53 protein-coding genes and 3 pseudogenes (1 of these 56 only partly in view) are annotated in these 56514 nt (G+C 58.9%); 16 read left to right on the top strand and 40 right to left on the bottom strand.

The features are described from left to right. The 3 genes and pseudogenes from FSV73_RS19070 to FSV73_RS19060 form a co-directional block, all read right to left on the bottom strand. Positions 1-380: the 5' portion of a hypothetical protein gene (locus tag FSV73_RS19070; protein ID WP_145009861.1), read on the bottom strand. It extends 466 nt beyond the left edge of the window; 380 of the gene's 846 nt are visible here — the first part of the coding sequence; it begins with the start codon at positions 378-380; its stop codon lies beyond the left edge, outside the window. A gap of 148 nt (positions 381-528) precedes the next feature. Beyond that, positions 529-2271: pseudogene (locus FSV73_RS19065) on the bottom strand (OB-fold nucleic acid binding domain-containing protein); the annotation flags it as partial. Between the two features lie 64 nt (positions 2272-2335). Further along, positions 2336-2482 (bottom strand): annotated as a pseudogene (locus tag FSV73_RS19060) (DUF3275 family protein); the annotation flags it as partial. A gap of 585 nt (positions 2483-3067) precedes the next feature. Between FSV73_RS19060 and FSV73_RS26210 the strand changes: the two are divergent. Beyond that, on the top strand, positions 3068-3280 hold the full coding sequence (locus FSV73_RS26210) for a hypothetical protein (protein ID WP_437179298.1): 213 nt from the start codon (positions 3068-3070) through the stop codon (positions 3278-3280). A gap of 247 nt (positions 3281-3527) precedes the next feature. Here the strand turns inward: FSV73_RS26210 and FSV73_RS19050 are convergent, their stop codons facing one another. From FSV73_RS19050 to FSV73_RS25700, 8 genes are all read right to left on the bottom strand, one after another. Then, positions 3528-5942, bottom strand: a complete 2415-nt coding sequence (locus FSV73_RS19050; protein ID WP_145009858.1) for a membrane-bound PQQ-dependent dehydrogenase, glucose/quinate/shikimate family — start codon at positions 5940-5942, stop codon at positions 3528-3530. A gap of 113 nt (positions 5943-6055) precedes the next feature. Then, entirely contained in the window at positions 6056-6820 is a 765-nt protein-coding gene (locus tag FSV73_RS19045; protein WP_145009855.1) for an SDR family NAD(P)-dependent oxidoreductase, read from the bottom strand. A 91-nt stretch (positions 6821-6911) separates the two neighbouring features. Then, positions 6912-8030, bottom strand: coding sequence for an amidohydrolase family protein (locus tag FSV73_RS19040; protein WP_145009852.1), 1119 nt, complete (start codon positions 8028-8030; stop codon positions 6912-6914). Position 8031: 1 nt separating this feature from the next. Continuing rightward, a complete protein-coding gene (locus tag FSV73_RS19035) occupies positions 8032-9102 on the bottom strand; it encodes a PQQ-dependent sugar dehydrogenase (protein WP_145009850.1) in 1071 nt (356 codons plus the stop codon). 26 nt (positions 9103-9128) lie between these two features. Then, positions 9129-10151 carry an alpha/beta hydrolase gene (locus FSV73_RS19030; RefSeq protein WP_145009847.1) on the bottom strand — a complete coding sequence of 341 codons (1023 nt, stop codon included), beginning with the start codon at positions 10149-10151 and terminating at the stop codon, positions 9129-9131. A 10-nt stretch (positions 10152-10161) separates the two neighbouring features. After that, positions 10162-10665, bottom strand: coding sequence for a DUF2255 family protein (locus FSV73_RS19025; protein ID WP_260856119.1), 504 nt, complete (start codon positions 10663-10665; stop codon positions 10162-10164). 53 nt (positions 10666-10718) lie between these two features. Further along, positions 10719-11738 carry an aldo/keto reductase gene (locus FSV73_RS19020; protein ID WP_222119460.1) on the bottom strand — a complete coding sequence of 340 codons (1020 nt, stop codon included), beginning with the start codon at positions 11736-11738 and terminating at the stop codon, positions 10719-10721. Positions 11739-11839: 101 nt separating this feature from the next. Then, positions 11840-12007 carry a hypothetical protein gene (locus FSV73_RS25700; RefSeq protein ID WP_222119459.1) on the bottom strand — a complete coding sequence of 56 codons (168 nt, stop codon included), beginning with the start codon at positions 12005-12007 and terminating at the stop codon, positions 11840-11842. A 252-nt stretch (positions 12008-12259) separates the two neighbouring features. Here FSV73_RS25700 and FSV73_RS19015 point away from each other — a divergent pair, with 252 nt between their 5' ends. The 5 genes from FSV73_RS19015 to FSV73_RS18995 all read left to right on the top strand — a co-directional run bounded on the left by FSV73_RS19015 (position 12260) and on the right by FSV73_RS18995 (position 16093). Next, complete coding sequence (locus tag FSV73_RS19015) at positions 12260-13153, top strand: LysR family transcriptional regulator (protein ID WP_145009841.1); 894 nt, start codon at positions 12260-12262, stop codon at positions 13151-13153. 16 nt (positions 13154-13169) lie between these two features. Continuing rightward, positions 13170-14063: a LysR family transcriptional regulator gene (locus FSV73_RS19010; protein WP_145009838.1), complete on the top strand. Its 894-nt coding sequence runs from the start codon at positions 13170-13172 to the stop codon at positions 14061-14063. Between the two features lie 290 nt (positions 14064-14353). Continuing rightward, positions 14354-14779 carry a (R)-mandelonitrile lyase gene (locus tag FSV73_RS19005; RefSeq protein ID WP_145009835.1) on the top strand — a complete coding sequence of 142 codons (426 nt, stop codon included), beginning with the start codon at positions 14354-14356 and terminating at the stop codon, positions 14777-14779. Positions 14780-14820: 41 nt separating this feature from the next. Continuing rightward, positions 14821-15336: a (R)-mandelonitrile lyase gene (locus tag FSV73_RS19000; RefSeq protein WP_145009832.1), complete on the top strand. Its 516-nt coding sequence runs from the start codon at positions 14821-14823 to the stop codon at positions 15334-15336. After that, positions 15326-16093, top strand: a complete 768-nt coding sequence (locus tag FSV73_RS18995; RefSeq protein ID WP_222119458.1) for a carboxymuconolactone decarboxylase family protein — start codon at positions 15326-15328, stop codon at positions 16091-16093. Before FSV73_RS19000 ends, FSV73_RS18995 begins: the two co-directional genes overlap by 11 nt. 118 nt (positions 16094-16211) lie before the next feature. Here FSV73_RS18995 and FSV73_RS18990 read toward each other — a convergent pair whose 3' ends face one another. From FSV73_RS18990 to FSV73_RS18955, 10 genes are all read right to left on the bottom strand, one after another. Beyond that, a complete protein-coding gene (locus tag FSV73_RS18990; protein WP_145009829.1) occupies positions 16212-16703 on the bottom strand; it encodes a hypothetical protein in 492 nt (163 codons plus the stop codon). Positions 16704-16767: 64 nt separating this feature from the next. After that, on the bottom strand, positions 16768-17199 hold the full coding sequence (locus tag FSV73_RS18985) for a hypothetical protein (protein ID WP_145009826.1): 432 nt from the start codon (positions 17197-17199) through the stop codon (positions 16768-16770). Between the two features lie 123 nt (positions 17200-17322). Next, complete coding sequence (locus tag FSV73_RS18980; protein WP_145009823.1) at positions 17323-17547, bottom strand: hypothetical protein; 225 nt, start codon at positions 17545-17547, stop codon at positions 17323-17325. A gap of 51 nt (positions 17548-17598) precedes the next feature. Further along, a complete protein-coding gene (locus FSV73_RS25605; protein ID WP_186309280.1) occupies positions 17599-17766 on the bottom strand; it encodes a hypothetical protein in 168 nt (55 codons plus the stop codon). 143 nt (positions 17767-17909) lie between these two features. After that, positions 17910-18380: an STY4534 family ICE replication protein gene (locus FSV73_RS18975; protein ID WP_145009820.1), complete on the bottom strand. Its 471-nt coding sequence runs from the start codon at positions 18378-18380 to the stop codon at positions 17910-17912. A gap of 102 nt (positions 18381-18482) precedes the next feature. Then, on the bottom strand, positions 18483-18701 hold the full coding sequence (locus FSV73_RS18970) for a hypothetical protein (protein WP_145009817.1): 219 nt from the start codon (positions 18699-18701) through the stop codon (positions 18483-18485). A 427-nt stretch (positions 18702-19128) separates the two neighbouring features. Then, positions 19129-19434, bottom strand: a complete 306-nt coding sequence (locus tag FSV73_RS18965) for a hypothetical protein (protein WP_145009814.1) — start codon at positions 19432-19434, stop codon at positions 19129-19131. Positions 19435-19562: 128 nt separating this feature from the next. Beyond that, on the bottom strand, positions 19563-19688 hold the full coding sequence (locus tag FSV73_RS25845; RefSeq protein ID WP_260856118.1) for a hypothetical protein: 126 nt from the start codon (positions 19686-19688) through the stop codon (positions 19563-19565). Between the two features lie 256 nt (positions 19689-19944). Next, positions 19945-20364, bottom strand: a complete 420-nt coding sequence (locus FSV73_RS25600; protein WP_186309279.1) for a hypothetical protein — start codon at positions 20362-20364, stop codon at positions 19945-19947. Positions 20365-21490: 1126 nt separating this feature from the next. Continuing rightward, on the bottom strand, positions 21491-22426 hold the full coding sequence (locus tag FSV73_RS18955; RefSeq protein WP_145009811.1) for an aromatic alcohol reductase: 936 nt from the start codon (positions 22424-22426) through the stop codon (positions 21491-21493). A gap of 92 nt (positions 22427-22518) precedes the next feature. On the opposite strand from FSV73_RS18955, the gene FSV73_RS18950 reads away from it, so the two are divergent. After that, positions 22519-22938, top strand: a complete 420-nt coding sequence (locus FSV73_RS18950; RefSeq protein ID WP_145009808.1) for a winged helix-turn-helix transcriptional regulator — start codon at positions 22519-22521, stop codon at positions 22936-22938. Positions 22939-23283: 345 nt separating this feature from the next. Here FSV73_RS18950 and FSV73_RS18945 read toward each other — a convergent pair whose 3' ends face one another. Continuing rightward, positions 23284-23460 carry a hypothetical protein gene (locus FSV73_RS18945; RefSeq protein ID WP_186309278.1) on the bottom strand — a complete coding sequence of 59 codons (177 nt, stop codon included), beginning with the start codon at positions 23458-23460 and terminating at the stop codon, positions 23284-23286. Between the two features lie 233 nt (positions 23461-23693). Between FSV73_RS18945 and FSV73_RS18940 the strand changes: the two genes are divergently transcribed. After that, complete coding sequence (locus FSV73_RS18940) at positions 23694-23927, top strand: hypothetical protein (RefSeq protein ID WP_144949569.1); 234 nt, start codon at positions 23694-23696, stop codon at positions 23925-23927. A 1401-nt stretch (positions 23928-25328) separates the two neighbouring features. Next, complete coding sequence (locus FSV73_RS18935; RefSeq protein ID WP_145009802.1) at positions 25329-25610, top strand: hypothetical protein; 282 nt, start codon at positions 25329-25331, stop codon at positions 25608-25610. A 51-nt stretch (positions 25611-25661) separates the two neighbouring features. On the opposite strand, the pseudogene FSV73_RS26205 reads toward FSV73_RS18935, so the two are convergent. Continuing rightward, a pseudogene (locus FSV73_RS26205) lies at positions 25662-25742 on the bottom strand (helicase-related protein); the annotation flags it as partial. Between the two features lie 277 nt (positions 25743-26019). Next, positions 26020-26403, bottom strand: coding sequence for a histone-like nucleoid-structuring protein, MvaT/MvaU family (locus tag FSV73_RS18925; protein WP_145009796.1), 384 nt, complete (start codon positions 26401-26403; stop codon positions 26020-26022). A 570-nt stretch (positions 26404-26973) separates the two neighbouring features. Here FSV73_RS18925 and FSV73_RS18920 point away from each other — a divergent pair. The 3 genes from FSV73_RS18920 (at position 26974) to FSV73_RS18910 (ending at position 28394) form a co-directional block, all read left to right on the top strand. After that, positions 26974-27432, top strand: coding sequence for a hypothetical protein (locus tag FSV73_RS18920; RefSeq protein WP_145009793.1), 459 nt, complete (start codon positions 26974-26976; stop codon positions 27430-27432). 321 nt (positions 27433-27753) lie between these two features. Further along, the gene (locus FSV73_RS18915) at positions 27754-27948 is read left to right on the top strand and encodes a hypothetical protein (RefSeq protein WP_145009790.1); all 195 of its coding nucleotides are present in this window, start codon (positions 27754-27756) and stop codon (positions 27946-27948) included. Positions 27949-28211: 263 nt separating this feature from the next. Then, positions 28212-28394, top strand: coding sequence for a hypothetical protein (locus FSV73_RS18910; RefSeq protein ID WP_145009788.1), 183 nt, complete (start codon positions 28212-28214; stop codon positions 28392-28394). Between the two features lie 810 nt (positions 28395-29204). On the opposite strand, the gene FSV73_RS18905 is transcribed toward FSV73_RS18910, so the two are convergent. Beyond that, the gene (locus FSV73_RS18905) at positions 29205-29723 is read right to left on the bottom strand and encodes a hypothetical protein (RefSeq protein WP_145009785.1); all 519 of its coding nucleotides are present in this window, start codon (positions 29721-29723) and stop codon (positions 29205-29207) included. On the opposite strand from FSV73_RS18905, the gene FSV73_RS18900 reads away from it, so the two are divergent. Continuing rightward, positions 29702-31849 carry a putative bifunctional diguanylate cyclase/phosphodiesterase gene (locus FSV73_RS18900; protein ID WP_145009782.1) on the top strand — a complete coding sequence of 716 codons (2148 nt, stop codon included), beginning with the start codon at positions 29702-29704 and terminating at the stop codon, positions 31847-31849. The genes FSV73_RS18905 and FSV73_RS18900 overlap by 22 nt on opposite strands. Before the next feature lie 133 nt (positions 31850-31982). On the opposite strand, the gene FSV73_RS18895 is transcribed toward FSV73_RS18900, so the two are convergent. The 4 genes from FSV73_RS18895 to FSV73_RS18880 all read right to left on the bottom strand — a co-directional run bounded on the left by FSV73_RS18895 (position 31983) and on the right by FSV73_RS18880 (position 42243). Continuing rightward, the gene (locus FSV73_RS18895; RefSeq protein WP_145009779.1) at positions 31983-32705 is read right to left on the bottom strand and encodes a Crp/Fnr family transcriptional regulator; all 723 of its coding nucleotides are present in this window, start codon (positions 32703-32705) and stop codon (positions 31983-31985) included. Between the two features lie 74 nt (positions 32706-32779). Next, on the bottom strand, positions 32780-32992 hold the full coding sequence (locus tag FSV73_RS18890) for a hypothetical protein (protein WP_145009776.1): 213 nt from the start codon (positions 32990-32992) through the stop codon (positions 32780-32782). A 265-nt stretch (positions 32993-33257) separates the two neighbouring features. Beyond that, positions 33258-41822, bottom strand: a complete 8565-nt coding sequence (locus FSV73_RS18885) for a glycoside hydrolase family 94 protein (protein ID WP_145010252.1) — start codon at positions 41820-41822, stop codon at positions 33258-33260. Between the two features lie 226 nt (positions 41823-42048). Continuing rightward, positions 42049-42243 (bottom strand): helix-turn-helix domain-containing protein, encoded by a 195-nt coding sequence (locus FSV73_RS18880; RefSeq protein ID WP_260856117.1) that lies wholly within the window; start codon positions 42241-42243, stop codon positions 42049-42051. 292 nt (positions 42244-42535) lie between these two features. Between FSV73_RS18880 and FSV73_RS18875 the strand changes: the two genes are divergently transcribed. Together FSV73_RS18875 and FSV73_RS18860 are read left to right on the top strand one after the other, a co-directional pair. Continuing rightward, complete coding sequence (locus FSV73_RS18875) at positions 42536-42835, top strand: hypothetical protein (RefSeq protein ID WP_027602308.1); 300 nt, start codon at positions 42536-42538, stop codon at positions 42833-42835. Positions 42836-44172: 1337 nt separating this feature from the next. Further along, complete coding sequence (locus FSV73_RS18860) at positions 44173-44391, top strand: hypothetical protein (RefSeq protein WP_145009773.1); 219 nt, start codon at positions 44173-44175, stop codon at positions 44389-44391. Between the two features lie 958 nt (positions 44392-45349). Here the strand turns inward: FSV73_RS18860 and FSV73_RS18850 are convergent. The 10 genes from FSV73_RS18850 to FSV73_RS18810 form a co-directional block, all read right to left on the bottom strand. After that, positions 45350-45709, bottom strand: a complete 360-nt coding sequence (locus tag FSV73_RS18850; RefSeq protein ID WP_145009768.1) for a hypothetical protein — start codon at positions 45707-45709, stop codon at positions 45350-45352. 1310 nt (positions 45710-47019) lie between these two features. After that, complete coding sequence (locus FSV73_RS18845; RefSeq protein WP_145009766.1) at positions 47020-47406, bottom strand: hypothetical protein; 387 nt, start codon at positions 47404-47406, stop codon at positions 47020-47022. Positions 47407-47508: 102 nt separating this feature from the next. After that, complete coding sequence (locus FSV73_RS18840) at positions 47509-49533, bottom strand: DNA topoisomerase III (protein WP_145009763.1); 2025 nt, start codon at positions 49531-49533, stop codon at positions 47509-47511. 499 nt (positions 49534-50032) lie between these two features. After that, entirely contained in the window at positions 50033-50341 is a 309-nt protein-coding gene (locus tag FSV73_RS18835) for a DUF3509 domain-containing protein (RefSeq protein WP_145009760.1), read from the bottom strand. A gap of 384 nt (positions 50342-50725) precedes the next feature. Further along, positions 50726-51601, bottom strand: coding sequence for a glycosyltransferase (locus FSV73_RS18830; protein WP_145009757.1), 876 nt, complete (start codon positions 51599-51601; stop codon positions 50726-50728). A gap of 7 nt (positions 51602-51608) precedes the next feature. After that, the gene (locus FSV73_RS18825) at positions 51609-52481 is read right to left on the bottom strand and encodes a glycosyltransferase family 2 protein (protein ID WP_145009754.1); all 873 of its coding nucleotides are present in this window, start codon (positions 52479-52481) and stop codon (positions 51609-51611) included. Between the two features lie 133 nt (positions 52482-52614). Then, positions 52615-52911 carry a type IV pilus biogenesis protein PilM gene (pilM, locus tag FSV73_RS18820; RefSeq protein WP_260856123.1) on the bottom strand — a complete coding sequence of 99 codons (297 nt, stop codon included), beginning with the start codon at positions 52909-52911 and terminating at the stop codon, positions 52615-52617. Continuing rightward, complete coding sequence (locus tag FSV73_RS25840) at positions 52815-53105, bottom strand: hypothetical protein (protein ID WP_260856116.1); 291 nt, start codon at positions 53103-53105, stop codon at positions 52815-52817. The genes pilM (FSV73_RS18820) and FSV73_RS25840 overlap by 97 nt, the downstream gene beginning before the upstream one ends. Positions 53106-53203: 98 nt before the next feature. Beyond that, positions 53204-55330: a TonB-dependent siderophore receptor gene (locus FSV73_RS18815; protein ID WP_145009751.1), complete on the bottom strand. Its 2127-nt coding sequence runs from the start codon at positions 55328-55330 to the stop codon at positions 53204-53206. A 180-nt stretch (positions 55331-55510) separates the two neighbouring features. Further along, entirely contained in the window at positions 55511-55762 is a 252-nt protein-coding gene (locus FSV73_RS18810; RefSeq protein WP_145009748.1) for a hypothetical protein, read from the bottom strand. Positions 55763-55885: 123 nt separating this feature from the next. Between FSV73_RS18810 and FSV73_RS25835 the strand changes: the two genes are divergently transcribed. Further along, entirely contained in the window at positions 55886-56014 is a 129-nt protein-coding gene (locus FSV73_RS25835; protein WP_260856115.1) for a hypothetical protein, read from the top strand. On the opposite strand, the gene pilM (FSV73_RS18805) is transcribed toward FSV73_RS25835, so the two are convergent. Beyond that, positions 56011-56442 (bottom strand): type IV pilus biogenesis protein PilM, encoded by a 432-nt coding sequence (gene pilM, locus FSV73_RS18805; RefSeq protein ID WP_260856114.1) that lies wholly within the window; start codon positions 56440-56442, stop codon positions 56011-56013. The two genes, FSV73_RS25835 and pilM (FSV73_RS18805), sit on opposite strands and share 4 nt — an antisense overlap. Positions 56443-56514 lie beyond the last annotated feature (72 nt).

Here is a 56514-nt window from a genome sequence, read left to right as displayed (position 1 = left end):
AGCCGCAGACAGTCGGAGTCGTTGGTAGCAGAGCGACTGACGAGCCATTCCTCGAGGAGCTTTGGTTGCTTGTAGCAGAACAGGTGCGTATTTGCTGACTGGCTGCTGCCTTCAAGCCATTCTCGCTGAAGCTCAAACCGTGCAATGAGCCAGTCGATGTGACCTTGCTGGACAACCATCTTGAGGTGATCAGCATCGGACCAGGCCATCACAGGCAGTTGTAGCGACTCGGGAAAAAGGGAATTGATCCGAGACCGCGGTACGCCGTGTGCATCGAAGACATCAAGCATACGGCTGGATAGCTGGCGGGCTGGATTGACGCGACCCTTGAGCCATTGATATCCACTGGCAAGGGCCTTCAGCCCATCCATAACGTCCATGCTCAACCTTCCATTTCAGTGAATGACTCGTGTTCCGTAGATAGGAGTAAAGCTCCCGACTCACATACGCTCCTTCCTTTCCCACTGGATCTCAATACTACGTGTCTGATCCGTCTGCACGCTTAGTGATATCTTGCCGTGCACCCTGCTAGTGAAAGTCTCGGCTTCGCGTATCTAGTCCTTGCAGCAGCTCACTGATGTCCTCTAGACGACCGGCTACTACGTGCAGCACCCCATCTCGCGTTTCGATGGTGCCATCCACTCGCATCAGCTGAGAGGCCACCAACTCGCGTCTCTGGCGCTCTGCCAAGGTGCGCCACACCACTACGTTCACCATCCCGTACTCGTCTTCCAGCGTCACAAAGGTGACACCACTGGCGGTACCGGGGCGCTGCCGGCCGACGACCAGGCCAGCGACCCGGGCCGGTTGGCCATGACGCCGCTCCTTCAGGTCTTGCGAGCTCATCAGCCGCCGGGCCTCCAGCTCCGGCCGCAGCAGGGTGAGTGGGTGCGGCCCCAGGGTAGTACCCAGCGAGGCATAGTCCGAGTGAAGGTCCTCACCCGCGGTCGGGGCGACCAGCTCCTGGATCTCCTCCTCAACGACCGCGCCCTCAGCAAAGAGCGGCAGCTGCGGCTCGATTGCGGCCATTGCCCAGCGGGCCTGGAACCGGTGCCCGGCCAGCCCCTTTAAGGCTCCCGCATCTGCCAGGCACTCCCGGGCCTTGGCATCCAGGCCTGCGCGCAGACACACATCGGTGACATCGCGGAACGGCCGCTGCCGGCGGGCCTGCTCAACTGCGCGGCCTGCCTTTTCAGCCAGGCCGCGTACCATCCGCAGCCCCATCCGAATAGCCGGCTGCGAGCTGTCCTCGACCCGCTCAAGGCTGCAATCCCAGTCGCTGCAGGTCACATCCACCGGGAGGGTCTGCAACCGGTGCCTTCTAGCGTCCTGCAGAATTTGGTCGGGGCTGTAGAAACCCATCGGGTAAGAGTTGATCAGCGCCGCAGCGAAGGCCGCCGGCTCATGACATTTAAGCCAGCAACTAGCGTAGGTCAGCAGGGCGAAGCTGGCCGCATGGGACTCAGGAAAGCCATAGCTGCCGAACCCCTCGATCTGCCGGAAGATGTCCGCGGCGTACTCCGCGGTATAGCCGTTGGCGAGCATGCGTGAGGTGAGCCGCTCCCGGTGCGGCCCCAGCCCGCCATGCCGCTTCCAGGCCGCCATGCTACGCCGTAGCTGATCGGCTTCGCCCGGAGTGTAGTCCGCGGCGAGGATGGCAAGCTCCATCACCTGCTCTTGGAACAGCGGGACACCCAGCGTTCGGCCGAAGACGCGCTCGAGCGCCGGCGGGTAGCTGATCTCTTCCTGGCCGGTCCGCCGGCGCAGGTACGGATGGACCATCCCTCCCTGGATGGGGCCCGGCCGGACGATGGCCACCTCGATCACCAGGTCGTAGAAGGTCTGCGGTCGTAGCCGCGGCAGCATCGCCATCTGTGCGCGGGATTCGATCTGGAAAACCCCTAGCGTATCGGCCCGGCTGATCATGGCGTAGGTCGGCTTGTCCTCCTGGGGGACGGTGGCCAGCGTCAGTTCCTCGCCTCGGTAGCCTTTGACCAAGTCGAAGCAGCGGCGCAGAGCGCTGAGCATGCCCAGGGCGAGGATGTCGACCTTAAGCAGGCCCATCGCATCGAGGTCGTCCTTGTCCCACTGGATGACCGTCCTACCCTCCATAGCCGCATTCTCCACCGGCACCAGGGTATCCAGTGTCTGGTCGGCGATGACGAAACCGCCCGGGTGCTGGGAGAGGTGCCGTGGGAAGCCGATCAGCTCACCGGTGAGCACCAGAATCCGGTAGAGCAGGGGGCTATCAGGATCGAAGCCCGATTCGCGCTTCTGAGCTGTCCCAGTCGCTGCGATTTCGTAAGCGCCAGAAAAACCCGTTCTGGATCCTTTTACCTGTGATCTTGCCCTCGACGTGTTGCTCGAGCACAGCGTCCTTGATGACAAATTCGCCGATAGAGGTAGAGAGCCGGCCGACGTTGAAGGCGCCGTTGCGTCCCTGGATGGTGCGGATGGCCAGATGGCCGGGGATCTTGATCATGGCGGTCCTCGTGGATAGGGGGCACGCCATGCCCGACAGGGGATGGCGTGCCCTGTGGGAGAAAACGGTGAGAGGTGCATCCATCGGCGTGGCCGACCGCTTGCGCTACCGGATGCTCGGCAAGCTTAGGGCTGGATCAGCGCGGGGCGCCGTGGTCTTGAGATCCTGACCACCTGGGCATGGCTGACAACGTCAGCGGCATGTGGGATGAATTCTGAAAGCGGCGCTGTAGCTGGTCAATAGGCCTGACAAAAGAAAGGCGCCTGATAGGGAAGTTAAAACTGAGGCAGGTCCTCGAGCAAGCAACCATTGGGATCAAGGATCAGGATCCCGACGTCGACCTGGCCTGGAGCTCCGATATCCCATAGCCCTCCCTATCATTCAGATGTTCATCTGTCCAAGCCGTGCCATGAAGTTCGAAGCGCACGGCTTCTACCGTCAAAGCGTTGTACAAGAAGCACATGGAGGACTACTACAAGAAGCGCGGCAAGCTGAGCACGCAGCGCGGCTATCAGAGAGTCATTAACCGCTGCACCGCCCCGCTGATGGGCCGCAAGAAGGAAGCGACCCGACATTGCCGGATTGATGGAAAAGCTGGCCTGCAGGCCGGCCGAAGCGAACAATGCATTCGGCGTCCTGTGCAAGATGTTCAACCTGGCCGAGATGTCGGGCCATCGCCCGGACAGCACGAATCCATGCCGCCATGTTCAGGTGTACCCGCCTGCCAAGGAAACCCGGCTCATCGTGGACGACGAGTTGGCGCAGATGTTCCACCATCTGGAGAGGCTGGAGGTGTAAGGACTGAAGAACTACGTCACTGGCGATGCGCCTGCAATTCGAGCTTGCTGGCCGTCGCGCCGAAATCTGCATACTCGAATATTATTGGGTCGATCTAGAGAATCGGCGCGTAGTCTGGCATCCGTTCCGTCGCCTAACAGCGCCTTAGGCGCTGCTGGGCGACATTCGGGCACTGATATTTTCTTCAAGTGTCAATGCGGGATCGAAGGTCATTCTGCATTCGGTCAGCCTCAAGTTGAGTCCTGGTTTACTCAGGCAGCGCGAACGCCACTACATAGTCCCCCATCTGCTTGCTCGCATCGGTGCCGCCGGCGCTGATGACAACGAACTGGCGGCCGCTACGCGGCGCGATGTAGGTCATCGGCGTGGTCTCCGCGCCCACGGGCAGCCGCCCCTTCCACAGCTCGCGCCCGGTACGGACATCAATCGCGCGCAGGTAGTAGTCCTGAGTGCCGGCCATGAAGATGATGCCGCTGGAGGTGGTCACTGGTCCGCCGCGTGTCGGCATGCCGATCGGCATTGGCATGCGCGTCGGAATGCCCAACGGACCGGCGTCTTCGACCGTGCCGAGCGGGATCTGCCAGGCAACGTGCCGTGTGGCAAGGTCGATCGCTGTGAGCGTGCCGTAGGGCGGCTCCTGGCAGGGAATCCCGAGCGGTGAGAAGAAGCGGCCCTGCTCAATGCCCCAGGGCGTGCCCAATTGAGCTGCACCGGCGCTTTCGGCGCCCGGCCCTCGATTGCTAGCATCGTATTCGGCGCGAGGAATCAGCCGGGTGGTTACCGGCACGCGGATGTCGTTGACGATCAAGTAGCCCAGGTTTTCTGCGATCGACACCGATCCCCAGTTCATGCCGCCGAACCAGCCGGGGTAATGGATCGTGGTGCGTTCGCTTGGCGGGGTGAACTGACCTTCGTAGCGCGCCTTGCGGAAACTGATGCGGCACGCCAGCTGGTCCAGCGGCGTAATGCCCCACATGCGTTGCTCGCTGAGCGGCTCTGTGCCGATGGCCGGCATCCCAACTGAGAAGGGCTGCGTCGGCGAGGTCCAATCGTCGGCGACACCGCCCTGCGGAACCGGCCGCTCTTGTACGTCAGCGATGGGGGTTCCGGTGCGCCGGTCGAGCATAAATATCTGACCGGTCTTGGTGGTTTGGATCAGTGCGGGGATCGTGCCGCCGCGGCCGTCGGGTACGTCATAAAGTGCCGGCTGCGAGGGAACGTCGTTGTCCCAGATGTCATGATGGACGGTCTGGAAATGCCAACGCTCGCGTCCTGTGGCGATGTCCAGCGCAACGATGGACGAGGAATACTTTTCGGCGGCCTCGCTGCGCTTGCCACCCCAAAAATCCGGCGTGGCATTGCCGGTCGGCAAATAGATCAGTCCCAGGGCGTCGTCATAGGCCGGGGTGGACCAGACGTTGGGAGTACCCCGGGTATAGCTCTGGCCCTCTGGCGGCAGAGCGGCGATGCGGGGATTGCCTAGATCCCACGCCCAAACCAAGGCGCCGCTCTGCACATCGAAGGCACGTACCACGCCGGAAGGTTCGCCGACCTCGGCGTTGTCCCAGACCAATCCACCAACGATCACCAGGTTGCGCACGATGGTCGGCGCGGCGGTTGGAAAATAGAATCCTGGTTTGATCTCGCCCATACCCGAGCCGAGGTCAACGACACCGTTCTCGCCAAAGTCTGCGCATGGAACTCCGGTGAGGGCATCGACCGCCACCATGCGTGCGTCCACCGTGGTGGAGATGATGCGGCGCGTGCAGGCCGCCGCTACCTGTGATGCCGCTGAAGCGTGGGCGTTCTCGGCGCCTGTAGAGGCGTCGTGGTAGCCAACACCGCGGCAGCGCGGGCGGTTGTTGCCCTTTCCATGTGCATCGAAGTGCCAACGTTCCTGACCAGTCTCGGCATCAAGAGCGAATAGCCGATTTGACTGCGTGCAGCCATAGAGCATCCCGTTAACGTGCAGAGGGGTGACCACAAACCCTTCGCCTTTTTCGGGTTTTGGAATCTCGCCCGTCCGGTAGGTCCAGGCGACCTGTAGACCAGCGACGTTCTGAGGGGTGATCCGGTCCAGCGGCGCGAACCGCGTGCCGGACGGTGTACGGCCATAGTGAGGCCAGTCATTGCCGGCAATGGTGCCAATTGCATGACCTGGCACAGGTGGCGGCATGGCGTCGGCTGTTGCCAGCGGCCGTGGCTGGAAAGCGGAATACAGGGTGCCAACCAATGCCGCGGCCAGCACCGCCGCCAGCGCGTAAGCCGGGCGGCGGGGTAGCGGGCGTGAGTCATCGCGGAAGGCAGACGCGAGCAGCAAGACCAACAATGCGAGCACCGCCGGCATGACCAAGCGCGAAAACAGCGGCCAGAACGTCAGTCCTGCGTCCCAAACCGACCATGCGATCGTTGCTACGAAGACAAGCAGGTACAACGCCACCCCAGTGGGGCGACGTCGCACGATCAGAGCGCCTGAGACGGCTATGCCCAACCCCACCAGCCCGAAGTACCAGGAGCCACCAAGACTGATAAGGCGTACCCCACCGACCAGCATGGCAAGCCCGAAGACCAAAATCACCACACCGAGCACGATCAACGCGACTTTTCTGAGCCCAAGCGTTTTGGCCGGCGGATGACGCCGTTGAGTTGAGTCTTCGAGCATGGTACGTGTCTCCTGTTTAGGGCGGCAGCGATCATGTGGCCACTGTCGTGAGGTGTCGCGTCTCTGGATGAACGTCTCCCGAGGCAGCGAAGGCGTTCATCCATTGGGCAAGATCAGCGCATGATGAGTCCGCCATCTACCGAGATGGATTGGCCGGTCACGTAGCTGGAAGCCGAACTGCACAGCCACAGCACGACATCGGCAATCTCCTCGGCGCGGCCATGACGCCGCATGGGGATGCCGGGGAGCATGGCATCCAGAGCTTCTTTCTGGCCGGCGGCGACCATCTGGTCGGCCATCGGCGTCCAGATCAGGCCCGGGCACACGGCATTGACGCGGATGTTGCGCGTGGCGTATTCCAGCGCCGCGCTCTTGGTCAGGCCGAGAACGCCGTGCTTGGCGGCGTGGTAGGTGCCGCGCTCGGCGCCGCCCACCAGCCCGCCAAGCGACGAGCAGTTGACGATGGCGCCATTGCCCTGCTGGCGCATGTGCTGCAACTCGTACTTCATGCAGGCCCAGATGCCGCGCATGTTGACCGAATTCACACGGTCGAAGTCCTCAACCGTGGCATCGGCGGTCTCCGCGAGGGCGTTCTGGATGCCGGCGTTATTGAATGCCACATCTAGGCGGCCGAACGTGGAGACGGTTTCCTTGACCATCGCCTCGACTTCGCCCAAATCGGCCACGTTGCAGCGGATGCCGATGGCCTTGTGTCCGGCCGCCACCAATTCGTCGGCAGCGGCGCGTGCGCCGTCGCCGTTCACGTCCGCCAGTGCAACGGACGCGCCCGCCTCGGCGAACGCCTTTGCGGTTGCCAGGCCGATGCCCGAGGCCGCGCCGGTGATCAGTGCGACTTGGTTCTCGAAAGAAATTTTCACGATGTCATTTCCTCTGTTAAATCAAAAACTCTGGATGACGGTGGCCCAGCTCCAAGACGTCGTCTCTTTTCTTGGAAGCCATGCCCATGGCCTACAGGGTGGAAGTTTTCACAGCCTCCTCGGTTGGCTGGCGAATGCGATACACCTTGGCGGCCGTGCCGTGAAACAGCGCGGCCTTCTCATCGGCCGAAGCCGACCGGACGATGTACTTGAGCGCATTCCACAGCGGCACGAAGCCTGCGGATCGACCGTCCGGGGGATAGTTGCTTTCCATCAGGCAGCGGCTGGCGCCAAAGGCCTCGATGGTGGTTTCCACATAGGGGCGCCAGGCCGCCGCCAGCTCGCGGTATCCGATGGGGTCCTTGCGTTCCTCGAACCGAAAGCCCCAGAAAGGCATGCCCAGGCCGCCCACCTTGCATTGGATGTTCGGGCGCCGGGCTGCCTCGGTCATCAGCCGGCGGTACTCGCGGAAAACCCGCTGCCTAGCCGACTCATCCAGGTCCATCGCCATCGCGTGGCCGCAATGGTTCAGCACGATGGTGGTATCGGGGAACGCATCCGCCAGCTCGATCACCTCCGGCAACTGGTGATGGAAGACTGCCGCGTCGAAGCTCAAGCCGCGTTTGGCGAGGTGGGCGAAGGCTGGACGGAAGCCCGGGCTCTTCATCACGCCGCTCGGCGGCCGGGTCGGAATGAAGCGGTATGGCGCCTCGGACGGATCTTCGATGGTGACCTGGCGCACACCCCGGAAACGATCCGGCGCGCGCTCCATCGCCCGGTCCAGCAGTTCGGCTACCTGGTCGCCCAGGCGCAGATCGGCGTGACCCACGATGGCGGCGCAGACCCGGCAGCCGTAGCGGCCGCTGTCGCACATCGCGCCGACGCCGTTGGCGAACTCGATTTCGCCGAGCGGCCGAAGAACTTCGGGGCCATCGGTGCGCGCAAAAGCCAAGGTCTCCACGTACACCGAAGCGACAACGCGATGGCCGGCACGCGTGTCCGCAAGGTAGTCGTCGATCATGTAGCGCAGGCCCGGTCGGTCAACCAGGTGGTGGTGCGCGTCGATGATCGGCAGGTCCGGCTCCAGGATGGGCTCGTCGCGCCCGATCTGCATCTGGCGGTAATCGGCAGACGACAGCGTTTGAGTGCGGGCTACGGAGAAGGTCACGGGGCTGGCGAGCGCGAGTGCGAGCAGGTTTCGGCGCTTCATGTCATCGCCCTGACGACAGTCGCAGCAATTGGTCTTTCGAGGGGCCATTCCCCCTCGGCGACCGATTCGTCGTGATCACGTAGAGGTCGCGCCCCACTGGCAGCACGCCCCGGATGCGGTCGCCGGAGGCGAACACGCGCTTGAGCGTCCTAGCCCCCTCGTTCACCACCAGCAGCTCGCGCGAACCGAGCGCCGCGACCAGCAGCTCGTTGCCGGCGAACGCGGCGCCCGCGGGCGCCCAGGTGCTGCGGCCGGATTCGATCCAGGCCGGCTCTATGCCATTGCGCCGCTCGGCGCCTTCGGCCAGCGGCCAGCCGTAGTTCACGCCCGGCCTGATCCGGTTGATCTCGTCGTGGCCGGACTCTCCGTGCTCGACCACGAACAGTTCGCCGGTTGGATTCCAGGCCATGCCCTGCGGATTGCGATGGCCGTAGGAATAGACCAGCGAACCCGGGAACGGGTTGTCCTGCGGCGCCCGGCCATCCAGCGTCATGCGCAGCACCTTGCCGGCCAGGCTGGCCCGGTCCTGCGGCCGCTCGCGGTTGGCCGTCCAGCCGGTGGTCACATACAGGTGCCCATCCGGCCCGATAGCGATGGCCCCGCCGTTGTAGAGCCGGTGGCCGGGAATCCCCGCCAGCAGCACGCGGGTTTCGCGCCAAGCGTTGCCGTCGAACCGCGCCTGGATGACCTTGTTGGTCAGGCCCGCATTGGCGCTGTACGAATGGTAGAAGTAGGCGACGCCGCTTTGCGCGAAGTCGCGCGACAGCGCCATGCCGAGCAGGCCGGCTCCGCTCTCGTTCACGATGGAGTCGGAGGTCTGGAGCGGGTAGCGCTGCTGGCGACCGTTCTCGATCACGACGATGTTGCCGGCCTTCTCGGTCAGCACGAACTGGCCGCCGGCCCGCGCGATGTCCCAGGGATAGTCGAGGCCATCGCTCACCACCTGCATGGCCCAGCCGCCGGGCGCGGTGGCCTGGATGCGCCCGGCGCGGGCCGCATCCTGCGCCAGAGCCGCCGGGGCGGCACACACCGATAGCGCCTGGATGCCCAAGGCGATGAGCAATGGCTTCATGTCAGCGACTCCCTGCCATCCGTTGCTTACAGGTATTTGCCGAAGAACTCGGCCATCTTGTTCACGGCGGGCGTCACGTACTGGGGCTTGTCGTACAGGTCGAAGTGCGAGCCGCCGGGGATGATCATCAGTTCCTTGGGCTGCTGGGCCTTGGCATACGCCGCTTCGCTGAACTTGCGCGTCTCGGCGCGCTCGCCCGCGATCAGCAGTACGGGCCGCGGCGAGATCAGTTCCATGTGCTCCAGCGGGTAGTACGCGATGTGCAGGCCTGGGCTGGTCACGACATAGCGATTGCGGGCGTTCGGATGCGCGCCGCGCGGGGTCAGGTAGTACTCGGTCGCCTCGCGGGTGAAGTTGTCGGTATCGGCATTCACTTGATCGCGCGACGGCAGCAATTGCTGCACCAGCACGGGTGCGCCCGCCGCCTCCTTGTTCAGTTGCTCGTCTACACCCTGCAGCAGCTTCTGGCGGTCCTCGGCTGTTACCGGAGCATCCTGGATGCCGGTGCGCGTCGCCTCGCCGATGTCATACGGGACCACGCCGGCCACCGCCTTCACGCGTAGGTCGGTCTGGGCCTCGTGCAGCGTGTAGCCGCCGCCGGCGCAGACCCCGAGCGCGCCGATGCGGTTCGCATCGACCTGCGGCAAGCTGGCTAGGTAGCCCACAGCGCTGCGGATGTCCTGCACGCGGTCGGCTGGGTCTTCCAGGTCGTGCGGCTCGCCGCCGCTTTCGCCGTAGTGCGAGGCGTCGTAGGCCAGCGTGATAAAACCCTTGCGGGCCAGTTGCTGCGCGTACAGCCCGGAGGTCTGCTCCTTCACGCCGCCCCAGGGGTGCGCCACGACGATTGCCGGGTACTTCTTGTTGCTGTCGTAGTTGGCGGGCAGGTAGAGGTTGCCAGCCATCTGGATACCGCCATTGTTGAACGTGACCTTCTGCGAGCCGACCACGTTTATGCCTTGGGCCACGGTAGTCGGTTCGGCAGCGTGCGCAAACGTGGGCATCGCGAACAGGATCGAGGCAGACATTAATGAGTTTTTCAAGATAGACATTACAATTCCTTCACTGCTTGGACTGGCGGGGAATGATCCTTACCGTCGCGGCGCGCGAGTGTTCACTGATCATGTGCTGTAGATACCGGCTGCCCGAATACTTCGCTCGGTAGGCATCGTCGATACGGTCGTTGATCGGCCCTTCGACTGGCTCAAAGGCAACCTCCTTCGTCATGCCGGCAGCGATGATTCGCCCAGCTTTCTCACGCACGGCTGCCTGATGCCAGCGGGACTTGACCCCGTTGTAAGCACGCACGTAGAGGTCGTCATCAACGGACACGCACCAGATCCACGTGGGCGTGCCATAGGTCACACCGTCCTCGCGGAACGGTGCGATGTGAAGATCGTCGGCTTTGACGATCTTGCTGAGTTCCTCATTCGACCATTTCATTCGGGATTCTCCTGAAGTCTGTGCACTCGCGGCATCGCTGGGCTCGGCTGGTGCCAGTAGCGCAGTGCCAGTCAGCACAGCGGCGACGCCGAATGCGACAAAGCTCCTTCTGCTCTTCATCATGTCCTTGGCTCCGGGTTGGCGAAGAGGTAGCAATGCACCACCGTCTTCCACCATCAGCTTTCAACCTGCTTTTGCTGCGAGGCCGGATAACGATCACCCACGATCTGGATCTTGGAGACGGCCGACTCAAGTTCCTGCACTTCGGCCGGCGTTAGCGTCACTTCGGCAACCCGCAGGTTCTCGTCCAGATGGGCAAGCTTGGTGGTGCCGGGAATCGGCACGATCCAGGGGGCCTTTGCCATCATCCAGGCCAGCGCCACCTGCGCGGAGGTCAGCCCCCGTGTTCTACCGAAAGCGTTGAGCACTTCCACCACCGCCAAGTTGGATCGTATGGCTTCCGACGTGAAACGTGGGAGCGTGTTGCGGTTGTCATTGCCCGAGTCGAAGCGCGTGTACTCGGTGATGCTGCCGCCAAGGAAGCCGCGGTTGATCGGGCTGTAAGGCACGAAACCGATCCCCAGCTCCTGGAGAACGGGGAAAACTTCTGTCTCCTGATCACGCCACATCAGGTGGTACTCGCTCTGTACGACGGTCACCGGCTGCACCGCATGCGCGCGGCGGATCGTCTGCGCATTGACTTCGCAAAGCCCAAAGCGCTTGACCTTACCTTCGCGGATCAGGTCCTTGACAGTGCCCGCAACGTCTTCGATCGGCACAGCCGGATCGAGCCGGTGCTGATAGAACAGCTCGATGGTCTCGACCCGCAGGCGCTTGAGCGATTCTTCCGCAACGCGCCGGATGTTCTTGGGCGTGCTGTCCAGCTCGCCCTCGAAGTACTTGCCGTCCACGATGCGGTGCCCGAACTTGGTCGTGATATTCACCTTGCCCCGGAACGGGTACAGCCCTTCACCGGCCAGTTCTTCGTTGATGAGCGGCCCATAGACTTGAGCGGTATCAAACAGAGTGACGCCTCGCTCAGCCGCCTGATGCAGCAATTCGATCATGGCCTTGCGTTCGGGGTGGATGCCCCGGTTGTAGTTCATGCCCATGACGCCGAACCCCAGAGCTGACACTTCCATGCGGAAGTCGCCTGATCCCAAAGTCCGGTGCTGGGTGATAGTGGGTAGGTTCATAGCGTTACTTCCCGCTGCGGTAGCCGGTGCCGATTGGGCAGCGGCTGATCCCAGGATGAGCGGCGTGGCGCAAGCGGCCACGCCGACCGTTGCACTCGCCTTCAACAAGTCGCGTCGGCTGGAAAAATTTGCTCGTTCATCGGGTCTGCTCCTTCGATATTCAGGGGATAAAAAGCGCCGTACAGCAGCGATCCAGCCTGCAACTGGCGGCTTCCGATTCGGCCGACCGTGAAGTCAACACCTGGCTGACGCACATCCAGGTCACTCAACAGGCGATCACGTAGGGCGCTTTTTCGGCGGCTCCGTACTCGCCTGCTGGGCTCGGTTTTCCGGTTAGATGGCACGTCTTCCTTGGCTGATACTGAACTTTAGAACGCGCGTCGAACATTGGATATACGGCAGAATTCGCATAGTCCCATAAGCCGCCTTCATGAATAGCGACTTCCCAATATGGTTGTTATTTGAGCGAAGCTCAGACGAAGCCTGTAAAATACAGACAGTCTTATAAAGGGGTTTCATCAATGTCGCGGGACAACTTCAGCGACCTGCTGGCTTTCATCGCCGTGGCGCGCGCACGTAGTTTTACGCGCGCGGCAGCCCAGCTTCGGGTCACACAGCCGGCCTTGAGCTACACCGTCCGGGCGTTGGAGGAAAGGCTGGGCGTCCGTCTTCTCACCCGCAGCACGCGCGGTGTATCGCCCACCGAGGCGGGTCAGCGGCTACTTGATCGCCTCGCGCCTGAGTTCGATGAAATCGAGGTCGAGATCCAGTCCCTTGGCGAGCTTCGGGACGAACCCATGGGAACAATCCGTATCACCGCGATCGACTACGCCATTAGGAGCACGCTCTGGCCCAAGCTGGCGAAGTTTCTTCCGAAGTACCCCAAGATCAAGGTCGAGTTGGTCAATGAATACGAAAGCGTCGATATCGTCGCACGCGGCTACGACGCCGGCGTGCGGTTCGGCCAGGAACTCGCGCAGGACATGATTTCCGTTCGGATCGGCCCTGACGTTCGCAATATGGTGGTGGGATCGAAGTTCTACTTCACGGATCGGCCCGTGCCCAGGACACCGCGCGACCTCACCGAGCACGCATGCATCAATCTACGCACGTCCACCTATGGCGGCCTCTACGAATGGGAGTTCACCAAGGGCAAGCGCGCAGTCAATGCCCGTGTGGACGGAACAGTCACCTTCAACAACGCCTACGACATTTTCGAGGCGGCCAGGGCGGGCTTCGGTCTGGCCTACCTGCCTGAGGACATGGTTCGCCCCCACGTCTCGAAGGGGCATCTCATCTCCGTGCTGGAGGACTGGTGCCCGGTGTGGCCCGGCTTCCATCTCTACTACCCAAACCGGCGCCAGCCTTCGCGTGCGATGACCTTGCTGGTCGAAGCCTTGCGTTACCGGCCATAGCAGCGGAGTTCCTCGTATGTCTGGTGAAAACTTTCGCGACATCTTGGCTTTTCTCGCTGTTGCGCGGGAGCGGAGCTTTACCCGCGCTGCAGCTCAGTTGGGCGTTTCTCAATCGGCCCTCAGCCACACCATTCGCGCATTAGAGGCGCGGTTAGGGCTGCGTTTGCTGACGCGCACAACTCGCAGTGTGTCGCCGACGGAGGCAGGGGAACGCCTCATCCAGAGAGTAGCCCCTCGATTCGAGGCAATCACCGACGAACTGGTCGCCTTCGAGGAGCTACGCAACAAGCCTGCCGGGACGGTGCGCATCACAGCTTCTGATTTCGCAGCGAACACGATCCTCTGGCCCAAGCTCTCTAAGCTCCAGCAGAAGTATCCTGACATTAAGATCGAGGTGGCGATCGAGCCGGGTCTGACCGACATTGTGGCAGAACGCTTCGATGCCGGCGTTCGCTTCGGCGACCAAATCTCCAAAGACATGACGGCGGTTCGGATTTCACCGGACATCCGCATGGTGATCGTTGGTGCGCCCTCCTACCTGGAAGGGCATCCGGCACCCAAGACGCCATCAGACTTGACCGACCACGAGTGCATCAACATGCGCTTCTCCGTGCGCGGCGGCGTGTACGCCTGGGAACTTAAGAAGGGCGAACGAAATCTGCAGGTGCGAGTTGTTGGTTCGTGGACATTCAACTGCATGTATCCGGCTGTCGAGGCCGCGCTGGCGGGATTCGGCTTAGCTTACATGCCGGAAGAACTTGCGCGCCCCCATATGAAGAGCGGCCAATTGCGGGCTGTACTCAAAGACTGGTGTCCCACTTTCCCCGGTCTTCACATCTACTTTGCCTGCCGGCGTCAGTCATCACCCGCTCTGTCACTGATCGTCGAAACACTGCGTTACCGGCGTTAACGCGAGCCAAGGCTACCAGTAACTCAATTCATGAGCATCATTTATGGCTGCATGTAGTTTCTGACGTCTAGTGGCGCGAAGCTGCTCTTACTACATTTAGAGAGAATGCTTACCGAAGTCGTCGAGCATTCTCAACGCTCCTCCGGAAATCCTGGCCGCCTAGCGCGGGTTCCTCCCAGAGGGGAACATGGTTCCCCGTTCATGAATGCGATGACGGCGCCGAGAGGAACTATTTGCTTGCTATGCAAGAGATGTAGCGAGCGAAGCCAACTCATTGAAAGGAGCCGTACATGGAACTCAAGCGCGCTGGAACTCAACCTTCGGCCAAAGGCCCTGCTGAGTGGTTTACCGGCACTGTCCGTATCGACCCGCTCAACAACCCTCCCGCTCCGGCTCGTACCTCGTGTGCGGCTGTGACCTTCGAGCCGGGCGCGCGCTCGGCCTGGCATACCCATCCTCTCGGCCAGACGCTAATCGTCACCGCGGGCTGCGGCTGGACGCAATGCGAAGGTGAGCCCATCGTTGAGATTCGAGCGGGCGATGTCATTTGGTGTCCGCCCGGGCACAAGCACTGGCACGGCGCCACGCCCACCACCGCCATGACTCACATCGCAATCCAGGAAGCACTTGACGGCAAGAACGTGGACTGGCTGGAGCACGTGACCGACGAGCAGTACCTCGCAGGCCCGCCGCAGGGTAGCGGTGAGAACGGCTGAATGGCCGCCGATAGGCCTCTTACTACAAGGAAAGTCCCTCCATGCAAATCCCATTCTTCAAAATTCTCCTGACCGCAGCCGCGCTACAGGCCGCCACGGCTGTTGTTGCCGCCCCCCAGGCCGATAGCGCCGCATCGGCGCCCGCCCAGCAGGAGATCGTGCTTGCAGGAAGTCAGGCGTCGATCGCCGGTCCTGCGGAGACCTTCACCGGCCGGGCACGGATTGACCCGCTGTGGTCGCCCAACAAAGACATCAACGCCGCTGGCGCTATGGTTACTTTCGAGCCAGGTGCTCGCTCGGCGTGGCATACCCATCCCTACGGACAGCGTCTTGTGGTGAGCTCGGGTGTAGGACTCGTTCAGGAATGGGGCAAGCCCGTTGAGACTGTGCGCCCTGGCGACGCGATCTGGTGCCCGCCCGGCGTTAGACACTGGCACGGTGCTGCGCCCAAGACCGCCGTCACCTACCTGACCATCACGGGTACCGTCGATGGCAAAAATGTCGATTGGATGGAGAAGGTCACGGATGACCAATATGAGGGCAAACATGCACGATAAAAAGCGCCCCATGGCCAGTGCGCTGGCCGTCTTCGTCCTGGGCCTTACGACAACACTGAGCCAAGCGGCCTCTAACACGCAGGAGTCCCGAGATATGACAGCTGCAGTATCCGATACCCTCTCGACCCGTCAGCAGGCCATCGTGCCTATCGGGGCCTTCGCTGCAGCGGGCGATATCGCCAAGCTGAACGCCGCCTTGAATCAAGGACTGGATGCCGGTCTGACCGTAAGCGACATCAAGGAAATCCTGGTGCAGCTCTACGCCTATGCAGGCTTTCCGCGCAGCCTCAATTCGCTGGGCGAATTTATGAAGGTGCTGGATGCGCGCAAGCAGCGCGGCATTCAAGACGGACTCGGTCATTTACCCAGCCGTCCCATCCCGAAGGGTGACGCGCTACTCGTTGCAGGCACCGCCAACCAGACCCAATTGGCAGGCGCGCCGGTAAAGGGGGCGCTGTTCGACTTCGCTCCAGCCATTGATGAATACCTCAAGGCGCATCTGTTCGGCGACATCTTTGAACGCGACAACCTTGACTGGCAGAGCCGCGAACTTGCCACGGTGGGCATGCTGGCGGCGCTCCCGGGGGCCGAATCGCAATTACAGTCGCACATGGGCATCAGCATGAACGTCGGCCTCACGCCCAACCAGTTGCACCAGCTCGCTCAGGTCCTGGCCGATCGTGTGGATGCCGGGCATGCTCGCCGCGCGCGCGAGGCGCTGGACGGGCAACTGGCCACCAAATCTGGAGCTGAATGACGATGTCCCATATATGCTTTCAAGCTTTACTTGTTTTGCACGCAGGACTTGATACTGGCACTTCTTTCGAGTGCGGGTTACAGCTGGTCTAGGTCAATAGCGAAATCATCGCGCTGTCTTAGCGTCGGCAGGAGTTACAGGTGATCTCACAGGTATCGTCACGTTTGGCGTTGAGAGGCTCAGACGGCTCTTCACCGCCTTCTGCCGAGACATCTGCAGATCCGCATTTTGGGCAAGCCCAGCGGATGGCAGCTTCATCGTCCGGGTAGTGTGGCCAGACCATCCGCTGAGCACGTTCGACGGCCTCAGCGAAGCCATGAGCTATGGTCGTGTCGGCGATCAGCTCGATGGGACTGTTGCCCCACACCAGCAGCATAGTGCCTTCGTAACCTGCATGGCTTTCCGATAGGAAGCGCACTCGGGACAGCTCGGTCTCTGCTGCGTGTTCGGCTATCTCGTCCGCGGACCAGTTGGCCTGGATGGGAACCCATTCCTCGCCATCCCAAAGCTCGGTGGCGCGCCAACCTTGACGCTGCAGGTCGGCCAGCACGGCTACCAGACCGGAGTGTTCGGTGATGGCTTGAGTGGCGGAAGTCGAATCATTGTTCATGTCCAGCTCCTCGGACGAAGAGCTGCCCAGAGGGTCAGCCCCTCTGGGTAATGGTCAGGTGTTGCTACAGGTCTTCGAGTGCCATGAGGCCCTGGGTGACACGCAGCAGATGGGTATGGACGCGAATGTCAGAGGGTTGCTCTGATCCGTCCTGGTAGTGAAGCTCAGCTATGAAGCGTTCACGACCCTTGTAGGCCCCGAACACGTTGAAAAGCGGCGCTGATAGGGTGGGGCGGTCGAGATCGTGATCGCGGGCGTATCGGACCTGACGAAACGGCTTGAGGTACTCGGCAAACTCCGCCGCGCTCATCGACGTGTACTCGCGCAGGGTCTTGCCCGCGTCATCAATCTCATCACCGAGGTGATCGATGGACATCGAGTAGAACAACCGCGGCTTGTGGCCTAGTGCTCGGTAGAAGGTCAGGGCCTGACCGGCAGCCTCCAGGCTGACGACCGCGCACTCGACGCATCCTGAGATCACAACGTTATATGGCATGGTTCACATCCTGTTGAGGTTGCAGCATAGCAACCGATAGCTAGCTGGCAAATACCTAGGTGCGTCAGGGCCATATCCCACCAGGGAGAGAGCCCTGGTGGGTGGTGTTCAGGTGTCAGGTGGTCAGACGCTCAGCGAATGCCGAGCCCACTTTCCCGAATGAAGAGCGTCTGCTGCAGCTTTATGGCTGCGGAAGTATTCGGCCGACTCACGGCTAAAGGGCAGGCCTTCATCGTCCAGGGTACCGAGGTAGAAACCGCGGCGGGACTGCAGGACCTGCAACGGGTAGTTGTTGCCGGCGTCGTCGTGATCGAACTTGCTGTGAGCAGGTGCGGTATCGGTTGCCATGGGGCCTCCAAAAGACAAAGGCGCCCGAGAGCGCCTATAGGGTGTGGTCAGTCAGGCCTGGACGCGATCAGCGCTGGTGGCGTTCATCTCGAACAGAAACCAGGCGTTGTCGCAGAACAGGTCGCTGCTCAGCAGCTCTTCGGTTGCGTCGTCATAGGAGACTTCGGCAACGATGGGCAGGGCGGGCAGCTCGGACTTGAGGGTGGCGATGACTTGCATGATGGGCTCCAAAAATTCAGCTAATGGAGATCACCATGCGCCCGGTCCGGGGATGGTGCCCCCGGATGGGTGTGCGAAGAGAAAGGTGGCAAAGCCTGGGTAGAGCAGGGGCGCCCGGTGGGCGCCTGGAAGAGCAGGGTGACTCAAGCGGCCGATTGGTCGCCTTCGCTCCCTTGATCCGTACCTTGCTGCTCAGCCGAGGCTGCGTCGCGCGGTTTGGCTTCGTAGACGAACTCACCTTCCACTTTGATCCAGCCGATGTACAGGAGGCGACCTTTCAGGCTCGCGCCGTGTTGTCCCTGCTTCGGTCCGGAAGAGTAGGTGAAGGGATCAGCCCAGCAATCGCCGATGCGGAAGGACACGAGGACCTTCTTCTCAGCGTTGACGGCTTCAATGCAACGACGAACCAGCTTTTCAGCTTCGGCGCCGACGACATTGCAGTCGATATAGCGGTATTCCACCGCTTCTTTGCTGCCGCACAGGGCTGCTACGGTGACGGCCAAAAACGGCTTGGCGCCTCTACCTTTGGGTTTCACTTCGCGGATGCGATTGAGGTAACCGATACCGGTGGTGTGCAGGTCGAAGTATTGGCTTTCGTTGGCTTGGTTGCTCATGGTGACTCTCCAGTTTCAATAGGTGAAAACGGAGAACACCTTGCCCGGGAGGGGAAGAGTATTCCCCGCGTGGGTGGGTGTAGCCAGAAAGGTGGTGCCAGGTCAGTGCATGAATTTCATCGCAGTCAGCATGATGCCAACAGCGGTAGAGATCATGACGCCCATGCGGATGGTGAGCTTGAGTTCGAGCTGCGCGAGATCAGCCTTGGTAGCAAGGTGAGTTTGCATATCGGACTCCATAGCATCGACAACAGCAGTTGCCTTGTCATCAGGGACATCGATGGAACGCAATGCCTGGTACAACGCAAAACCGCTTTTCATGGAAGGTCTCCAGGATGTGACGGAGACCGGCCCTGACGGGTAGTCCCGTCGAGGGTGGGTGGAAGGTGCATTCATCAACCGGGGGTGCCGGTCAATCGTTCGCGCTACCGAATGCTTAGCGAACTTGGGTTTGGATCAATGCGCTTGGAGCGCATCGCAGTCGTGAGATCCGAAACTGCCTAGGGCATGTTGCTGACGACGTCAGCGGCACACATCATCAGAATGTTCAGAGGCGTGTCGGTTGTCAATACTCTAGAAATGAAAAAACCCTCCGGGGAGGGCTTTCGTGGCGCGGTGCATCAATCCGAGCGGAAAAGCTTCAAGACCTTGTGTTTGACGTTAGGCCAGTCTAGCCAGACTGGCGTAGCTACGCAGACGATCATCAGCACTGACAATAGGGTGATGCCAAAGGCGGTCTGACTCATGTCTACATCGCAGCTATCAAGATGAGTACGAACGCGGTGAGCATGAGGGACACATCGATCGTAAATCTGCTCACAAGAGGGTCGATGTCAGACGGGGTACTAAGTTGAGGGGGGGCCACGACCTGCTGGATATCCAGCTGATGCTGTGTCACAACCTGCTGAGTATCCAGCTGACGCTGTGCCGGACCAGGCTTGGCAGTCCGCTGCGCCTGTATGTGGGTCTCCAACGCCTCGACGACAGCCATTGCCTTATCTTCCGGTACATCGACCGAACGCAATGCCCGGTACAACGCCAAATCAAGTCCCATGAAAGGCCTCCATGGTGCGAGAGTTTTCGGTGGCAGATACGGCTTAAGGTGTCAGAGAGTCAAAGCTTGTCAACAATCTGGAAATGAAAAAGCCCTCCGAAGAGGGCTTTGGTAGAGCGGCGCATCAATCAGTGGTGGCCTAGGAGCTTCTGAGCCTTCTGCTTGAGGTTGGGCCAATCAGCCCAGACCGTCAAACCAGTACACAGGGTCAGCAGGCTTCCCAGAATGAGTATCCCGAAGGCGGTCTGGCTCATGTCATTCCTCCTTGGTTAGGTAGATGCCATACAGCCAAATTACTGCACCAGTTACCAGTGCGCAAGCCGTCAACGACTTGTGGTCGCTGAGGAAAAGACCTACGACAGCAGCTGCTACAGCGGTTGTACCGATCTTACGGAGATCCTCCGCGAGGGCAGCTTGACGCTTAGGTTTCATAGTCTTCCTTCTTCAAGGGGGAAGTCAGGAAAACCGCCCTGACGGGAGGTTTCCCGACAGGGGTGGGTAAGGTGTGAATCAGCTGGCCAGCGCGACCTCAGGGTCGAACGGGGCGATCAGCTGGTCCAGTGAGCCCGGACGCAGCACGCGGGGCGCTGGCGACTGGACGGGCTCAGTGACAGAGGCGGCAGCCTTGGGTTTGCGCGGCTTGCGCTCACGCTTGGGTTTTTCAGGCTGGGCTTCGCGGGTATTTTCCTGGAACCAGGTGTTGAGGTTGATCCCATGGCGGCGAGCAAGTGCCGGCACGTGATCCATCTCCTCGAGCACAGCAGCCGATACGATCGGTTGCGGAAACTCGACGACACGGCGCTCAAGCGGCGCTAAAGACGGACGTACAGTACATGCCTGGGCTTGAGCATTACGCACGGAGCGAATGATTTCACGCAGGGCAGTACCGACGGATTCGCCAAAGCGATAGCTCAGGGTAGTGGTAGTCATGATGTTTCTCCTGCAGGTGAGTAATGCGGAGAAACACTGATCCCGGGCGGGGGAGTGTGTCCCCGCTGGGTAGGTAACGCAGATGTGTGAGGTGCCTCCATCAACCGGTAGAACCGGTCAACCGTTCGCGCCTCCGGAAGCTTGGCGAACTATGGGTGCGGATCGACGTGGGTGGCCACGTTGCAGTCTTGAGATCCAGAGCTGCCTGGGCATGTTGCTGACGACGTCAGCGGAACATGGGGCAATCATCAGAGGCGGCGGATAGGGCTGTCAAGCGGCAGGAAGGCGGAGCAGGGCGGGCGAGGAAGCGGCGGTGGAGAGAGGAAGAGAAAGCAGGAGAAGCGCGCCAGGCGCAGCGCTGGGTCTAGCAGCAAGGCGCCTCGGCGAGGGTGAGGCTAGTGAGGCTCAAGAGAAAGATGCCACCTGTGAGCGTAAGCACCGGCACTGGTGGTCCCTGGGCATTGACCTACCGTCCTGATGATCGTCGCATTCACCCGACCCGTTATCGTGGCTAGGGCCAGTAATCGCAAGGCACGCATCCGCGCACAAAGGGATCCCATTTTTGCGCCGGCGGGCACCGGCAGAGAGGAGGGCTACCCGAGGGGTAGCCTCGTCCACCAGGCGATGCCGAGAGGGCCAGGCTACCCTTCGAATGCAGCTGAAGGGAGGAAAAGTGTGGGCCAACACACCATGTTGGCCCGAAGTACAGTGTGCACCGAACCTTCTGTGAGCCCTATGTGCCTATAAACCCGCTTATCACGAAGTTAGACGGCTGCGTGTCAGCTGCGGAGCAGGGAGACACAGGGAGAGCATCACGCAAAGATCTACACGCCCTACCCGATGCTTAGCGTGCTCTTGGGGTGGAGCTTCAGGACCAGGTCGAGAAACTCCGGGGTTGCCACTGATGACCGCCAGTGCGCGAGCGGGGTGGAACGTCTGCATTATGGGGCTCTGACCGTGACAAAGGCAAGAAAGCTCCCATAGGTGTTGGTTTCTGAAACAGAGAAGACTATCGCGTGAGAATGCCTCGATCGACGGCTTCAGATTTCAAAACAGCTATGACTGCTTGCGACCCATAGCTGCCGCTCACATGCCGACTGCTTTCGCTCGATGCCGGGAGATGGGCTCAGCGCTGTAAGCAGCATGCCTGAAGATGTTGCTGAGCCCATTGCGCGATCGTAGATGTCTGAATGCCGTGGGCCACGTTGTAGGTGTGCTCCTTTTCCCAAGCGACGCCCGTGCCCTCTGCGAATACGGCTCGATATTTACGCATCGCATCACTGGGATTGTTGGCAAGCTCTGCTTTTAGGTAAGGCACCGACCACTGCTCACGCCGCATCGTACGCCCCACGAGGTTTTCGACAGTGTCGGCGAGTTGCCCGTAAGTAACAGTATCGCCTGCGCAGAAGATAATCGGCTCGCCCACCGGCTCGGCTACGATACGCGCGGTCAGCCGTCCAATGTCTTCAGGGGTGGTCACTGTGACAGTCGTTTCCCAATCACCGAGTGCGCGTACGGTGCTGTTCTCGATATCAACTACGCCCAAGGCAGGCTCGAAGAGAAAACTCGTGAACATGCCCGTGGAGATGAGCTGCCATTGCAGCCGGCTTTGGGCGCGAAGCATCTGGCGTACGTCCAATTGCTCATCGAAGAGCGGCTGTGGGCTTCCATAGCCGATCGCGTCGTAGTCCACACCAAACTGCCAGGGAATGTAGCGCACGAGGCTCGACTGCAATGCGGCCTCCGTAAGCTTCACCTGAATGCCTGGCCCCGCAGCGAAACCGAGGCAACTGACTAGCGTATCGAATTGGCTGAACTGCCTTGCAAGGGTTTCGGTTGAATCGTCAGCTGCATCCCCGTAAATGATTTCGATGCCTAGTTTTTTTAGCCATTCGACCAGGTCAACTTTTTCCTTGTCATGGCTGCTCTCATAAACCGGCCTGACCAATACCGAGACTTTCATGGCCGGGAGAGCGGCTAGCGATTCAAGTACCGATTTGCCAAGTTCGCCGGTGCCGAGAACCAGTACCCTTCGAGTTTCAGCAAGGTTGAGCGATTGCATCGCGACCTCCATAAGTGAGTGAATATGGCGTTTATCCTGCCACTCTCGACCCACATTCAGAAGAAGGCACACGCGTGATACTGCATGAAGGAATGACCGAAGAAGAGGTGATCAGGCACTCCCAGGCCGCGTGCGACGCGCTCAGCGCTGAGGATGACATCCTCAAGCGCGAAGTACTGACGCACGCTGGCAATCGATGGTCGCTGGGAATCGTGCACGTGTTGGGGAGCGCGGGATCATTGCGTCACGCTGAGATAGCGCGCCGCTTGGCGGGCGTTACGCAACGCATGCTGACACGTAGCCTCAGACAACTGGAGCGTGATGGGCTGATATCACGGTTTGACCACAACGAGGTGCCACCGAAGGTCGAGTATCGTCTCACGCCAATCGGTAAAAGCTTTCTGGCGAAGATGGTGCCGCTATGGACATGGCTGATTGAAAACGCAGAGGACTTCCGCGCAGCCCGCGAGCGGTTTGATGCAGGCAATCGGGGGATTAGTCCGGATAAATGAGCGCTTACCATCCAGCCTCGTCTTAGGACCGACAACAATTGCCGATTGCAGCCCGTCGCCACCGGCTGCAATCGGCCAATAGCAGTCCTTCAGCACTGGGTTAAAATCGGTTGAAAGCGGACAGGTAGGAAAAAACCTAACATTGGAGAACTTCGCTATCGTGTAATCAAACCTATAGACAGACTTATTTAGGTCAACGACCCCAATATAGCCTGGCAATAAACGGAGTGTGTCGGAAAGTATATCTGCGCCATAGATCTTCCAGAATATGCCGCCATCCAGGCATATGCGGGTAATCGCCAGCTCGCCGTTACCGCTTCAATGTTAGATGACCGCTAGTATAGCTCAGGCTTTGATAATTACTGTATCTGCATCTAATGGAAGATGTGAGCCTTTAACCCGCAATTCATTGATGGCGTAAAGTATTGTCAGGTTCAGGGCCTCGGCGCTTCGCATGGTTCGAGCGGTGATGAATCTAAAGACACTAGCGTGAATTTCAATATCCAACAGCGTCAAAAGCATGCCACTACTCCTATACTCTATAAAATGCTTTATAGGTGGGTCTAACGCAGACAGCGCCTGTCGGAGGTCGTCCATTTCGATTTCCGTTCATCTAATCAAAGGCTATAATGAGAAGACATCTAGTAAGATAGGCTATTATCAACCGCTCACCAGATGAGCAAAACGTTGTATGGCCATAGATACTATCTCTCATGACTGGTTATCGATAGCGCTTTTCACTATAGGAGAGTGGCATGAAAGAGCTGGATAGAAAGCACGGAATAGAGCTGCTCGAGCGGTACTCGGCGGAACAAGACGCCATTAATCAGCTGCTACGTCAAATTTATGAATGTCATGGAACAGCTGATACCGAAGCTCTTCGCAATATGCTGGGTCTATGCATTGTCGAAATTCAAGAAAGACAAGAGACCGTTTTAAAGGCGTTTCGCTTTCTATTGGAATCCGACGCGAGACCTCAAGAAACCTAGCGAGACGGTAGTCACAACCTTAAATGCGAAGTGCATCATTTAATTTTGGGATTTTCTAGTTACCGTTTCGCTTGCGCAAATTCAACACGGCGAGGAGCTAATTTGGCAGACTTTGCGAACTAAGTCACGATATTCAAAGTAAAGCTATTGGCGCGTAAAAAGTTCCTTATTGCGCTGGTATGTCGGCAACTACGAATGGAATTGAAAAATGAGCGAGGCAAGGAAATTGCACGTTAGCACCGCAGAAATCGAACATCTCATCCGGCAAAAAATCAGCATCGAAGAACTGAAATTATCAGCTGATAGGGCCGCTCTAGCAATCCTGTTCCAGCGTTACGCGGAGAATTTCGAAAAAGTCCGCATACTTGAGCTTGACTTGAATAGGGTTTAGGTCATTCACTGAGGTTTAAATAGCCGATGCTATAGCGAAAATCTTGGTTCAAACAGAGGTAGCCCCGAGGCACTGCAGCGATCAAGGATGTCATTCTCGGCGTGGCCATTAGTTAGACTGGCATTGGCGCGGGAGAAGAACTTGTAGAGTTGGGTAAGATCCCAGGCCAAACCAATGCGGGCGGCCGGCCGTGCCCCATCCAACCAGATTTCCACCGCCTCGATCAGATGGGTCCATTTTTTACTTTAGGAAAGAAAAAGCCCGACGCAGTGGCTGGACTTTGTTTGGTTTGCAATTAAGCTAGCGGGGCGCTGGCTCTTGGTCGTCGATATCGCCCGTCACCGGATCTTCAGGAGCGTCCGAATCGGAATCAGGCTGATTTGCTGGGTCGACCTGGTCAGGGTCCAAGGGTTCGACGGCATCAGGCTCAGTAGCCTGCGCGAAACGAGAGCCCGCGATAGTCGCGTCAATTCCGAATAGCGATCTCGCTATCATGGCCGGCGCAATCGGAGAACTGAAGCGTTGAAAGACTCTGGACGTGATCATTTACCACCTCACATTGAGGCCGAGGGTGGCCTCATAAGCTTGGAAGTGGAAAACACACGCTCGTTCAGTGGCCACTATTACCGACGGTCCCTATTATCAGGGATCCACCTTTTCGTTCCTATCGGCCGCCTTCGAGCGGTCGGAAAGCGCTTTTTGACGGAGCTTTGCAATTTTGGTTAAGCGGATCTGAGCGTTCCTTACCTGAGTCTCTTCAAGCGTAGGCGGAAGGTCTTCCGGGGCTGCTCCTGCATCAATCCTTGGTCTTCGAATATCTGACATCGTTGTCTCCCATGTTTACGATGTGTGATCTGCATGGGAAGGAGTAATCGGTGCACAGTTCAGTGGCCACCATTACCGGTTGTCTGAAGACAAAGGCAAAAATTCGGTGAAAATCCGATCTGCTTACGCTTGACCGAAACGTAACCTCCTTTGATAAGCTAGGTCAGTCGTACATGGAGGTAAAAGTGAGTTATCAAGCAAATAAATTCAGTCTTACCTCCTACGTGGAGGCGTTCTTCCCATCAAACTTCGAGGTGATGCTCGAACGAAGCGAGACCAATCCTGACGATAGGATCCTCACCGTCTGCGACGTAATAACCGACAGGACCACGAGTTATGAAGGTCCGTTGCTCGCAATTCTGGACATCTGTTCGATGGGCACGATCGCGGCCGACCTCTGCAACGAGCTCTGCGGGCACGCCGCGACGCGCCGTGGGGAGATCAGCAAGCGAAGGAAATGGGCGTAAGAAATATGATCGTAGACAGGCGTCAGCCACTCGTCATCTAGGCCATCGCGATCTTTTGGCCCTCACCTGCAGGCAGGTGATCTGCGAACTGCCGGCGTAGCCGAAGAACAGCACCCGTACAACCTGCTTCTGGTCGTTTACCGCCCTCGCCGAAGGGCAGCTACGGGTCGGTAGCGGTCGCTTGTCGACCTCCGCTTCTGGCCGATAGCTGCCCTTCACGAATGGCTGCTATCGGCCAGAGGCTACCGCTTATTGCAAGATGAATACGGTTAAATACACTAGAACGGCAGCAGAAGCGAAGCGGCAGCTACTGATGCCTTAGAGCTTTTCCTCGCGGCGACTGCGAAGGTACTGATAGCGCAGCGGTTCTACTTCGGTATGAATCGCTGCTTCACCGAGACCGGCAAAATTATTCGCCTTGAAGCCAGCCTTCGACCACGTCGGAGCCGTGCTCAGCTTTCCAGGCTTTCAGGATCTTGTGGTTGCCGCCCTTGGTTTCGATGACCTCACCGGATTCGGGATGCTTGTAGCGTTTCAACTGGCGGGACCGGCGCTGCTTTGCTGCCAGCGTAGATTTGCTATTGCGGGCAACGCTATTGGTGGTACCGGCTTCGGTGCCGAGGATGGCGATGACGTCACGGAGCGACTTGTTGTGTTCGCCTAGCAGAGCGCGCAGTTCCTTTTCGAACTCGAGTTCTTTCTTAAGACGCTCGTCGTTGTTCAGCTGCTCCAAGCGCTGCTTCAATTCTAAAATAGCGGCTTCTATCTGGCGGTATTCCTGAATCAGGGACACTGTGATCTCCTCAAGATTATTCGGTGGCTGCCGTTATAGCTTTTCTAGCTGTAAACGGCCAGAGCAAGGATAAAATAATTTTCTGGCGTTTTTTTGTGGACGGTATTGCCGGCCAGCAGTGGGCTCCGATAGGTTGAGTTTAGTTTGGTGCGCTGGATCGCTGGCCTGATCAGCGTGTCGAACCCCAACTTCGGAACGTCTCTCACAATGTATTTTAAGCTAACACGATTTTCTATAAGTTTTACATGGCATGCTTTGCGTACTCGCGCTTAAGCTCTAGCATTACAGCTAATCGCTCGTGAATAGTTTTCGGCAACCGAGCATTAGCTAGACATAGCTTCATTTCATGATTTTCTATAATTCATCTTTAAGCTTCGTCCTCCCGTACTCTGAGACGGCGGTTCACGAGCATTACTACGGCGTAGGTCCGTCCGCTTTAGTCCCGATGAGCGATAAGTCAGTACACGCTAGGTTATGATGGTCTCGTGTGCTGAGACGGACGGTCGGGAACGATGCCTATCAGGTGCTATCAGAACGCCATTGAGGGTAGCTCGTGCAGGGACAGTCACTATGGATCGTGTCATCGCACAGATCACTCAGTCTCTCAACTGGGATTATCTCATCGCACTGGAAAGCAGCCTGAAGGCGCGTGGCGTTATGACCACAAAGGTCCAGGCTGAGTTAGATCATCATGCGCTCACTTTGGCCCGCCGTTACTTATTGAAAAAGGGCCGGCTTGGTGTGGGGCCGTTCTCGGCTGCGGAGGAGGAAATTCTCGATGTCCTCGCCGAAGCGGTAACGACATTGCGGCGCTCGGGGCGCTTACCACACAACATCATCAAGAGCCTCTGCGTCGGCGGACTCATCGCCGCAGTACAGCGCAGCGTCTCTCGCTCGGGTCTGCTCAGGTGTCGCACCGATTTTGAGTCCGATGCGGTGCTGCGAAGTGTCTTCGAAGCTATCGTCAATCGCCATCCGACAGCATTCAGTGCCGAAACCGTAGAGTTGGCTGGTCTGCGCCTGGTGTAGGCCGCGCGCGCTGCCGCAGGCCCTTGGATGGTAGGTCGCCGCTAGCCGGAACAGGGTGCCCTGGGCTTGATCGTTTGCTGGCAAACGCCGAGTAGGCTCGTAGTTCTCTCACGGGGACCGACTCAGGCAAGCTGAAGCTGGGCATTCCCCTGGGACGGTAAGGTGCCTACGCCGTCGAGCAATTATCCGGAGATCATTAGGACCGACGCCGGTGTAGGCGTTAAATCTCGGGACTGATCGGCAATCCAGCTCCCGTTGCTATCACCCTGCTCCTGTTCTGCAACAAGACTGCGGAAGCCGCTATCGTCAAAGGAGTCATGCATGAATGCCCAAGCACAAGCCCGCGCTGAATCGCGCCGTCGCCTCGATGCTGCCAGGGCGGAGGTAAATTCTGAGCTGTCCCAGTCGCTGCGATTTCGTAAGCGCCAGAAAAACCCGTTCTGGATCCTTTTACCTGTGATCGGTGGCATTGCCATTGCGGCCTTCATGGCGTGCTGGGCCCAACTGACGGTGTGACCGGGACGTTGAGCAGCCCTGGCGAGGGCGCTCGATGCAGGCAGCTGATCTACAGGAGTACCGCATCCGGTGTAGCCCCTTGATCGCCTCGGCAGCGTCCGGCTCTTTCCCAGGTCCCCTCGCGCGCGGGTGGGAGCCTGTGGGCGGCGGGCATTCAGTCACCCAGCGCGGCCCGCTTTAGACCGATGGTGATAGTGGCCACTGAACGGCGGGCGTTGCGACCCTTCTGATCTAGGGCGAATCCCGCTTATAGGAGAATACAGATGTCCAATGAATCTAACACCCGGATAGATGCCGAAGCGAAACGGGAAGATCTCCCCCCGACGCTGGAAGAGACACAAGCCAGGAATGCAGCGCTGCGTTTGCAAAAAATGGCGAAGCAGCACCAGCGGGATCTGTCAGATCGCTCGATAGCAGCTGACAAGAACGAAAAGTTGGTTCCCTGATTTGCGGCCGAACGAGATGGCTCTGGTCTTACTGGTTACACGTCAATCCTATCAGTTGTTATCCATACTAATGGGTTTCACTGCATTGCTGGTCATCTTGGCCGCATTCAGCGATATCTTGTGAGTGCATTTCCGGCCAGGACGTTGTAAGCGTACAAGGGGTTGCCGTACGCCGAAAGGCGTTTTCCTTTCCAGGGCGGCGGATTTCTCAAGCCCGATCAGGCTAGCATCGCCTCGTCGAGTCCAGACACTAGCGCGGATGATCGACGCGCCCGCCAAAGGCCTTTCATTGTTCGACTATTCACCAAATGGCCTCGTAGTGTGTAGCTAATATCCTGCTGCCTGTAGCAATGACCAGCGTCGGATGATCTAGCTAAAAGGAATCAAGGTCTCGTCGCCGGATGCTGCAACCCAGTTTGCCGCTTGCGTCACTGATTGAACGGAAATAGGCATAGCCTATTGGCTCCATTTCTGTCCTTATAAAACAGTTACCAAATGATGCGAGCGTCGCGCGCATGTAGAGGTCGCAGGCATTAACCATGGGCAGCTGCGTGGCACAGGCGTGGCGGTGACAAACTGAACTTATTGTCGATACGCATATGCCAGCGCCTAGGTCTCGGTGGTGGCATGGGCGAAGAGAATCACCGCTGTAAACCTGCGGCTACTGCTCTGCAAAATGCATTGGATACGGAACTTGGTGGCAATGCGCTTTTGACTGAAAAAGCAAATAAACAGTTAAAGATGACGCGTAAAGTTATGGCATTTGCGTCTTGGGACCTAGGGACAGGGGCCCTTATGCATGCGTTTTATTTAGTTTTTCGCCGATAAACGCTTTAAAAGGTAAGTCGCCCAAACGTCATGTTGGCCAATGGTAATGCTTTGGATTTCCTGATTTTTAACCATGTCCTTTGCTGGGAAGGTCCACTGTCCTACATTGTGATGCTCCTGAGTTTTGAATGCTTGATCAGAGGGCAGTGCTTGTTGAACTTCGGTGTTTTGAATTATTACTGTGCTTAATGCGCGCGTATGGTTTTTGGGAGGTGGCATGCCAAATGATTCAGCAGCTGTAGAGGGTGTATTGTATTTTTTATTGATTGGCGTTGTCCTGCTTGTTTTGTTAGCCGCTCTTGTTTTTGACTCTTGGTGAGCGGCCCTTTTGCACACTTCACGTACCTGTCTCGAATGGACGTTATGCCCTTCTCCGTTTGACCGTAATTTTTGGTCCTTCAAACGTTCTGAGTAGACTTCGATTGTGGAGTGAGTAATTGACAGAGCGATGCAGAACGGCAGCGTCAGGTGAGCGCTTAATGCAACGTGAGATAGCTGCACTGAAATCTGCTTGCCGGTCAGAGGTGGTGATGGACGTTAATCTGATGGTCGTTTCCACGAAGGCACGAGCCGCTAAGTTTGCAAAGAGTATTGGTTCGACGTCGACTGTATTCAGTGTTTCGCATTTTCCTGACATCAGTTTCGCGTTGGCTGCACTTAATGCCGGAGGATTAACCGATGTCATCGTCCTAGTGATGACAAGGCGCATCCTGAAGCCTACTAAAATCCTCGGCCTCTTAAATGCTGCCGCTAACAACAATCCTCCCATTCCTGTTGTGGTGGTAGGCGCTGAGTCCCTGCGAGCACGAGTAGATTTTGCCCTCAAACAAGGCGCATATCTCTACATAAGCGACGAGGTTTCCCATCCCAGCGTCTTGGTGCAAGCCTTACAAGACGTCTGGATCAAGTCTGACGGCTATCGCGTGCGCAGTAGCGCTCTGTCCAGGGCACAGACCACCCTGGACTCCATCAGTGATGGAGTGATAGGTACCGACAGCGCCGGAACGATTGAATACATAAACCCCGCCGCTGAGAAGCTGACTGGCTGGCCGAAAGAGTTGGCAAAAGGAAAACCGGTTGGCGATGTTATGAAAGTCACGCTCGATGGGGCATTCGGCGATATCCCTCATCCGGTGGAGCTGGCGCTGAGCAAGCGCGCACCTACAGGATTAAGTGCAGGCGCTGTCCTGCTGAGGCGTAACGGTGGAGCCATAGACATCGAGGACTCCACCGCGCCGATGATCGATGAAACAGGCGCTGTAACAGGGGCGGTTATCGTTTTCCACGATGTCTCGATGGAGCGAGCCATGAAAGCCAAGATGACGTATCTGGCGGAGCACGATCAGTTGACCCATCTCCCCAATCGCCTTTTGTTCCGCGACAGGGCCGCGCAATCCTTACGATCCGGCGTCAGAAATCAGTCAAGCGTCGCGATATTCTTTCTGGATCTAGATAATTTTAAGGGGATTAACGATTCCTTCGGACACTCCGTGGGCGATAAACTTTTGATTTCCGTTGCCGCTCGCTTGTTGGCTTGTGTGCGGGAAGAGGATACGGTAAGTAGACAGGGCGGAGACGAGTTTTTAGTGTTGCTCGCAGGGCTTAAAAGTCGTGAGGCAACCGAGCGGGTTGCGCAAAAAATAATGTCCAGCTGCAATGAACCTCATCTGATAGATGGCCATGACATCCATATCACGATCAGCCTGGGGATAGGATTCTCTCTGCGAGAGCATACCGATATAGATGCGCTTATTGCCCAGGCTGATACGGCTATGTATCGGACAAAACAGAATGGCCGAAACGGTTATACCTTCTTTAGTGATGAGATAGGCGCGCAGGTACAAGAACAGCAGAAAATCGAAGAGGGCCTTCGGCGGTGTATCGATCTTGATGAGATCAGGCTTGTTTATCAGCCTAAGATTGATCTTTCAAGCGGTGCGGTAGTCGGTGTCGAGGCGTTGATGCGATGGACCAATAAATCTCTAGGAGAGGTTGCGCCGACTCGCTTTATTCCTGTGGCGGAGACGACGAGACTGGTGATAGCGCTAGGTCGATGGGCCATAAAGGAAGCCTGTACGCAAATAGGGCAGTGGAGATCTCTTGGTTTGGGGGATATCAAAATTGCTGTCAATGTGTCGGCATTAGAGTTGGAGGACGACGCCTATGCCGACTATGTCTCCACGGTGTTGAGTGACTGCAAGTTAGATCCTGGTCTGTTGCAATTGGAAGTGACTGAAACGGTGTTCATAAAGGACTTGACTAAATGCGTGGTGAGGTTGGAGCTGCTAAAAGAAGCCGGTGTTTTGCTTGCGCTCGATGATTTTGGTACCGGCTATTCGAGCTTTTCATACTTGACCCGTATGCCCTTTGATTTTTTAAAAATAGACAGATCGTTTGTTCACGATATCGAATTGGATAGCGGAAGAGTGGCGGTGGTCGGTGCCATGCTTTCGATGGCGAAAAGCCTTGGTTTGACGGTGATAGCGGAAGGTATAGAAACCTCTGCTGAGGCAGAGTTTTTTATAAATAGCGGATGCGATCAGGCTCAAGGATTTTTCTTTAGCAAGCCGCTGGAGGCTATGGATATGCCCGACTTCATTCGTCAACAGCGCTCAACTGCAGGTTAATGCCGGCTGGCAACACTCTCTATAGAATGCTGAATGCATTGACACGGGCTCGGAAAAGCCAGGCTGGATGCTCCATGAGCCTTTTGCCTACGGCATGTTGCCCTTCATCCACCTTTCAAGAGCAGCCCGCGCGTCAGTTGCGTGTCGGTAGATACGACAGCAAACGATCGGTTTCCTTTTTCACCACGGCATAGCATTCGCAACTCAGTTGTTCGAGTCGGGTGCGGTCAAGCACGGTGATGTGCCCGCGGCTGTATTCGATCACGCCTTGGCGTTGCAGTTTGCCCGCTGCCTCGGTAACGCCTTCGCGACGTACGCCAAGCATGTTGGCGATCAATTCCTGGGTCATGTTCAGTTGATCACCAGGCAGCCGATCTAGAGACAACAACAGCCAGCGACACAGCTGCTGGTCTATCGAATGGTGGCGGTTGCAAACAGCGGTCTGCGACATCTGGGTGATCAGGGCCTGGGTATATCGCAGCATCAGTACCAGCATGTCGCCATGCAGGTCGAATTCTTCGGTCAGGCGCTGACCTTGCAGACGATACGCATAGCCATCGCTCTGCACTACGGCACGACTGGGTGTGCTCTCGCCGCCCATGAACAGCGAAATCCCAACCAAACCTTCATTACCCACCACCGCGATTTCCGCAGAGGCGCCGTTTTCCATCACATTGAGCAGCGAAACGATAGCGTCGGTGGGGAAGTACACGTTGCGTACGGACTCGCCAGATTCATAGAGTACCTGGCCCAGCGGCAGATGGACGAGCTCCAGGTGCGAAGAGAGCCGTTGCTGGACGTCGCCAGGCAGGGCAGCCAGCAAGCTATTCTGCTGCGGTACGAGGTCTTCAGGCATAGCTTTCCTTCGGCAGTGCGGTCGGATTGACTCGCACTATACGCCTCGCGTCGCCTACGGACGCTCCAGGGACGTTAGGCGCTCCTGGGATGAGCAGTGTCGTCGCTCAAGGTATCGGCTACGTTGATCAAGTCCTGACCGCAGGCTTGTGCGGACTCGTAGCGCACGAGTTCGCTGGGCCCCGCCTCGAGGTAGGTGACAGTTGCGGAGTCCGTCGGCCTGACATCGCGCCGGGTCACCCGGATGATGTTGCCCGAACTCCGTGAAACGACGAAATAGGCGAGCATGAACGTTTCCTCTTGGCTGTTTGAGCAATCTTGTTGTACCGCGTCCCCTGAGGAGCTCGCGAGTGATTCTCGCGCCTACTCGCCGGCAGGTCGCAGAATTCGTCGGCCTGCGTTCAGTTGGCCCTCGTCGCCATGCGGTTCCATCGGCATAAAGGTGCGGCTTTACTCGCTGCCGCCGTTCACCGGCCCTTCGCCGTCGAATTCCATACCTATGGTTTTGACCGCCCCTCATGAAGTGGTCGGGGCGCTCTGTCACAGCGCAGCTTTACCTGTTCGGCCAACGCACATCGACCTGATGCTCCAGGCCATCGTCAATCAAGCCGATGCTGTCGCCTTGCAACGCCATGCCGTCCATTTGCATCGTCGCCTGGGGCAGGTCGCCACGGGAGAGCGCGATGCGGTAGAGGGTGGTGCCGAAACGGTAGTCCAGGCTGAAGGTCGCCCACTCCGCTGGCAGCACCGGGCGGATGCGCAACTGGCTGCCGCTGCGTTGCACGCCGAGTAGCGACTCGACGATCAGCTGATACATCCAGCCGGCCGAGCCGGTGTACCAGCTCCAGCCGCCCCGTCCTTCGTGGGGCGGCATGCCATAGACATCGGCAGCCACGACATAGGGCTCGACCTTGTAGGTGGCGGTCGCATCGTTCCCGTGGCCGACTGGGTTGATCATCCGCAGTAGCTCCCATGCCCGGGCACTGTCCCCCAACTCCGCAAACGCCATGCCCGCCCATACCGCCGCATGGGTGTACTGCCCACCGTTCTCGCGAACGCCGGGTACATAGCCCTTGATGTAGCCAGGATCGAGTACACCCTGGTCGAAGGGCGGGTCCAGCAGTTGCACCAGGCCGATTTCCCGACGCATGAGGTGCCGCTCAAGAGACGCCATGGCCACGCGTTGGCGCGGCTCCGGCGCCGCGCCCGACAGCACTGACCAGCTCTGGGCGATGGAGTCGATGCGGCATTCATCATTGCCGGCGGAGCCCAGGGGCGTGCCATCATCGAAGTAGGCGCGGCGATACCAGTCTCCGTCCCACGCGTGCGCATCGAGGCTGAGGCGTAAGGTCTCAGCCTCTTCTTCGCAGCGCTTGGCAAAGGCGACATCGTCATGGAGCAGGGCGGTAGTGGCGAAGCGGCGGAGCATGTCGTAGCCAAAGAAACCGAGCCAGACGCTTTCGCCCTTGCCCCCTTCGCCGACGCGGTTCATGCCATCGTTCCAGTCGCCGTCACCCATCAGCGGCAAGCCGTGAGCGCCCCGCGTCAGGCTGTGCTCGATCGCTCTCACGCAATGCTGATACAGCGTCTCGCGTAAAGGGGAGTGGGTCGGCAGGTCGTAATAGGACTGCTCACCAACGTTCAGTGCGCGTCCTTCGAGGTAACCTACGGTTTCCGAGAGTACGCTGGCATCACCCGTGATCTTGACGTAGCGGCTGGTCGCCCAGGCCAGCCAGAGATAGTCGTCGGAGCAGCGGGTACGCACACCGCGATCCAAGGGCGGGTGCCACCAATGCTGCACATCGCCTTCGATGAATTGATGGGCGGCGCACAGCAGCAGGTGCTGACGAACCGCCGCCGGATCGGCATGCAGCATGGCCATGCTGTCCTGCAACTGATCGCGGAAACCGAACGCCCCGCCGGATTGGTAGTAGCCACTGCGGGCCCAAAAGCGGCAGGCGATCACCTGATACATCAGCCAGCCATTGACCAGTACGTCCACGGCCGGCTCTGGAGTATTGATCTGCAGCTTGCCCAACGTGTCGTTCCAGTGCTTGCGGACGCATTGCAATTCGGCTTCTGCGGTGACGTTGCCCCGCATGCGCAGCACTAGACGCGATGCCGAGGTGGCATCCGGCGCCGCGCCTAGTCGGAAGGTCACGCTACGCTTTTCGCCGGGCGCCAGCTGCATATCCACTCGTAGGGCTGCGCAAGGATCGAGCCCTGGGCCGCTGCGCCCGGACAGGTGGGGCTGTGCCATCGCTGCTGGCGCTGCGAGATTTCCGTTGCGGCCGATGAAGTCACAACGGCCGGCGGTACTGCTGGTTATCGGCATATCGACATCGAAGAAGGCCACCCGGCCTGGAAATTCGGTGGAGTAACTGTTACGTGCGAATAGCGCGCCGCTGTTCGGATCGGCTTCGCTGACCACGTGCATGCAGGATCTCTCGCGAAGGTCTCCGAGTACCCAGGCCACGTAGCCGGTGATCGACAGCCGCCGGGGTCGATTTGTAGCGTTATAAATTTTCAGGTGCGAGAACTTGACCGGATCCTGTAGCGATACGTAGACCCACAGCTCACTACGAATACCGTCTTCTTCGTGTTCGAAGACGCTGTAGCCAAAGCCATGCCGGGTCACGTAGTTACCCTTGCCAGGACGGGGCAAGGGTGTGGGCGACCAGTAGTGGCCGCTGTCCTCATCGCGAAGGTAAAGGGTTTCATCGCCTGGATCGCTGACCGGATCATTGCGCCACGGGGTTAGGCGGAACTCGTGGGCATTTTCATACCACGTGTAGGCGTTGCCACTTTCCGAAATCACGCTGCCAAAGTTGGGGTTTGCCAGCACGTTCACCCAGGGCGCCGGTGTACGCCGGCCAGCATGCGAGTGAATGACGTATTCCTTGCCATCGGCGCTGAAGCCGCCATGAGGATTGCTCAGGATCAGGGAAGAATCAGCCATCGGAATCGCAGCGGTCGGAACGACGCTGGGCAATAGCTTCGCATCGAAAGCCGGTAGCTTCGGTTCCGCACGGCGCCGGTGGACTTGCTCGGCGAGACTGCCTCGCTCGTCGCTGAGCACCAGGTGAGCGACCGCCAGCATCAGCACGCGATCCTCGTGAGACAGCTGTTGCGCCGGGCGCACGAAGATGCCACCTGGCCGATCGATCAAGTGCGCCTCGCTGCCCGAGGTGACCAGCTCCATAATCGAATCCTGCAGGTCCTGACGATAACCCGCTTGGTCTTCGTTCCAGATCACCAGGTCGACACTGAGCCCTTTGTGTCGCCAGTAGGCGTGTGCCTGCACCAGCTTGCGCACCAGATCGATATGGATAGCTGTGGAGATCTGCAGCAGCACGATGGGCCGGTCACCCGAGATCGCTTGGCCCCACAGGCCGCTTTGATTGCGCTGGTTGGCAGCCAGGATACTCGGTGCCGCACGCATGGAGGGGTTGGTATAGATGATCGACGCAGCCATCTGCTCGAACAGCCGTGCCTCGGCGTGGGAGGTGTTGAGCTGGCGAAGCAGCACCTGGCTGTGGGTCCAGCTCAGGTCGAAGACGCGATCAGCGAGGCGTCGGTCACGGTACTTGTTGATCAGCTGGAGGCAACCCTCACGGTTGTCGCTCACGCCGGTCACCAGATCGATGGTGGCGGTCTGGCCTGGGTCGAAGGTAATCCGGCAGCGGATGGCCACGATGGGATCGAGCACCGCGCCGGCGGTACCGGAAAGGGCCTCGGCATCCATGGCGGCAGGGTGCGTCAACGTGCGCCCACGACCGATGAAACGGGCTCGATCGGTTTCGTAGGAGATCGCCACAATGTCCGCATTGTGGACCGCCAGCAGGTGAAACAACCACGGCACCTTTTCATCACTGGAACGTGGCCGCCGGCTGCACAGAATGGCCTGCAGAGGGGTGAGTAGTTCGCTTTGCACGAACAGCTTGCTGAAGGCCGGGTGCAAGGCGTCGCTCAAGGCGGGGGCCAGGACCACTTCCGCGTAACTGGTAAGCTCCAGCGTTCGGCGCCGTCCACTACGATTGCTGATGTGCAGGCGCCGTAATTCGATGTCGTCTTCCGGCGAAACGACGATTTCGGTATGGACATCGAAATCACGTTCGCGGACCCGAAACTCGGCCCTGGCATCGGTGAAGATCGCCTCGAAGCCCTCCGTCCTGCGTAAGGTGGGCTGGTGCGCCGAAGACCAGAAATCGCCGCTGTCGACATCGCGGAGGTAACAGAAGGTGCCGGTGTTGTCGCAGGTGATGTCTTCCTGCCAGCGCGTGACGGCCAGGTTGTCGCGGCGGCTGTAGCCGCCGCCGGCATTACTGATCATCACATGGTAGCGGCCGTTGGAAAGTAACTGCACGGCCGGGTGCCGCCGGCAAGGATCGGTGTAGACCCGCAACTTGTTTTCACTGGCGCGGGAGACGTGGCCTTCCAGCGCGGCATTGGCGGTGTGCAGGTACTGCGCGGCACTTCTAGGCGCCCGCTCCTGCAGCAGCAGGGACGTGGCCTGGAACTGTGGATTGGCTTCGAAGCGACGCTGCATGGGACGCTCGAGCAAGACATGGGTCAGTGACAGCATGCTCATGCCCTGGTGGTGCGCCATGAACGACTGGATGAGTCCGGCCTGCTGCCCTGGAGGGAGGCGGGCGCTGGTGAAGTCGATGGCTTCATACAGACCATAGCGGCCAGCCATGCCCATGCCGGCCAGGCGTTGAAGATTCTTGCACGCGGCTTCTGGCGCTACCATCAGCGCCAGCACCGAGGCATAGGGTGCCATCACCAGGTCTTCGCCAAGCCCGCGCTTTAGACCGAGCCCGGGTACGCCGAAGGCCCGGTACTGGTAGTTCAGTTGCGCGTCCAGGGTGCTGTAGCCGGACTCGGATACGCCCCATGGCAGGCCCAGTTGCTGGCCGTATTCGATCTGCCTCGCCACGGCAGCGCGGCAGGTCTGGTCGAGCAGGGTGCCGCCATAATTGGGCATGACCAACATCGGCATCAGGTACTCGAACATCGAGCCGGTCCAGGACAGCAACACGGGATTGCCGCCGTTGCTCGTCAACAGCCGGCCGAGGGTGAACCAGCTTTCCTGTGGCAGTTGTCCCTGCGCGATGGCCAGGAAACTTGTCAGACGTGCTTCCGACGCCAGGAGATCATAGTAGCCGCTGTCCAGGCGTTGTTCCTCGACGTTGTAGCCAATGGTCAGCAGCTCGCGTTGCGGGTTGTAGAGAAAGGTGAAGTCCATGTCGGCCAGGTCGGCAGTGAGATCCGCCAGGCGCAACGCGGTGACGATGCGCTCCTTGGCCTGGGCGATCACCGCCCGTACCCGAGGCTGTTCGTCGGTGGGCCACTGCGTGACCTCCAGCTGCACCAGCTCATGCCAGCTGGCCGATGTCAGGGGGGAACCGGGCAGGGTCAGGCTGGCCAACTCGCCGTGTAGATCTTCGCATTGAGCGAGCAATGCCAGACGCCAGTAGTCGGCGTCGGGAGCGACCCTCAGCGCGGGTTTCAGAGCCTCGGCCCAGGCGATCAGGCGCTGCAGGACGGTACTGATCTCGTTCAGACCCTCTAGCGTATGGGCGGCCGCCAATTCGCTGTACGCACCGTCAAGCAGGTGCTCATCCAGTCCGCTCGCCCGTACTGCCTCTCGCAGTACGGCAAGGCAGTCCGCCAAGCCATTGCACCAGTCAGCGTTGAGCAGTGGCGCGTGCGGCAATTCATAAAGGCCGGAGCGCAGCGTCAGTAGTAGGCCAGCCAGATTGCCGCTGTCCACCGTAGACACGTAACGCGGTGGCAGCGGTTGCAGGGTCTGGGTGTCATACCAGTTGTAGAAGTGGCGGCGATGGCGCTCCAGCCGCGACATGCTGGCCAGTGTCTTATCCAGTCGTGTGAGCAGGCGGCTCCCGCTCAGGTAGGCGAAGTCATGGGCCGCCAGGTGGGAGAGCAGCGCCATGCCCATGTTGGTTGGAGAGGTTCGGTGGGCGGTCGCCGCCGTTGGCTGCTCCTGAATGTTGTCCGGAGGCAGCCAGTTATCGCCAGGGCCCACATGATCGTCGAAGAAGGCCCAGGTCTTGCGCGTCAGGCCGCGCAGGAATTGCTGCTCCGCGGGAGAAGGCGTGAAGTCCGATGGGCCACTTGGCTGGCTCAACCGATAGGCGACGGCCGGTGCCAGCAGCCAGGCCAGCAGGAAAGGCGCGGCGATTGCTGATACCCAGGGGGCGCCACCCAGCAGCAAGGCGCCGGCCACGACGATGGCCAGCATGGGCGCCACCCACATCAGCCGATACAGGCCCGGCAGGTCGTTGCGGCTGCTGCGCTCCACTTCGCGCGACGAATTCCATTGCAGTAGATGGCGGCGACTGATGGTCAGGCGCCACAGCGTGCGACCGATGGCGTCCAGGCTGCTGAAGGCTTCGAAGGGTAGCCACACCAGGCTCAGCAGCGCCCGCGTGATCTGCTGGATGGCACTGCGAAGGACCACCTTCAGGTGCTGACCGAGCTGGATGTCCGGGGCTTTGTGCAGCAGCTCCAACGAGGCGCTGATCAGGGGCTGAGTGATCACCAGCAGCAATACGCCAAGGCTCCACGCCAGTGCGTGAGCGCTGGCAAACCAACCCCATAGCAATACCCCGAGAAAGGCGGCTGGCTCCAGGCTACGCCGCAGGTTGTCGATGATCTTCCAATAGGCCAGGTGAGTCAGGCGATTCGGCTCCAGACCACCATCGGATTTCGGTGTCCAGGGCATCAGCCACGGCAGTAACTGCCAGTCTCCGCGTATCCAGCGATGACGGCGTTTGGCGTCGGCGCTGTAGCGCGCCGGATGCTCTTCATAGAGTTGTACATCACTGATCAGGCCGGAATGGGCATAACAGCCCTCGATAAGATCGTGGCTGAGAATACGGTTTTCGGGAAAGCGGTCCTGCAGGGCATGTTCGAAGGCATCCACGGCGTAGATCCCTTTGCCGATGAATGAGCCGTTGCCGAACAAGTCTTGGTAGACGTCGGAGACAGATCGCGTATACGGATCCACGCCAGCGTCGCTGCCGAACAGCTGAGCGTACGTGGAGCGAGCGATGCTCGGCAGGCTGATGCCGACACGAGGTTGCAGGATCGCGTAGCCGCTTGTGATGCGTTCCTGGCGCCCATCGAAGCGCGGTTGGTTGAGCGGGTGGCAGATCGCACCCAGGAGCTGACGTGCCACCTCGCGCGGCAGTTGGGTGTCGGTATCCAGCGTGATGACGTAGCTGATCCTCGGCAGTGCAGAGAGGTTGCCGACGACCAGGGAGAAACGCCCAGCGCCATGCCCGCGTAGCAGCGCATTGAGGTCCGCTATCTTGCCGCGCTTGCGCTCGTGGCCTATCCAGCGCTGTTCGGTGGGATTCCAGCGCCGCGGGCGATGCAGCAGGAAGAACCGCGCCGCGCCGGTTTCCGGATACTTTAGGTTCAGGGCTTCGACCGCCTGGCTCGCGTAGTGCAGTATCGATGCGTCACTCTCGAGGACTTCGCTCTGGGCATCCATGAAATCGGTGAGCAAGGCGAAGTGCAGGTTGGCGTCCCGATTGGCGAGAAAGCGTACTTCCATGCCATCGATCAGTTCTTCCACGTCCTGAACGCTACCGATCAGCGTTGGCACCACGACCAGCGTGCGTGCATCAGGGGGAATGCCGGCGCTGAGATCCAGGCGGGGCAGAATGTCCGGCAGCAGGGTCAGGGTCACCAGGCGGTTGACCAGCGCGATGGCCAGCTGACTGGTCATGACCGTGATCGGCCCGCCAAGCAGCAGTATCGTCCAGAGTCCCCATCCGTCCGCTCTCAACCAGGTGAAGAAAGGCCAGGCCAACAGCACGCTGAGCACCATGACGGGCACGACGAAGAACGCCAAGGGCGCACCGCGCAGTATCCTGCGGCAGCGCTCCACCGGGGAGCGCTGGGCACCAAGCTGTATTTCCAGTGTGGCCAATCCCGCTCCCACTAGGTAGAAACCGACGTGCCTCTTCAGCGGATCCTGCTCGGCCGCGGCGTCGCAGAGACCGATGGCCGCCTGCGCGATGTCGATCTCGGAATGCGAGCAGCTGCGCGCCAGGCGCTCGATGGCGTGGCGGTAGTGATCGCGAGTGGCGAAATCCATGCGGTGGTAGACGTGAGCCGGGTCTTTGGCCAGCGCTTGTTCGACGCCGCTCATACGCTCGACGAACTCGCGCCAGTCCGCCGCCGATAGCAGCCGCAGGCTGTTGATGCTGTTGCTGATCGACACCTGCTCCGTGGCCTGCAGTTGGCCATCGAGATGAATAAGGCGTTCGACACTTTGGCCAGATTCCGCCAGGGCCTGTTCGACCCAGGTCATCGGCAGAACCAGAGACGCACTTTGGCCTTGTAAACGTCGCGAGAGCTCCGCAACGAAGGCGCTCGTCATCGGCGGCGCAGAGCGTGCAAGATCGGCCACCAGCAGCACTACGCTCTTGGCGTCGTGCTCGGCGGTGGAAATGAAACGGTCGGCCCAGTCGTTGGCGAGGTTACGATCGGTCCAGCTAGCCATCACCTGTGACGCGACACGCCTGAGATTTTCGATCAAGGCCAGGCGCAACATGATGGGAATGGCCCACAACTCACCCAAAGTCAGGGGTGTTACCGCTTGATAAGCAGTAACGAAACGGCTCAGGTTATCGCTGTCGACGCGTCCGTCGCCGTGGGAGATAGTTTCCAGCGCAATGTCATACACCCTCGGAAAGCTGCGAGAAGGCCCATTATCCAAACCTGGCAGCTCACGGCAGTAGCCTTTGGGCAGATGTTTCTGTGCGGTGCGTATCTGCTCTTCGACCAGATAGAAATTGTCGAGTAGCCACGCGGCCGCCGGCGTTGCGCGTTGATTGGACAGTGCAGCGATGGCCATCGCGTGGCAACTGCTGGTCAGAAGAGCCGCATTCTCAGCAAGGCGGTGAAGCAGGGCGTCTGAGGTGGTATGAGAGCTTAGCTGATGCTGTCGGGCGAGATGAGCGCCGTGAGCGGCCATCTGCTCTAGATTAAACAGCTCCGCACGCAATGCCGGCTCGTACTGGAAGGTGCGTGACACGGGATGCCACAACCGTTGGATTACTCGAAGCCACTGCCTATCCATGTTTTCCTTAGCATTTAACGCAAAACGCAAAACGCAAAACGCAAAACGCAAAACGCAAAACGCAAACACCAGCGCAGAAATGTCTTCCACGCAGGTTCCGCGTGCACGACGCCTTGAGGCGGTGCGCATCCAGTGTGGAAGTCTAGGGGTGGGTGTGTCTGTCTGCTGGCACACATAGCGCTGTGCGCTGTGCCGTAATGGCGGTGAGGCGCTGGTAATTAAGTAGTCACCGCGAACCGCGTGAATTGGTTGACCTCATATGTGAGGTCAGGCCGGAGACGTCGGCGTCCCGATAACGCTGCACGAGGCGGTGAACTTGCCGGGTACTAAGCTGCAGGCGCTGGGCGGCGCGTTTGGGCGTGAGGAAACCCTCGGTCACCCCCTGGATGACCTTGAGGCGATCGACTTTGCATAGGCTCATCGTAATCCGCTCCTAGGCTGACATCCTGATCGCTCCGCACCGGCTGCAAAACCGGTTGGCTAGCCGCCTGGCGTGATCAGGGCATATCTATCTGGCTGGATGGCGACTTTACTATTTGGCCCTGACAGGCTTACTTGCGCATAAGTATTCATTACGTGAAATCCGCCCCGGTACATTGGCGGAGTTTGGTGGCTAGCCCCCAGGGGTGGGGCGGCCGAAAGCCTTGGGCACTGGACGGCCAAACCCCTAGGGGCTGGCTTGATCGCGAACCCGACCACTACGGAGCGTAGACATGGAAATCAAGGAACTCATCGAACAGCAAGACCAGGAAGCGGCCGCACGAGACGCCCTGCTGGACACCCTGCCCCAGCACGTGCAGGCGGCACTTAACCAGCTGCCCGAAGCGGGACGCCATTATCTGCTGGGTCATGTTCAGGACCTTAAGGCCCCCAACAAGGGCCTGTCGAGAACGCTGCGCAGCGGCATGTTTTTGGGCGCCATTAACTATGCGTTCACCATCCGCCAGTTGGATAACGCCGGCCATCAGTGCCTGTTCGAGTTCGAACATACGCTGACCGCGGCGCCGGCATGAGCCGTGGGACAGTTCCCAGAAACAGCGATCCGCGCACCGCCGTCGGCTAGGCTGGCTTGGAGTCCCAATGAAGAACAATTTCTGCGATCTCGACGAAGATGCAATCCGGGCATTACGCGCCAGTAAAGACTCGCTCTGCATGACTTGCTCGGCATGCTACTGTCCCCGTTTCGGTACAACGCTCAGAACGGCTTTGTCCACGTCCCCGTGGAGACCTTTAAGGAAGTTACCGCACTCCTGATCGAACTTGCGGTAGCGACGGACGCCCAGGCCCGCGACCTGGCCGCCGCGCCCATCGGCCGAGGCCAGGCATGATCTGAGATACCCTACAGGAAGAAGCCCTGAGGGCCTTGGTCAGTGAGGGCGCCACCCGCGAGTTTCTGGTACGTTGAGGGCCGAGTGGTGAGGGCTGGACACTAGCCGTCCGCTTGGGCACAACTGGATCGGCGTGCGCAGCCGCCCCGAGCCGATCCGCGTGTGGAGCAGCGTGACCGCGGTCGGTAACTATGCAGATAAGATCGGCGCGTGAGGGTTTGGCGTCGAGCTGTGACCTGTCACGATGCGGCCGCGCGCCACGATTGTCGGTGCCGGTCGAGCACCCCAATAGCCTGGCCGTCCCCGCACTGACATCCCCCTGTCCAGGCACTCCTGGGTGCGACTGTGCAGCTACTCATCCCGCGGGCGGCCTTTGTAGACCCCTACCGCTTTCGCCTTGGCGATGCCCTGCGCCGCCCTGGCCCTCCGCGTTTCGTAGTGTTTCCGGGCGAACGCTGCCATGAATTCCAGGAGCATCTGGGAAAGCGCCCGCGTCACCCACTCTTGCAGCCCATCACCACCGGCAGCGGCTGGCCGCAGTAGGGCATGGGGCAGCGGTAGGTGGAGGGACACCACCTGTCGATTTGCCCGAGCGATCCGGTCACGTAGCTGGCCCCAGGTTGCACAGTCAAGGCGAGACAGCCGGTCCACCGCCTCCAGAAGCGGACGTCGACAAGCGACCGCTACCGCTCAGATCGCTCAGCGCCTGGGCAAGGCTAATCAAGCGGATGTGCTCAAGGTGGCGGTGATGCCGGTGAGCGGACAGTGGATCGCGGTCGATTCAGACCTGGAAGGCAAGATCTAGCGAACGCTGCGGGATGAGGAACGCAAGTTCGACAAGCCGCTGCGCTATGACGGCGATGAGTGCGCAGTCTTCCCAGACTTCTGACTGCCGGACATGCAGCAGAACTTCGCCCTCGAGGTCTTCGGCATGTAACCTGCAAGAGATGTTACCTTTGACCTGGAATGCTGAGCCCTTTCCGCCGTCCATCCCGCCGGCTTCGCTGGCTTGGAGCTCCTTGATGCAGCTGCACGAAGTGAGACATCTCAAAGAAGTTAATACCCGCAGTGATGCGGAGGCAGCTCTTGCCAACGGCTGGCACCTGCTTGCCGTGATGCCAAATCCTCAGGCGGCAGCAGGGTACGGCATGGCCGTCTACGTGCTCGGCAAGAAGTCCGAAAACTGGGAGGAGCGCGCAGTCCGCAGTGCCGAAGACACCGTTATAGAACCCCGTGAGTGACTGCTAACTGCACATAAGCAGGCGCGCCCATCTATGCCAATAGCTTCCCGGCGCAGGAGCCGCAGGGTTAGCACGGGTCAAAGGAAGCCGGCACCGATTGGCGGTGTTGCTGGAACATTCCTGTGACATGGCTGTTCCTCATACCGACATCCGCCTTAGCTAGAGACTCGCGGATCCGTGCGTGCAGCCGTTCAATCCTCGAAGGGCGTTTGTGGGCCAGAACTGTCTTCGCCTTGGCGATCTAACCCGCTCGGGTCAGGCGCGTTTCGTAGCCCTTGCCGGCAAACGCCGCTATAAAATCCAGGTTCATCTGAGACACTGCACGCGTCGTTCATTCTAAAGCTTTATCGCCGCCAGCGGCGGCCGGGAAGAGCAGCGGATGGTTAGCCTGCAGGCCGGCCTTGGCGATCCGCTCGCTTACTGCAGCAGCATTCTCTGTTTGTCCCGAGGCACTGATGTACAGCCGTGATCCTGTGGATTTGCTGACGGGCGAGCTCAACCACGTGCGTCAGTGCCTGGGCCAAGAGCAAAGCGCAAACCGCGTCTTGGCGACATCAAAGCCAGCGTCCTGCGAAAGGCAGCTAATGGCCCAACTCTGGCCCATTCATGCCCGAAAACTGACTCCAGAGACTTGGATAAGGTTTCATGCTGATCCGTCAGAACGCTTCTGCGACCGCAAGGCATTATGTGCGAGGTCCCTATGAGGCGCCCTTCACTATCTCATGTACTCTTTAGAACTGGCTTTGCCGGTTGGTCCAGAGCGTGCTTCAATCTATTCATGCAGCTGTAACACGTTAAGCGTGGATAGATATTGCACTTCGTGGCGGGGCGGCAAGAAGGAATTGACGCCGTGCTAAATAATCTTAAGATGCATATAAGGTACTTCCAATAAATACTCCCGACAATCTTGCTAGTCCTCGGGCCATTCATATCTTAAAGCGCCGTAGCGATTATCGAATCAATTAGTTGTAGACTTTATCTTTGCGCTTTTTTTCTTATGCAATGGAATCACATTCGACAGTCCATAGGTTTCCCGTTTCGAAGCGCAAGGTAGTGGCTCAGGAGTTTCCGGCAGTTGAGTAGGACCGGCCTTGATGCGCCCCATCAAATCTGCGGCGATTTCTATCATAGAAGATATATGCAAGATGGTTCTTGAATTGCTCTCGGAAGCGGCAGCGCGATGTGTTATGGAGTCGATCACCTCTATGCGCCAGCCTTGGTAAAAAATATCAGATTGTCTTAGGTTGATTTCGAAATTACAGGGAAAAAATTCCCGGATGTACGAAATAGGAATCCACTTCTGCTCGTCGCGTTTCATTCCTGACCCTCCGACCACCATACCGTGCACCGATAATTGCACATCACAGCATGACTCACTAGCGCAAAAGGTAAAAAAGCGAGCTGCATAACCACCGAGCCGATATGAGTGAGTGAGATGGTCGGATGATCGGCAAAAGTTCCGATCGACGGTGATAGTGGCCACTGAACAGAAAGCTCTGGGACGCTTACCATGTCAGGCAGTCTTGCAGATGAGAGTTGTAATTAGCGAAAATTTTAGGATGCAAAAGGATAGCAGTATGCATCTCGGATATGTGCTGTCCACACTAGAATAAAGGAAACTTCGGAAAGCTGAGATACGGAGACAAAAGGTCGAGAAGCTTCGTCAGCATTTCCTATCAGGCTTACCTCCAGTAGCTGATATGCAGAAAAAGGTGGAGCCGTGACAATAAAGACTACCGGTAGTAGTGGCCACTGAACGCCTGCTTTTTTTCCAATTCCAACTATTGAGGCCATTGGCGGTCTCCCTGTGAGGTGGTAAATGATTGTCCCAACCCGTAGGTGGCAAAGATTCAGTTCGCCGAGCGCCTCAGCCCTGCTCGCAAGAGCATTGCATGGGCCATATGTGATGTCGTCCATATTCCTGAGCACGGCTGCAGCCGGGCCTTTGGTTCTCGATCAGATAGATCCAGCCGGCGAGGGTGAGGTTGCTCTAGACGCTTTCGATGAGCCAGTCATAGGTGAGAATGACAACAAGCACCAGCGCACCGGTAATTCGTAAAAAATGAAAATCAGCCCAGCTGTAGCGCTGGAATTTTTGTTTCTAGAGACAGAAATTCTCCAAAGCCATATTAATGGATTGCTTTAGCCTGAGGTCCGATTTAATACACTCATGGTGCCGCGTTAATTTAGCCTAAATATTGGGGGAGTAGTGATGGATGAGACTGTATTTCAGGAAATATCAGCATTAATCAATACCCGCCAGATCTGGCGCTAAAAACCACCTTAACCCAGATCTTATGCGAGGTCCGGCAGCAGCCTGTATAACTACTCTTAGAGGGTACAATGTGAACGTCTTTGATCGAATAGAGAAAGCAACTATGAAAGCTAGAGCCTCCTGGGAGTCTGTAACGCTCCAGTTGAGCGACGAGGAATACGCCCAGTGGTTAGACTGTAATCCACTTGTGGGGAACCCAATGTTTAGAGGCGGAATGGCAGCGAAACAACATCGCGACAGCGGATCAGGTCCGCTTCGTGTGTATCTAGAAAATGGGTCAAATTTCTTTTTTGTATCCGTCTAAGGAAAGACTCAGGCGGGCTGTGATTTTGTTATATACAAACAGATCGCTCCTAAACCTTGGCCTGTGCTGGGGTGTTTCCATGCAACCGGAAGGGGGAGTGATAAAGCTTTTCGCCGAGCGCTAGTGCCGAATTCTTATGGACGGCAATGCATCCTCCACCAGCACCAACTGCCAGAATGCTGGCTCCGTTTAATCTCACACCTTGGATTAATGTGATCCGCTCGATTGATAGGATGACATCAAGTGCATAGGGCCGCGCATTGTCAGCAGAGTTAAAAGAGTAAGTCGGCTCGTTAACGATTGCTACCAGCCCATATGAAGTGTGCATTTCTATTTGATTACTAATTTTTAGCCTATCTAAGCACAGATTGTGTCTCAGGCTTTGATCCGAAGAGTCGTTGCGTGGCGCCATCTGATTCTGATCGGTTTCTGCCATGGCTGACCGGCGGCTATGGGTCGGCTGCTGCCATCCGCTGGTTGCGGTTTTGGTATTCCCAAAATCTCGCAGCAATTTCGGCAACCGACGAAGGGCTGGATCCTACGCGGAAGCGCTGCTGCGCTTGGCTTTTCCTGGGCCGCCCTTGCCTTTCCCTTTTGATGTTTCGATGTTCACCAGGCCCTTGCAGTCGGGGTAGCGCAGGCAAGACCAGAAGTCGCCGCTCTTACCCTTTCGCTGGGCCATCTTGCCCTGACATAGCGGGCAGGACGGGCCGTCCGGGCCCTTGATTGTGAGCGTGGTCTGGCGGTACTGGGCGACCAGCTTGCCGATCCAGGCACCCTGCTTGGCGATGAAGTCATCCAGCTGCATGGTGCCGGCCTCGATCATGTCCAGCGCCTGCTCCCAGATGGCGGTAGTGCCCGGGTCGGCCACAGCCGGCGGCACCGCGGCGATCAGCGAGACGCCGGCGTCGGATGCCCGCACTGCCTTGCCCTTTTTGAGCAGGAACTGACGATCGATCAGCCCCTGGATGATGCTGGCCCGGGTGGCCTCGGTGCCGATGCCCGTGGTCTCCTTAAGCTTGGCGGCCAGGCGCGGGTCGGTCACCAGCTTGGCCACGGTCTTCATCGCCTTGATGAGATCGCCTTCGGTGTAGGGCTTGGGTGGTTGCGTCTGCTGCGCCTTGAGCTGGGCCTGCTGAACCTGGGCGCGTGAGGCGTTCTGCAGCGGCGGCAGGATCTGCGAGCGGTCCTTCTCCTTGCTGTCCTCATCCTCCTCAGCGGCAGGTGCGGCCTGGAACAACGTCTTCCAGCCGGGCACGACAATTCGCTTGCCCACCGCGCGCAACGCCACCTGGTTGCAGTCGAAATCCGCCACCGTCCGGTCGAACTCGTGGTGGGGCATGAACTGGGCGAGGTAGTGCGCGCGGATCAGGCTATAGACCGCACGTTCCTTGTCGCTCATGGCCGCCAGGTTGGCGGGCTCCAGGGTCGGGATGATGCCGTGGTGCGCGGTGATCTTGGCGTCGTTCCAGGCACGCGAGCGCTGCGCCGGAACAATGGTGGCCAGCACCGGGGAAATGGACGGATCCGTGCGCCGGATCGCCTCGAGCACGGCCGGCACCTCCGGCAGCATGCTGGTGGGCAGGTAGCCGCAGTCGGTCCTGGGGTAGGTCGTCGCCTTGTGCGTCTCATACAGCGCCTGGGCGACGTTCAGGGTCTCCTGGGCCCCGAGGCCGAGCTTCTTGGAGCAGATCTCCTGCAGTGTGCCCAGATCGAAGGGCAGGGGCGCTACCTCCTTGACCCGCTCGGTCTCGACCGACACCGCAATGGCGGTAGATCCCGCCGTGAGGCGCGCTTGCGCAGCCTGGGCATGAAGCGGGTCCAGGCAGCGCCCCTCGTCATCGGTGATGTCGCGAGCAGGTCGCCACTGGGCGGTGAAGGTCTGGCCATTGGCGGCCAGCAGCACCTCCATGCTCCAGAACGGCACCGGGACGAAGTGGGCGATCTCCCGATCACGGTCTACCACCAGGCGCAGCGTGGGGGTCTGTACCCGTCCTACCGACAGCACCCCGCTGTAGCCGGCCTGGCGGCCGAGGAGGGTGAACAGCCGGGTGAAGTTCATGCCGATCAACCAGTCTGCCCGGGAGCGAGCCAGCGCCGAGTGGTACATGGAAAAGGTTTCGGCCCCGGGCTTGAGGCTCGCCAGGGCCTGGCGGATCGAGGCGTCGTTGAGCGCCGACAGCCATAGGCGCTGGACGGGACCGCGATAGCCGCAGTGCTCCAGCAGCTCACGGGCGATCATCTCGCCCTCGCGGTCGGCGTCGGTGGCGATGACAAGCTCGGTCGCTTCCTTGAGCAGCGTCTTGACGACCTTGAACTGACTGCTGGTCTTGGGCTTGACCTCGACCTTCCAGCTCGCCGGCAGGATCGGCAGCGCGTCCAGCGACCAGGACTTCAACTGCGGATCGTAGGCCTCAGGCGGCGCCTGCTCCAGCAGATGGCCGATTCCCCAGGTCACCACCACTCCCTGACCACGAATGCAGCCTTCACCGCGCCCGGTGGCGCCAAGCACCCGGGCAATGTCCTTGCCCTGGCTGGGCTTCTCGCACAAAAACACACGCATGGGATTCCCCTGTAGATGGCCGAGTGGCCTGCAGGGGAACCGTGCCTGGAGCTGTATGAGACGTCAGCGCGGAACCGCATCTGTCTGGCATTCGGTTAAACAAATACACTATTGTCTGACTTATAAATACCGACGAGAGGCTCTAAAGCGATCCTCTTTGAGCTTTCCATTCAGAGGGTGCAATGTCATTATGACATCACCTATGTGATGCACGTCACGGAATGACTGGCTATGCACGGAATGCAGGATTTTGAGATCGCTTACAGGAAGGGCGGTCTCAAGTGTTTGATCGTGAAAGCTGACCGACTATCACGCAGTGATGCCTATGCGGAGATTTGCTTTGCAGAGCGATTGCTGATCGGCCATAAGCCTTCTGACCCAACGCTCACGTTTGAGGCACTCGCTAGGTCAGTAGGCATTGAGCTCGTCCAGGTTCGTGCTACAGGGTACGACGAGCCTAGACTGATTGGTCAGGCATTACCGCTATCCGCCAACGACGCTACTTAGGCTTGTCAGGGCAATGCAGCCCTGGATTGAACGACGCCAGACCGCGTGATCCAAGGCGCTGCATTAGCTCGACACGCTCATGATCCGCGTCCTCGCGCGCACCTGCCATGTCGCGTTTAAAGTCGTTCACATGCTCCGCCAGCCTGGCCCGATCCTGAAGATCGGCTTGCTTCAAGACGCGAGTTACCTTGGCCTCTTTATGGGTGACTGTCACGACTGCAGTCCTGTCGGCTGGGCGGATCACTGCATCCACTGCATAGGGGGTCAAGGCGCTTCTGAGTAGATCAATCCCGTGCTCCATCACAGCTCCTGATATGGGCAAATACTATCGGAGTGATAGAGATATGCCATCAGGGCAAAAGGTCCATTCTAGAGCATGACAGGCGACAAACGGCTATTGGTAGGCGAGTGCTGAGGCGTTGGGAATGGCGGGGGGAAAATGACACCCATATTGCCGGTGATGGGAGTCTGCAGTGGGCTGGCTACTACCGTACCGATTGCTTGAGACATGGTCAGGTCGACAATCTTGCTGATCTGGCCATTGAGCGGCGTAGGGTAGTAGCCGAAGCCCTAGCCGGCGCTCACATAGCCGGAGACGCTCCTGATCCAGAAATGGTTTTAAAGCAGGAGCAACTGGTTTCTCCCATCTGCTTGTTGAAGGTCGTTCACATTAGCCTTTGCTGGCTCAGCGAAACTTGATGGGGTACCAGAACAAGAACTTCGCTACCAACCACCAGAGTTGTGGATAGGCCAGTGCACCCGATGCTTGGACCCACTCCCATCGAAGAGAGAGGGGAGTCTTGGCTTTGCGCAGAAACTTCATCCAGAAGCGAACACCGCGCCGTTCTAGGCTCTTGTGTAAGGCCAGGTACGGGGTGTTCACCAGGCGTGGCCCGCGGTTATGGCGTAATGCCTGGTATTGCAGCGCGGCCCTCATCCACGTCGCATCAAAGTGACCTTCCGAAAAATGCCGCAAACACACGTCGTAGATGACTGCTACACGGTATTTTTCGCTGACGCGAAGGGCAAAGTCGATGTCATAGAAGTGGAAGGGCGGTAGGCGCTCGTCGAATCCTATCTCCAGCGCAACATGGCGCCTGGCGCAGATCCAGACACCATCAAGTGTGCAGACCTCCTGACGCGGAGCATCATCGTTTTCAGGTCGATGGAAAAAGTAGTTTTCACGGCCATTACGATGACGTTGATGGACCCGGATGCAGTGAGCTTCGCCGCCGCCGGCGGTCATCCAGCCGGATGGCGCGCTGCTCTTGTAACGCGCACCGGCAAGACCTATCGCCCCCAGCGCAGGATCGGCGGAGAAGTGCGCGATGACATTGCGTCCCCATCCCGCCTCCATGAACTCAACGTCCTCGTGCATGAAACAGACAACCTCATGCACTGCCCGCCGCGCTCCCTCGTTGTAGACACTGCACAGTCCCCGCCCGGCCTCGCGGTTGTCGACCACTATCAGTTCGTAGGAAGCGTCGATGGTGTCCGCGATGTTGCGGGTGACGGCTGCTAGTAGCTCGGGCTTTACCGAGCAGATGACGATGGAGATCACAGGGTTTCTAGTTCCTGGAAGAGCGAGGCGAACACAGCAGGGTGCGAATGCGGCGTAAGGTGGTCCGGTTCATCCGTCGTAATGGGATAAGCCGAAGCATGCGCATCGCTTCGACCTTGTCATGACGTACGGCGTACTTGAGCGCTTTGTTCACCAGCGAGGTATGCCCCTGCTGGTACGCAGGATGATCCTGGTAGGGCGCTACAGCCTTCAAGTCCGCTTCGAGCAGCGTCTTGTATCGCCTGGAGAGGTTGCCTAGATGACGCCGATAGTAGGTGACCCGCACCGGGATGATTGTAAGAGGAGCGCCCAGGGCCGCTAGCTTCAGGGTCATCTGAAAATCTTGAACACGAATGTCCGGGTCGTAGCCACCGACCTTGTCGAGCGCCGAACGACGGTACAGGGCAACGGGCGCGCCAATGACAAGCGTATCTCGCAGGATTTGGTCAAAGTGAAGCTCAAGGACCGAATCGGCATCCTCGTTTTTTATCCAGTTGCCATGCTCGTCAATGAAGCTTACGAGTGCACCTACGCAAGGCGTGTCAGGGTGACCTTCAAGATACTCCGCACGAACGCTCAAGGAGTGCGGCAGCATCAAATCATCGAGATCGGGCGTTGCGACGTACTTGCCGGTCGCGCAGGCCAGACCGCGATTGAGCGCGGCGCTCACTCCGCTGTTTGCCTGAGCAATTAACGTGAAAGGGTATCGCCCTTGGAGCCCCTGCAGCCGCTCGAGGCTACCGTCAGAAGATCCGTCATCTACGATGATGACCTCGAAATTTGGATAGTCCTGGGCAAAAATACTGGCCAAGGAAGCCTCGAGATAACGTCCGGCGTTATAGCAGGGCACGACAACGGAAATGAGCGGGGCGTTTGTCATTTATACGACGTCCGTCCCTACAGTGTTGACCAACATAGGGATTCCAGAGGCTTTCATAGCTGTTGGAACTATTGTAGATGGTGGGGGTCGGCCAGCAGAAGAGGCTTTACGATTTGCCACATTTCGCCGCAACTCAGCGATAGGCCACAGCTGCCCCTGCAGGCACGGCTGCTGGCAGGGCAATTCCGGTGGCGCCAGACGAGAGGCTAACCAGTTGCCCGTTCGTGGCGTAGCCCACCGCGGCGGACTCGGTGAGCTTGGCTAGCGTCATGACTAGGCCATTGGGAGGGGCCGCGTAATAGGCGTAGCTAGATCCCGCCTGCAAGTAGCCGTTCACTCCTGCTGCGTGAACCCACCAGGTGGGCAAGGCCAGTGCAGAATCCGCCGGCGCGCCAGAGAGGCCCGGGTCGTTGTAGGCGTATTTGGCCAGCGCGTTCGGTAGATCAAGAAGTTATGGGCAAGCGCGGAGACGTCGACGGCCTGACGACGGTTGTCACTGCGCTGCAGCTGCTCGCTCAGCAGTCCCGCTCCGGCAAGCATCACCACCAGGATGACCCACAGCATGGTGACGTTTTCACGCGGGCATGTCCCCACCAGGTACAGCGTATGCTGGACAGCCGACAACGAGCTCTAGCCTCCTAACCGCAACTGAACTGTATACCTCTTGCCGCGACTGGTCTCGCCGCAAGAGGTGCGCAGGCGGTCCTGTCCCTATCGGTATCTCAATAGCGCCAGCTAACCGACGCAGTGACGTTACGCGGCTCACCAAAATTGCTCTGACCCCAGCGTGGGTTCTCCAGGTACTTCTGGTTAGTCAGGTTATTGAGATTGAGCTGGGTGCTCCAGTGGCTATCGAAATCGTAGCCGGCCATAAGGCCCAACAGCGTGTAGGACTCCTGCCGAGCAGCGTCGACACCATCCGTTTGGGTCTCGCTTTGCCACTTCAAACTGCCGCCTACCCGGACCTGAGGCGCCATGGGCAAACGATAGGTGAGGTTGGATGTGACCGCGTGGCGAGGAATGAAACGTCGGGCGCGGTTGTCATCTTCGTCAGTGATCCAAAGATAGGTATAGCCGCCGCTGAGCTGCAAGCCTGGAAGCACCTCTCCCGCGACTTCTAGCTCTACGCCCTGGCCTTCATACGAGAGACCGTTGTAGAGAGAGCCGCCAAGACTCGCGTCGTAGCCGGCATAGGCAGCGACATTGTCTTGTTTGGTATGGAACAGGGCCGCGGTTATGCTGGACTTTTTGTCCAACGACTGGCGCTTTATCCCTACCTCGTAGCTTTTGCCCTCTAGCGGATCAATCATGCGGCCTGAAAGATCACGGTAGTTCTGGGGACTGAAGATCTCGGTGTAGCTGGCATAGACCGCATATTGTGGATCAAGGTCGTAGACTAGGCCGACATAGGGTGTGGTGCGGCCATGTTCGCGTGCTTCGCGCTCAACTCCGTAGCTCGTTCCATCACTGTCGGTACTGAGCAGACGGGCGCCGGCGATCAGATGCAGATCGTCGCGCAGACTGAAGCGCGCTGCTGTGTAGACACTCTTCTGTCGATCGGTGTAATCCGAGCCACCATTGTTGATATTGGTGCTGCTAAATTGAGGCCGGGTAAGGCTGCCAGCGAGTGCATCCGCAAGTGACACGTCGCTGTAATACAACGTATCACCGTAAAGCGACTGCTCCTCGGTACGACTGCGGCCCGCGTTGGCCCCTACTGTCAACTGATGCTGGCGACCGAACAATTGGAATGGTCCGGTGAGAGAAGCGTCACCAACCAGATCGTGCGCCTCGGAGTGATATTCCGAACCTAGGCCACTATAGCCGGTGGTGGTGAAGGCCGAGGCATACATGTAGTACAGGACTGTATCCTGAGTACGCTTCTCACCGGTTAGGGTCACCTTAGAGATCCAGTCGTTGTCGAACCGGTGTTCCCATTCACCAAAGACGCGTTGGCTATGGGTATCCCAATAAGTCCATGGCTGAGAGATGCTGCGGTGGGTGCTGTTGTAATGGATGGCATTGCCATTGGCGTCAGTGAGTGGCAAGGCTCCCCAACTTGCGCCATTGGAATCGCTCTTCTGCTGTTCGAAGCCCACCGTGAGGGTGTCTCTCTCGCTCAAGTCGAAGGCCAGCAGGCCAGCGAAGACGTTCTTTTCCCGAGAATAGCGATCCAGGTAAGAGTTTTTGTTCTCGTTGGCGTAGATGACGCGGCCACGCACGTTGCCCGACTGTGTCAGCGGTCCAGACACGTCTATATCGGCCCGGCGTTTGTCCCAGGAGCCAGCGCTCAGCTCAATCTCCGCTTGAGGCGTATAGGTGGGTCGTTTACGCACGAAGTTCACGGTGGCGGCCGGATTACCCAGACCGGTCATCACGCCATTGGCGCCATGCAGGATATCGACCTGCTCATAAGGCGCCGTGTCGATGTCACCATTCACAATGCCCCAGAAAAACGGAAGACCGGTGCCGTCGTACTGGAAGTTGGTGATATCGAAGCCGCGAGCGGTGAAGTAGGTCCGATCAGTTTCTACTTTTTGCACGTTGATGCCAGGCGTGTAGTCAAGTACATCGCGCACGCTGTCTAGCTGGAAATCGTTCAGTCGTTCGCGGGTTACCGACGTGACCCCTTGGGGTGTTTCCTGGCTTGTTAGATTGAGGCGCGTGGTGCCTGTCGTTGGTTTACCTTGGTAGCCCTGAGCGACACCTTCCTGATTCTCGATGACGGATGAGGTAATGGTGTCACTGGGCAGATCCAGAGCGGTATCTGCAGCCTGGACGAACGTGCAGGCAGATCCGGCGATAGCCGCCAGAATTCGGGCGGCCAAAGGGGCCAGGGTGGGTTTCATCGAGAATGCTCCGAAAAGCGGGAAGGTGTTGAGAGTTATTGGCTAAAGAGAATCAATTCTATTCAGATTCGGTTCAGGTTTCCAGTGAGGCAATGTATCTGCTTCGATACCTGAAGGGCGCCACAGTAGGAGTGCAGCATGCCTTCGAAATTACCCTGACTTAGTAGTAGCAATTCTGGTCTAGCGAAATTTCAGCGGGTAGTAGCAGAGAAACTTGCCCACCAGCCACCACAGCTTGGGATAGCCGAGCGCGCCGCTGGCCTGCACCCACTCCCACTGCAGGCGCCACGGCGCCTTGACCTTGCGCAAGAATTTCATCCAGAAGCGCGCGCCGCGTTGCTCCAGCACCCTCACCGAGAGGTCATCGGCACCAAGTGCTACGCGGGCGACCGCTTCCTCGCGCAGCGCCTGGTAGTCAAGCGCGGCCCGCATCCAGCGCGCGTCGACCTGCCAGTCACACCCCGAAACCTTCCATTGGTCCAGGCCTTTGGACGGCTGCCTGAATTTTCGTGCTACCCAACCGATCCAGAGTGACCTCCTTTAAAGGATCTCAGCGTGGACACCGAAGACCATCCGACCGACATGATCGCCGCCACCGCCAGTGGCCTGATGATGGCTCTGACATTGACCTCTTGCGCCGCTCTGGCCGGCGGCGTTGCCCTGCTTGCCGAGCTGTTCGTCTAGCGGTAGGCCACGGCTGCGCCGGCAGGGACGGCTGCTGGGAGGGCGATACCGGTGGCGCCAGACGAGGGGCTGACAAGCTGCCCGTTCGTGGCGTAGCCCACTGCGGTGGATTCGGTGAGCTCGACCAGCGTCGTGACCAAGCCATTGGGCGGCGACGCATAGTAGGCGTAGCTGGATCCCGCCTTCACGTAGCCGCTCACCCCTGTCGCATGCACCCACCAGGAGGGCAAGGCCAGTGCAGAATCCGCCGGCGCGCCCGAGAGGCCTGGGTTGTTGTAGGCGTACTCGGCCAGCGCGTTCCGGTAGACCAGCAGATTATGGGCAAGCGAAGAGACGTCGACGGTCTGACGACGGTTGTCGCTGCGTTGCAGCTGCTCGCTCAGCAGCCCGGCTCCCGCGAGCATCACCACCAGGATGACCCACAGCATGGGCATGGCCTAGCTGTGTAAACCCAGTACGTTGTTCAGTGGCAACGGAGCCCGACTGATGGGCGGTTTGTA

Source organism: Pseudomonas oryzihabitans, from assembly GCF_007665395.1.
Lineage (GTDB): Bacteria > Pseudomonadota > Gammaproteobacteria > Pseudomonadales > Pseudomonadaceae > Chryseomonas > Chryseomonas psychrotolerans_C.
The sequence above is the reverse complement of the archived record's forward strand: the minus strand, read 5'-3'. Positions and strand labels throughout refer to the sequence as shown.

Excerpts from the sequence above, each read along its gene's own strand:
- FSV73_RS19010 (WP_145009838.1), top strand. The coding sequence starts at position 13,170 with ATGTCTGGTGAAAACTTTCGCGACATCTTGGCTTTTCTCGCTGTTGCG.
- FSV73_RS18920 (WP_145009793.1), top strand. The coding sequence starts at position 26,974 with ATGGATCGTGTCATCGCACAGATCACTCAGTCTCTCAACTGGGATTAT.
- FSV73_RS18845 (WP_145009766.1), bottom strand. The coding sequence starts at position 47,406 with ATGGCAGAAACCGATCAGAATCAGATGGCGCCACGCAACGACTCTTCG.
- FSV73_RS18895 (WP_145009779.1), bottom strand. The coding sequence starts at position 32,705 with ATGCCTGAAGACCTCGTACCGCAGCAGAATAGCTTGCTGGCTGCCCTG.
- FSV73_RS18835 (WP_145009760.1), bottom strand. The coding sequence starts at position 50,341 with ATGGAGCACGGGATTGATCTACTCAGAAGCGCCTTGACCCCCTATGCA.
- FSV73_RS18850 (WP_145009768.1), bottom strand. The coding sequence starts at position 45,709 with ATGAAACGCGACGAGCAGAAGTGGATTCCTATTTCGTACATCCGGGAA.
- FSV73_RS18880 (WP_260856117.1), bottom strand. The coding sequence starts at position 42,243 with ATGAGCCTATGCAAAGTCGATCGCCTCAAGGTCATCCAGGGGGTGACC.
- FSV73_RS18840 (WP_145009763.1), bottom strand. The coding sequence starts at position 49,533 with ATGCGTGTGTTTTTGTGCGAGAAGCCCAGCCAGGGCAAGGACATTGCC.
- FSV73_RS18915 (WP_145009790.1), top strand. The coding sequence starts at position 27,754 with ATGAATGCCCAAGCACAAGCCCGCGCTGAATCGCGCCGTCGCCTCGAT.
- pilM (WP_260856114.1), bottom strand. The coding sequence starts at position 56,442 with ATGCTGTGGGTCATCCTGGTGGTGATGCTCGCGGGAGCCGGGCTGCTG.
- FSV73_RS18900 (WP_145009782.1), top strand. The coding sequence starts at position 29,702 with ATGCAACGTGAGATAGCTGCACTGAAATCTGCTTGCCGGTCAGAGGTG.
- FSV73_RS26210 (WP_437179298.1), top strand. The coding sequence starts at position 3,068 with ATGGAAAAGCTGGCCTGCAGGCCGGCCGAAGCGAACAATGCATTCGGC.
- FSV73_RS19035 (WP_145009850.1), bottom strand. The coding sequence starts at position 9,102 with ATGAAGCCATTGCTCATCGCCTTGGGCATCCAGGCGCTATCGGTGTGT.
- FSV73_RS25600 (WP_186309279.1), bottom strand. The coding sequence starts at position 20,364 with ATGACTACCACTACCCTGAGCTATCGCTTTGGCGAATCCGTCGGTACT.
- FSV73_RS19020 (WP_222119460.1), bottom strand. The coding sequence starts at position 11,738 with ATGAACCTACCCACTATCACCCAGCACCGGACTTTGGGATCAGGCGAC.
- FSV73_RS25845 (WP_260856118.1), bottom strand. The coding sequence starts at position 19,688 with ATGAGCCAGACCGCCTTCGGGATACTCATTCTGGGAAGCCTGCTGACC.
- FSV73_RS18815 (WP_145009751.1), bottom strand. The coding sequence starts at position 55,330 with ATGAAACCCACCCTGGCCCCTTTGGCCGCCCGAATTCTGGCGGCTATC.
- FSV73_RS18990 (WP_145009829.1), bottom strand. The coding sequence starts at position 16,703 with ATGAACAATGATTCGACTTCCGCCACTCAAGCCATCACCGAACACTCC.
- FSV73_RS18945 (WP_186309278.1), bottom strand. The coding sequence starts at position 23,460 with ATGCTTTTGACGCTGTTGGATATTGAAATTCACGCTAGTGTCTTTAGA.
- FSV73_RS18965 (WP_145009814.1), bottom strand. The coding sequence starts at position 19,434 with ATGGGACTTGATTTGGCGTTGTACCGGGCATTGCGTTCGGTCGATGTA.
- FSV73_RS18955 (WP_145009811.1), bottom strand. The coding sequence starts at position 22,426 with ATGCAATCGCTCAACCTTGCTGAAACTCGAAGGGTACTGGTTCTCGGC.
- FSV73_RS18940 (WP_144949569.1), top strand. The coding sequence starts at position 23,694 with ATGAAAGAGCTGGATAGAAAGCACGGAATAGAGCTGCTCGAGCGGTAC.
- FSV73_RS19015 (WP_145009841.1), top strand. The coding sequence starts at position 12,260 with ATGTCGCGGGACAACTTCAGCGACCTGCTGGCTTTCATCGCCGTGGCG.
- FSV73_RS18890 (WP_145009776.1), bottom strand. The coding sequence starts at position 32,992 with ATGCTCGCCTATTTCGTCGTTTCACGGAGTTCGGGCAACATCATCCGG.
- FSV73_RS25605 (WP_186309280.1), bottom strand. The coding sequence starts at position 17,766 with ATGCAAGTCATCGCCACCCTCAAGTCCGAGCTGCCCGCCCTGCCCATC.
- FSV73_RS19050 (WP_145009858.1), bottom strand. The coding sequence starts at position 5,942 with ATGCTCGAAGACTCAACTCAACGGCGTCATCCGCCGGCCAAAACGCTT.
- FSV73_RS18875 (WP_027602308.1), top strand. The coding sequence starts at position 42,536 with ATGGAAATCAAGGAACTCATCGAACAGCAAGACCAGGAAGCGGCCGCA.
- FSV73_RS19025 (WP_260856119.1), bottom strand. The coding sequence starts at position 10,665 with ATGATGAAGAGCAGAAGGAGCTTTGTCGCATTCGGCGTCGCCGCTGTG.
- FSV73_RS18910 (WP_145009788.1), top strand. The coding sequence starts at position 28,212 with ATGTCCAATGAATCTAACACCCGGATAGATGCCGAAGCGAAACGGGAA.
- FSV73_RS18995 (WP_222119458.1), top strand. The coding sequence starts at position 15,326 with ATGCACGATAAAAAGCGCCCCATGGCCAGTGCGCTGGCCGTCTTCGTC.
- FSV73_RS18975 (WP_145009820.1), bottom strand. The coding sequence starts at position 18,380 with ATGAGCAACCAAGCCAACGAAAGCCAATACTTCGACCTGCACACCACC.
- FSV73_RS18860 (WP_145009773.1), top strand. The coding sequence starts at position 44,173 with ATGCAGCTGCACGAAGTGAGACATCTCAAAGAAGTTAATACCCGCAGT.
- FSV73_RS18885 (WP_145010252.1), bottom strand. The coding sequence starts at position 41,822 with ATGGATAGGCAGTGGCTTCGAGTAATCCAACGGTTGTGGCATCCCGTG.
- FSV73_RS18950 (WP_145009808.1), top strand. The coding sequence starts at position 22,519 with ATGACCGAAGAAGAGGTGATCAGGCACTCCCAGGCCGCGTGCGACGCG.
- FSV73_RS19000 (WP_145009832.1), top strand. The coding sequence starts at position 14,821 with ATGCAAATCCCATTCTTCAAAATTCTCCTGACCGCAGCCGCGCTACAG.
- FSV73_RS19040 (WP_145009852.1), bottom strand. The coding sequence starts at position 8,030 with ATGAAGCGCCGAAACCTGCTCGCACTCGCGCTCGCCAGCCCCGTGACC.
- FSV73_RS18810 (WP_145009748.1), bottom strand. The coding sequence starts at position 55,762 with ATGCGGGCCGCGCTTGACTACCAGGCGCTGCGCGAGGAAGCGGTCGCC.
- FSV73_RS19030 (WP_145009847.1), bottom strand. The coding sequence starts at position 10,151 with ATGTCTATCTTGAAAAACTCATTAATGTCTGCCTCGATCCTGTTCGCG.
- FSV73_RS18825 (WP_145009754.1), bottom strand. The coding sequence starts at position 52,481 with ATGACAAACGCCCCGCTCATTTCCGTTGTCGTGCCCTGCTATAACGCC.
- FSV73_RS19005 (WP_145009835.1), top strand. The coding sequence starts at position 14,354 with ATGGAACTCAAGCGCGCTGGAACTCAACCTTCGGCCAAAGGCCCTGCT.
- FSV73_RS18970 (WP_145009817.1), bottom strand. The coding sequence starts at position 18,701 with ATGAAAAGCGGTTTTGCGTTGTACCAGGCATTGCGTTCCATCGATGTC.
- FSV73_RS18980 (WP_145009823.1), bottom strand. The coding sequence starts at position 17,547 with ATGGCAACCGATACCGCACCTGCTCACAGCAAGTTCGATCACGACGAC.
- FSV73_RS18985 (WP_145009826.1), bottom strand. The coding sequence starts at position 17,199 with ATGCCATATAACGTTGTGATCTCAGGATGCGTCGAGTGCGCGGTCGTC.